At 37.9% G+C, this 55801-nt stretch carries 65 protein-coding genes (2 of these 65 cut by a window edge); 18 read left to right on the forward strand and 47 right to left on the reverse strand.

Annotated features, from left to right (window positions below):
• From OC533_RS06395 to OC533_RS06415, 5 genes are all read right to left on the reverse strand, one after another.
• Positions 1-908: the 5' portion of an ABC transporter permease gene (locus OC533_RS06395; RefSeq protein ID WP_194323174.1), read on the reverse strand. 259 nt of this gene lie to the left of the window's left edge; the window shows 908 of its 1167 coding nt (coding positions 1-908); it begins with the start codon at positions 906-908; its stop codon lies off the left edge, out of view.
• The gene (locus OC533_RS06400; protein WP_194322533.1) at positions 905-1579 is read right to left on the reverse strand and encodes an ABC transporter ATP-binding protein; all 675 of its coding nucleotides are present in this window, start codon (positions 1577-1579) and stop codon (positions 905-907) included. Before OC533_RS06400 ends, OC533_RS06395 begins: the two co-directional genes overlap by 4 nt.
• A gap of 17 nt (positions 1580-1596) precedes the next feature.
• Positions 1597-2196: an efflux RND transporter periplasmic adaptor subunit gene (locus OC533_RS06405; RefSeq protein WP_194323539.1), complete on the reverse strand. Its 600-nt coding sequence runs from the start codon at positions 2194-2196 to the stop codon at positions 1597-1599.
• Positions 2197-2240: 44 nt separating this feature from the next.
• Positions 2241-2891 (reverse strand): GntR family transcriptional regulator, encoded by a 651-nt coding sequence (locus OC533_RS06410; protein WP_003760365.1) that lies wholly within the window; start codon positions 2889-2891, stop codon positions 2241-2243.
• 121 nt (positions 2892-3012) lie between these two features.
• The gene (locus OC533_RS06415; protein ID WP_194323173.1) at positions 3013-4245 is read right to left on the reverse strand and encodes an immunoglobulin-like domain-containing protein; all 1233 of its coding nucleotides are present in this window, start codon (positions 4243-4245) and stop codon (positions 3013-3015) included.
• A gap of 943 nt (positions 4246-5188) precedes the next feature.
• On the opposite strand from OC533_RS06415, the gene proC reads away from it, so the two are divergent.
• Positions 5189-5989, forward strand: a complete 801-nt coding sequence (gene proC, locus OC533_RS06420) for a pyrroline-5-carboxylate reductase (RefSeq protein WP_194323172.1) — start codon at positions 5189-5191, stop codon at positions 5987-5989.
• 3 nt (positions 5990-5992) lie between these two features.
• Here proC and OC533_RS06425 read toward each other — a convergent pair whose 3' ends face one another.
• The 6 genes from OC533_RS06425 to OC533_RS06450 form a co-directional block, all read right to left on the reverse strand.
• On the reverse strand, positions 5993-6418 hold the full coding sequence (locus OC533_RS06425) for a GNAT family N-acetyltransferase (protein WP_194320077.1): 426 nt from the start codon (positions 6416-6418) through the stop codon (positions 5993-5995).
• Positions 6419-6479: 61 nt separating this feature from the next.
• Positions 6480-7163, reverse strand: coding sequence for an NlpC/P60 family protein (locus OC533_RS06430; protein ID WP_185511329.1), 684 nt, complete (start codon positions 7161-7163; stop codon positions 6480-6482).
• 145 nt (positions 7164-7308) lie between these two features.
• Positions 7309-7761: a hypothetical protein gene (locus tag OC533_RS06435; protein WP_003760360.1), complete on the reverse strand. Its 453-nt coding sequence runs from the start codon at positions 7759-7761 to the stop codon at positions 7309-7311.
• 34 nt (positions 7762-7795) lie between these two features.
• Positions 7796-8740 carry a flotillin-like protein FloA gene (floA, locus tag OC533_RS06440; protein WP_003723104.1) on the reverse strand — a complete coding sequence of 315 codons (945 nt, stop codon included), beginning with the start codon at positions 8738-8740 and terminating at the stop codon, positions 7796-7798.
• Positions 8737-9036, reverse strand: a complete 300-nt coding sequence (locus tag OC533_RS06445; RefSeq protein WP_003738085.1) for an NfeD family protein — start codon at positions 9034-9036, stop codon at positions 8737-8739. Before OC533_RS06445 ends, floA begins: the two co-directional genes overlap by 4 nt.
• A gap of 164 nt (positions 9037-9200) precedes the next feature.
• Complete coding sequence (locus OC533_RS06450) at positions 9201-9866, reverse strand: uracil-DNA glycosylase (RefSeq protein WP_010990390.1); 666 nt, start codon at positions 9864-9866, stop codon at positions 9201-9203.
• 129 nt (positions 9867-9995) lie between these two features.
• Here OC533_RS06450 and OC533_RS06455 point away from each other — a divergent pair, with 129 nt between their 5' ends.
• On the forward strand, positions 9996-11111 hold the full coding sequence (locus OC533_RS06455) for a low temperature requirement protein A (protein WP_003760355.1): 1116 nt from the start codon (positions 9996-9998) through the stop codon (positions 11109-11111).
• A gap of 24 nt (positions 11112-11135) precedes the next feature.
• On the opposite strand, the gene OC533_RS06460 is transcribed toward OC533_RS06455, so the two are convergent.
• From OC533_RS06460 to iolA, 6 genes are all read right to left on the reverse strand, one after another.
• A complete protein-coding gene (locus OC533_RS06460; protein WP_003760353.1) occupies positions 11136-11504 on the reverse strand; it encodes a hypothetical protein in 369 nt (122 codons plus the stop codon).
• A 91-nt stretch (positions 11505-11595) separates the two neighbouring features.
• Positions 11596-11967 carry an iron chaperone gene (locus OC533_RS06465; protein ID WP_112120182.1) on the reverse strand — a complete coding sequence of 124 codons (372 nt, stop codon included), beginning with the start codon at positions 11965-11967 and terminating at the stop codon, positions 11596-11598.
• A 131-nt stretch (positions 11968-12098) separates the two neighbouring features.
• On the reverse strand, positions 12099-14015 hold the full coding sequence (gene iolD, locus OC533_RS06470) for a 3D-(3,5/4)-trihydroxycyclohexane-1,2-dione acylhydrolase (decyclizing) (protein ID WP_194323171.1): 1917 nt from the start codon (positions 14013-14015) through the stop codon (positions 12099-12101).
• 11 nt (positions 14016-14026) lie between these two features.
• Complete coding sequence (gene iolC, locus OC533_RS06475; RefSeq protein WP_194323170.1) at positions 14027-15004, reverse strand: 5-dehydro-2-deoxygluconokinase; 978 nt, start codon at positions 15002-15004, stop codon at positions 14027-14029.
• A 16-nt stretch (positions 15005-15020) separates the two neighbouring features.
• On the reverse strand, positions 15021-15842 hold the full coding sequence (gene iolB / locus OC533_RS06480; protein ID WP_194323169.1) for a 5-deoxy-glucuronate isomerase: 822 nt from the start codon (positions 15840-15842) through the stop codon (positions 15021-15023).
• An 11-nt stretch (positions 15843-15853) separates the two neighbouring features.
• Positions 15854-17320 carry a methylmalonate-semialdehyde dehydrogenase gene (iolA, locus tag OC533_RS06485; RefSeq protein WP_194323168.1) on the reverse strand — a complete coding sequence of 489 codons (1467 nt, stop codon included), beginning with the start codon at positions 17318-17320 and terminating at the stop codon, positions 15854-15856.
• A gap of 196 nt (positions 17321-17516) precedes the next feature.
• On the opposite strand from iolA, the gene OC533_RS06490 reads away from it, so the two are divergent.
• Positions 17517-18278: a DeoR/GlpR family DNA-binding transcription regulator gene (locus OC533_RS06490; RefSeq protein ID WP_194323167.1), complete on the forward strand. Its 762-nt coding sequence runs from the start codon at positions 17517-17519 to the stop codon at positions 18276-18278.
• A 41-nt stretch (positions 18279-18319) separates the two neighbouring features.
• On the opposite strand, the gene OC533_RS06495 is transcribed toward OC533_RS06490, so the two are convergent.
• From OC533_RS06495 to OC533_RS06540, 10 genes are all read right to left on the reverse strand, one after another.
• Positions 18320-19075: a hypothetical protein gene (locus tag OC533_RS06495; protein WP_194323166.1), complete on the reverse strand. Its 756-nt coding sequence runs from the start codon at positions 19073-19075 to the stop codon at positions 18320-18322.
• Between the two features lie 34 nt (positions 19076-19109).
• Positions 19110-19943 carry a hypothetical protein gene (locus tag OC533_RS06500; protein WP_194323165.1) on the reverse strand — a complete coding sequence of 278 codons (834 nt, stop codon included), beginning with the start codon at positions 19941-19943 and terminating at the stop codon, positions 19110-19112.
• 237 nt (positions 19944-20180) lie between these two features.
• Positions 20181-20429, reverse strand: a complete 249-nt coding sequence (locus tag OC533_RS06505; protein WP_226894208.1) for a hypothetical protein — start codon at positions 20427-20429, stop codon at positions 20181-20183.
• An 80-nt stretch (positions 20430-20509) separates the two neighbouring features.
• Entirely contained in the window at positions 20510-20896 is a 387-nt protein-coding gene (locus OC533_RS06510) for a hypothetical protein (RefSeq protein ID WP_194323164.1), read from the reverse strand.
• 227 nt (positions 20897-21123) lie between these two features.
• Positions 21124-21753, reverse strand: coding sequence for a hypothetical protein (locus tag OC533_RS06515; protein ID WP_194323163.1), 630 nt, complete (start codon positions 21751-21753; stop codon positions 21124-21126).
• Positions 21754-21918: 165 nt separating this feature from the next.
• Positions 21919-22374: a hypothetical protein gene (locus OC533_RS06520; protein ID WP_185323311.1), complete on the reverse strand. Its 456-nt coding sequence runs from the start codon at positions 22372-22374 to the stop codon at positions 21919-21921.
• A 13-nt stretch (positions 22375-22387) separates the two neighbouring features.
• Complete coding sequence (locus OC533_RS06525; protein ID WP_185505414.1) at positions 22388-23926, reverse strand: T7SS effector LXG polymorphic toxin; 1539 nt, start codon at positions 23924-23926, stop codon at positions 22388-22390.
• Positions 23923-24291, reverse strand: a complete 369-nt coding sequence (locus OC533_RS06530) for a hypothetical protein (protein WP_033533456.1) — start codon at positions 24289-24291, stop codon at positions 23923-23925. Before OC533_RS06530 ends, OC533_RS06525 begins: the two co-directional genes overlap by 4 nt.
• Entirely contained in the window at positions 24292-24576 is a 285-nt protein-coding gene (locus OC533_RS06535) for a DUF3130 domain-containing protein (protein ID WP_185511347.1), read from the reverse strand.
• Between the two features lie 191 nt (positions 24577-24767).
• Positions 24768-25187 carry an effector binding domain-containing protein gene (locus tag OC533_RS06540; RefSeq protein WP_160464291.1) on the reverse strand — a complete coding sequence of 140 codons (420 nt, stop codon included), beginning with the start codon at positions 25185-25187 and terminating at the stop codon, positions 24768-24770.
• A 100-nt stretch (positions 25188-25287) separates the two neighbouring features.
• On the opposite strand from OC533_RS06540, the gene OC533_RS06545 reads away from it, so the two are divergent.
• On the forward strand, positions 25288-26208 hold the full coding sequence (locus tag OC533_RS06545) for a helix-turn-helix transcriptional regulator (protein ID WP_194323162.1): 921 nt from the start codon (positions 25288-25290) through the stop codon (positions 26206-26208).
• A gap of 38 nt (positions 26209-26246) precedes the next feature.
• On the opposite strand, the gene OC533_RS06550 is transcribed toward OC533_RS06545, so the two are convergent.
• The 4 genes from OC533_RS06550 to OC533_RS06565 form a co-directional block, all read right to left on the reverse strand.
• Positions 26247-26441: a hypothetical protein gene (locus tag OC533_RS06550; RefSeq protein ID WP_003724301.1), complete on the reverse strand. Its 195-nt coding sequence runs from the start codon at positions 26439-26441 to the stop codon at positions 26247-26249.
• Between the two features lie 86 nt (positions 26442-26527).
• Positions 26528-26830, reverse strand: a complete 303-nt coding sequence (locus tag OC533_RS06555) for a PTS sugar transporter subunit IIB (RefSeq protein WP_003760328.1) — start codon at positions 26828-26830, stop codon at positions 26528-26530.
• Between the two features lie 17 nt (positions 26831-26847).
• Positions 26848-28182, reverse strand: coding sequence for a PTS sugar transporter subunit IIC (locus OC533_RS06560; RefSeq protein ID WP_003760326.1), 1335 nt, complete (start codon positions 28180-28182; stop codon positions 26848-26850).
• Positions 28175-29617, reverse strand: a complete 1443-nt coding sequence (locus OC533_RS06565) for a glycoside hydrolase family 1 protein (RefSeq protein ID WP_194322549.1) — start codon at positions 29615-29617, stop codon at positions 28175-28177. Before OC533_RS06565 ends, OC533_RS06560 begins: the two co-directional genes overlap by 8 nt.
• 156 nt (positions 29618-29773) lie before the next feature.
• Between OC533_RS06565 and OC533_RS06570 the strand changes: the two genes are divergently transcribed.
• Complete coding sequence (locus OC533_RS06570; RefSeq protein WP_010990376.1) at positions 29774-30487, forward strand: GntR family transcriptional regulator; 714 nt, start codon at positions 29774-29776, stop codon at positions 30485-30487.
• Positions 30488-30527: 40 nt separating this feature from the next.
• On the opposite strand, the gene OC533_RS06575 is transcribed toward OC533_RS06570, so the two are convergent.
• The 7 genes from OC533_RS06575 to OC533_RS06605 form a co-directional block, all read right to left on the reverse strand.
• Positions 30528-30863: a zinc ribbon domain-containing protein YjdM gene (locus OC533_RS06575; protein WP_003760313.1), complete on the reverse strand. Its 336-nt coding sequence runs from the start codon at positions 30861-30863 to the stop codon at positions 30528-30530.
• Between the two features lie 36 nt (positions 30864-30899).
• Positions 30900-31619, reverse strand: coding sequence for a YebC/PmpR family DNA-binding transcriptional regulator (locus OC533_RS06580; RefSeq protein ID WP_003723220.1), 720 nt, complete (start codon positions 31617-31619; stop codon positions 30900-30902).
• A 96-nt stretch (positions 31620-31715) separates the two neighbouring features.
• Positions 31716-32201 carry an NUDIX hydrolase gene (locus OC533_RS06585; RefSeq protein ID WP_194323161.1) on the reverse strand — a complete coding sequence of 162 codons (486 nt, stop codon included), beginning with the start codon at positions 32199-32201 and terminating at the stop codon, positions 31716-31718.
• Positions 32202-32297: 96 nt separating this feature from the next.
• The gene (efeB, locus tag OC533_RS06590; protein WP_194323160.1) at positions 32298-33563 is read right to left on the reverse strand and encodes an iron uptake transporter deferrochelatase/peroxidase subunit; all 1266 of its coding nucleotides are present in this window, start codon (positions 33561-33563) and stop codon (positions 32298-32300) included.
• 17 nt (positions 33564-33580) lie between these two features.
• Positions 33581-34741 (reverse strand): iron uptake system protein EfeO, encoded by a 1161-nt coding sequence (efeO, locus tag OC533_RS06595; protein ID WP_010990373.1) that lies wholly within the window; start codon positions 34739-34741, stop codon positions 33581-33583.
• On the reverse strand, positions 34738-36222 hold the full coding sequence (locus tag OC533_RS06600; protein WP_194323159.1) for an FTR1 family protein: 1485 nt from the start codon (positions 36220-36222) through the stop codon (positions 34738-34740). Before OC533_RS06600 ends, efeO begins: the two co-directional genes overlap by 4 nt.
• A gap of 126 nt (positions 36223-36348) precedes the next feature.
• Positions 36349-37296, reverse strand: coding sequence for a helix-turn-helix transcriptional regulator (locus OC533_RS06605; RefSeq protein WP_160464299.1), 948 nt, complete (start codon positions 37294-37296; stop codon positions 36349-36351).
• Positions 37297-37394: 98 nt separating this feature from the next.
• Here OC533_RS06605 and OC533_RS06610 point away from each other — a divergent pair, with 98 nt between their 5' ends.
• The 3 genes from OC533_RS06610 (at position 37395) to tatC (ending at position 39017) form a co-directional block, all read left to right on the forward strand.
• Entirely contained in the window at positions 37395-38024 is a 630-nt protein-coding gene (locus OC533_RS06610) for a peptidase E (protein ID WP_185311313.1), read from the forward strand.
• Between the two features lie 73 nt (positions 38025-38097).
• Entirely contained in the window at positions 38098-38277 is a 180-nt protein-coding gene (tatA, locus tag OC533_RS06615) for a Sec-independent protein translocase subunit TatA (RefSeq protein WP_003760298.1), read from the forward strand.
• A complete protein-coding gene (gene tatC, locus OC533_RS06620; protein ID WP_185505406.1) occupies positions 38274-39017 on the forward strand; it encodes a twin-arginine translocase subunit TatC in 744 nt (247 codons plus the stop codon). Before tatA ends, tatC begins: the two co-directional genes overlap by 4 nt.
• Positions 39018-39048: 31 nt before the next feature.
• On the opposite strand, the gene OC533_RS06625 is transcribed toward tatC, so the two are convergent.
• From OC533_RS06625 to OC533_RS06650, 6 genes are all read right to left on the reverse strand, one after another.
• A complete protein-coding gene (locus OC533_RS06625) occupies positions 39049-39819 on the reverse strand; it encodes a DeoR/GlpR family DNA-binding transcription regulator (protein WP_010990368.1) in 771 nt (256 codons plus the stop codon).
• 56 nt (positions 39820-39875) lie between these two features.
• A complete protein-coding gene (locus OC533_RS06630; RefSeq protein WP_010990367.1) occupies positions 39876-40736 on the reverse strand; it encodes a ketose-bisphosphate aldolase in 861 nt (286 codons plus the stop codon).
• Positions 40736-42130, reverse strand: a complete 1395-nt coding sequence (locus tag OC533_RS06635) for a PTS fructose transporter subunit IIC (RefSeq protein ID WP_160464302.1) — start codon at positions 42128-42130, stop codon at positions 40736-40738. Before OC533_RS06635 ends, OC533_RS06630 begins: the two co-directional genes overlap by 1 nt.
• A gap of 13 nt (positions 42131-42143) precedes the next feature.
• A complete protein-coding gene (locus OC533_RS06640) occupies positions 42144-42590 on the reverse strand; it encodes a PTS sugar transporter subunit IIA (protein WP_045554010.1) in 447 nt (148 codons plus the stop codon).
• A gap of 196 nt (positions 42591-42786) precedes the next feature.
• Positions 42787-43803: an oxidoreductase gene (locus tag OC533_RS06645; RefSeq protein ID WP_003760289.1), complete on the reverse strand. Its 1017-nt coding sequence runs from the start codon at positions 43801-43803 to the stop codon at positions 42787-42789.
• Positions 43804-43968: 165 nt separating this feature from the next.
• Positions 43969-45489, reverse strand: coding sequence for a flavocytochrome c (locus tag OC533_RS06650; RefSeq protein ID WP_033533463.1), 1521 nt, complete (start codon positions 45487-45489; stop codon positions 43969-43971).
• A 238-nt stretch (positions 45490-45727) separates the two neighbouring features.
• Between OC533_RS06650 and OC533_RS06655 the strand changes: the two genes are divergently transcribed.
• Complete coding sequence (locus tag OC533_RS06655) at positions 45728-47254, forward strand: class I adenylate-forming enzyme family protein (protein WP_003770304.1); 1527 nt, start codon at positions 45728-45730, stop codon at positions 47252-47254.
• 41 nt (positions 47255-47295) lie between these two features.
• Here OC533_RS06655 and OC533_RS06660 read toward each other — a convergent pair whose 3' ends face one another.
• From OC533_RS06660 to OC533_RS06670, 3 genes are all read right to left on the reverse strand, one after another.
• Complete coding sequence (locus tag OC533_RS06660; protein ID WP_194323157.1) at positions 47296-49257, reverse strand: InlB B-repeat-containing protein; 1962 nt, start codon at positions 49255-49257, stop codon at positions 47296-47298.
• 97 nt (positions 49258-49354) lie between these two features.
• Complete coding sequence (locus OC533_RS06665) at positions 49355-49765, reverse strand: GNAT family N-acetyltransferase (RefSeq protein ID WP_185481932.1); 411 nt, start codon at positions 49763-49765, stop codon at positions 49355-49357.
• Between the two features lie 65 nt (positions 49766-49830).
• Complete coding sequence (locus tag OC533_RS06670; protein WP_003765236.1) at positions 49831-50595, reverse strand: DeoR/GlpR family DNA-binding transcription regulator; 765 nt, start codon at positions 50593-50595, stop codon at positions 49831-49833.
• Between the two features lie 182 nt (positions 50596-50777).
• Here OC533_RS06670 and dhaM2 point away from each other — a divergent pair, with 182 nt between their 5' ends.
• The 9 genes from dhaM2 to fsa form a co-directional block, all read left to right on the forward strand.
• On the forward strand, positions 50778-51155 hold the full coding sequence (gene dhaM2, locus OC533_RS06675; protein WP_194323156.1) for a dihydroxyacetone kinase phosphoryl donor subunit DhaM2: 378 nt from the start codon (positions 50778-50780) through the stop codon (positions 51153-51155).
• A gap of 84 nt (positions 51156-51239) precedes the next feature.
• Positions 51240-51671, forward strand: a complete 432-nt coding sequence (locus tag OC533_RS06680) for a Lin0368 family putative glycerol transporter subunit (protein ID WP_003735498.1) — start codon at positions 51240-51242, stop codon at positions 51669-51671.
• 15 nt (positions 51672-51686) lie between these two features.
• Positions 51687-52028, forward strand: coding sequence for a Lin0368 family putative glycerol transporter subunit (locus OC533_RS06685; RefSeq protein ID WP_003729093.1), 342 nt, complete (start codon positions 51687-51689; stop codon positions 52026-52028).
• Positions 52029-52049: 21 nt separating this feature from the next.
• The gene (gene dhaK2, locus OC533_RS06690) at positions 52050-53045 is read left to right on the forward strand and encodes a dihydroxyacetone kinase subunit DhaK2 (protein WP_003770294.1); all 996 of its coding nucleotides are present in this window, start codon (positions 52050-52052) and stop codon (positions 53043-53045) included.
• 21 nt (positions 53046-53066) lie between these two features.
• Positions 53067-53717, forward strand: coding sequence for a dihydroxyacetone kinase ADP-binding subunit DhaL2 (dhaL2, locus tag OC533_RS06695; RefSeq protein WP_070214428.1), 651 nt, complete (start codon positions 53067-53069; stop codon positions 53715-53717).
• A 3-nt stretch (positions 53718-53720) separates the two neighbouring features.
• Entirely contained in the window at positions 53721-54485 is a 765-nt protein-coding gene (locus OC533_RS06700; RefSeq protein ID WP_194323155.1) for a triose-phosphate isomerase, read from the forward strand.
• Between the two features lie 6 nt (positions 54486-54491).
• Complete coding sequence (rpiB, locus tag OC533_RS06705) at positions 54492-54938, forward strand: ribose 5-phosphate isomerase B (protein ID WP_194323154.1); 447 nt, start codon at positions 54492-54494, stop codon at positions 54936-54938.
• Between the two features lie 25 nt (positions 54939-54963).
• A complete protein-coding gene (locus tag OC533_RS06710; RefSeq protein ID WP_185481934.1) occupies positions 54964-55728 on the forward strand; it encodes an SDR family oxidoreductase in 765 nt (254 codons plus the stop codon).
• Between the two features lie 46 nt (positions 55729-55774).
• Positions 55775-55801, forward strand: the 5' end (the start) of a protein-coding gene (gene fsa, locus OC533_RS06715; protein ID WP_003723193.1) for a fructose-6-phosphate aldolase. Its footprint extends 630 nt past the window's final position; the window shows 27 of its 657 coding nt (coding positions 1-27); the start codon lies at positions 55775-55777; its stop codon lies off the right edge, out of view.

Below are 55801 nucleotides of genomic sequence, written 5' to 3' on the forward strand. Positions count from 1 at the left end.
CCGATTGCTTTTCTAATACCAATTTCTCGCGTTCGTTCTGAAACCGAGACGAGCATAATATTCATGATTCCAATCCCGCCAACGAGTAAAGAAATTCCAGCAATCGCGCCTAAACCAATGGTAAGCGTGCTAGTAATACTGTCAAATGTATCAAGTGCCTGTTGCTGATTGACAACCGTATACGCCTCTTTATTATTTGGAAAAAGTTGGCTTAGTTGCTGTTTTGTCCGCTTCACAACGTCCGGTACTTGTTCTGTATTTTTAGTTTGAATATAGTATAAATCTACAGAATCCGTTTTAAAAAGTCGTTCTGCGGAAGTGACCGGAATAAAAAGTTTCTTGTCCGCTGATCCGAATAAGCTCTCGCCTTTTTCTTTTAAAACGCCAATAACTAAATATCTAGCGCCGGCAATTTGGATATGTTTTCCTACTGGATTTTGATTTTTAAAATACGTTTTAGCAATTTCTGAACCGATGACAGTCACTTTTTGGGCAAATCGAACATCTACATTAGAACAAAATCGACCTGATGTAAGTTCTAAGTTTTTTATAGTCGCATAATCTTCATTTACTCCAGTTACTTGGCTACTCGCTGTCTTTACATTCGTTCTTACTTCTTTGGTCTTCATTACTTCCGGCGAACCAATTTCATCCTCATTCAAAAGGCCATTCGCTTCTTTATAGGTGAATTTCTCGTTTGGATTATCCGAATAAAAGCTAACAGATACCAGATTACTCCCCATATCTCCTAATTGGCTAGAAACATTTTTTGAAATCGCCTCGCCAATTGAAACAAGTAATATAACAGAAAAAACACCAATAATAATTCCAAGCATTGTTAAAAATGTTCGAAATTTGGCGGATAGTAGTTGTTTTAGAGCTAATTTAATACTTTGAAAAATATTCATAATTTGTTCCATTCACAGAGTTTGCCGTCTTTAATTTCTATTATTCGCTCTGCTTGTTGGGCGATTTCTTGATCGTGTGTAATCATAATTAATGTATTTCCTTCTCGGTGAATTTCTTTAAGCAACGACATTACTTCTTCTCCTGTTTTAGAATCAAGCGCGCCTGTTGGTTCATCTGCTAATATTATTTCCGGACTTCCTGCTATGGCTCGTGCTATCGCGATACGTTGCTGCTGACCTCCTGAAAGCTGGGCAGGTAGATGTTTCTTTTTATCTAATAATCCAACTCGTTCTAAACTTTTTAATACGACTCTTTTTCGAACAGCTTTACTTACACCTCGATATACAAGTGGCAATTCTACATTTTCAAAAGCAGTGAGTCGGGGCATTAAGTTAAATTGCTGGAAAATAAAACCGATTTTCCGATTTCTAATTTTAGAAATTTTTCGGTCTGATACGCGCATTAAATTCTTTTTATTGAGATAGTACTCACCAACCGTCGCCTTATCAAGAATTCCAAGGATATTCATTAAGGTAGATTTTCCAGAACCAGATGGGCCGATAATGGCTAAAAATTCACCTTCACTGATTTGAAGCGATATGTCGTCTAATGCTTTTATTGTGTTTTCTCCCATTTGGTAGGATTTTGAGATGTTAAATAGTTGAATCATGTCGCACTCTCCTCCATTTAAGGAATAATCACAGGTTGTCCTTCTGTAAGTCCTTTTACTACTTGGATAGATTTTGTATTATGTTTTCCTGTTTCAATCCAGATTTTCTTTTTTTGGTTATTTTCATCAACAATATAAACATAATTTTTGTCTTGTTTATCTGTGTGGACTGCTTCTATCGGGATTGTCAGAATCATTTTTTCTAATGCCACGAGCACGTCAGCACTTACTGACATATTTTCTTTCAAATCATCATCATTTTCCAAATCAATCGTAACTTTATATGATGTTACTGAGCCGTTTATGATGCCTTTTTCATCTATATCAGAAACTTTGCCTTTGTAAATCTTATTATTTACGGCTTCAACGTGGACATTCGCTGCTTGTTTTTCTTTTATTTGATTGATTTCTAGCTCGTCCACCATAATTTGTACTGCAAAATCTTTATAATCTGGCCATTCATTTACTGTTTTTACGATATGACCTTCTGCGGAAACATAGACGCTTAAGTCTGTTTTATTCGCTTCGACTGTTTTGTAATTAATTACTTGTGGTGTTTTTTTCTCATTTTCTTTTATAAAATAATAGCCTACTGATATAGCAACGATAATCAGCATGATAATCATCCAGCTTATTTTTTTCAATAGTTATAAACCTCTCTTTAAAAAGCAATTAAAATCATTGCGTTCATTATGTGTTGAAAACATTTTTTTAATTGTTCGTAATTCCATGATTTTAAAATTTCAATCATGTGCGCTAATTCTTCCGCAATTCGATCACTTGCAGAAACAATAATAAGTCTTACTTCTTTGGTTGCGTTGTCATTTATTTCATTCCATAAATCTTGAATTACTCTATTAAAGTAATCATTGTTCAACTTACCGATAAACGTGCTAATAAAATCTTCAAAAGCACCCCGCATTAACTCATATTCTCTATTTTTTTCATATTGAATTACTTTTTCTGCTATTTCTATGATGTCATCTACAACAATATAATCTTCCCGTAAAGCTAATTTTTCCGTGCTTTCATACACTAAAAGTTCGACCAATTTCATTCTCGAAAAAAACTCAGTAATTGTTACCTCTGTATTTTGGACGAAGGCACCACGATTATACTGATGAACTAAAAAACCAGAATGGCAAAGATTAATAATCGCCCTTCTAATTGGTGTTCTGCTCATGTTTAATTCTTGAGACAATTTCGCTTCTACTACTCTGTACCCGGTAGGATACTCCCCTGTTGTAATTTTGTTCTTAATGTACTCAAAAGCAACATTCTCCAATCGATCACTTTTAGCAATTTTTGGCATAAATGACTCCCCTCTCTGTGTAAAGCTCTTTAAAAATAGCCCTTGATTGCCATTTTATCATCTAGTTAATGAAAAGAGTATCTGATTTCAGACCTAGCATACTCTTTTCATCAATGATAAATTATCTATTTGCTTTTTTGCGATAAGAGCTGATGCCAATGGTAGTTAAGCCTAGTCCTGCTAAGACTACCCATATCATCGAGCTATCACCAGTTTTTGGAATTTTGTTCACATTTACTTTAGTCGTTGATGGATCAACTGAAGCTCTTTCAAATTCTACAGGAGTTTTTGTTACTTCTGGATTGGATGGATCAGCTGGATTTGTCGGATCGCTTGGATTAACAATTAATTTTCCATCTTGAGTAACAGTCACTTTGATTGTAAGAGAGGCTGATAGATTACCGGAATCTGTAACTGTATAAGTTACTTGGTAAACGCCTTTTTCCGCATTGTTTACAGTGTCTTTTGTTACTTTAATTTTCGCTGTTAGATCGCCGTCTTCTTTATCCGTTGCAGTAACTTCTTTTAACGAATTAAATAGGTCACCAACTTTGATTGTTTGATCTTTTGCATCAATAACTGGAGCTGTGTTTGTTTTTGTTTCTACTGGAGTAACGGTTACTTTAACGCTTTTTGTAGTTGTAAGTTTGCTTGAGTTTGTCACACTATAGTCAACATCATACTCGCCGCTTTTCGTCGTATCCACTGTGTTTTTAGTTACTTTGACGCTTTTTGTAAGATCGCCATCTTTTTTATCCGTTGCAGTTACTTCCTTTAATGCATCAAAAGTTTCGTTTTGTTCGATTGTTTTATCTTCTGCATTAATAACTGGAGCTTCTGGTTGTTCTACGGGAGTTTCATTTGTTACTGATACGTTTTTCCAAATTATTGTTGCATCTGGAGTCGTTGGAATGACAGATCCTGCTCCTAAATAAGTACCAATATCTGCTTTTGTATCTTCTTTTACTGTAAATTCAAATGTATGTGTAAATACTTTATTTCCGTCATTTGCTACATCGACTACGTTATTTTGTGTAGTAGTCACATTGTTACTATCAAGTTCTACGCCAGATGAATTTGGTATAAATAGTCCTGCTTTTGCTGATTGACCTGTAACAGTATCAGTCGCTTGCATGTCAACATTTGCTTCATAAGCTACTGTATATTTATAACTTTTACCTTTTTCAAGTTGCACATCTTCATATCCAACAAAGTAAAAACCATTTCGTACGTCTTTATATGTCAAATTGCTCTCGGAAGTACTAGCCGCATCTGCAACCATACTTGGAATAAAGTTAATGACAACCATTGATAGAAGCGCAACTGTTGTAATTAACGCGATTATTTTTTTCATGGATAAAAATCCTCCTCATTTACATCTTTAATTACAAATAGGGTTAAGTCAGCCTTAACCCTATATTTCAACTTATTCTAATGGGTAATCAACCAAAGATTCCTTTGATTAAGTTGTTTAGTAATCCTGTTATTTCTGGGAAATTAAATGCCCCTGAAAGGTTAGTTAATAATTGTAAAAAGAAATTCATTTTTTAGTGGCCTCCTCTGCTGTTTTATTTTTTTGAAAATCAACCAAAGATTGCTTTCATTAGGTTGTTTAATAATCCTGTTATTTCTGGGAAATTAAGTGCTCCTGAGAAATTACCTAATAATTGTAGAAAGAAATTCAACTGTAGTTACCTCCTCCGCTGTTTTATTTTTTTGAAATCAACCAAAAATAACTTTAATTAAGTTGTTTAGGATTTCTGTTACGTCTGGGAAATTTAAAGCTCCAGAAAAGTTGCCTAATAGTTGTAAAAAGAAATTCAATGTTTTCACCTCGCAGTACTATGTAGTTGGAACTGTTATCCAATGTTAATTATAGCTGATAAAAACGCCATTTATAGCGCTTTCAAACCTTAAAAACATTGTGCTCCATATCGTATCCCAAGTTAATTTTTACTGTTGCTCAGAATCACTTATTAGGGGACAATTATCACAATAATGTTTATTTTTAGTTGTCAAGTGAGTCGCTTTTGACACATTTTCGCTATATTTTATTATTCATACTAGCCAAAGTTTAGTTGAGTTATAAATTTCATGAATGGCTTTACAATTTTAGTTCAAAATCAGACTTTTTTTCACAAAAAATACAATCCCAAACACAAAAAAACCTTAGAATAAGTTCTAAGATTGTTTTAAATCTAATTTATTTGTTGCTTTTTTCCACTTCTGAAAGGCTGGACAAAGCCGCATAACGTGAGATAATAGAAAAAAAGATTTTGTTAGGAGCGAAAATTAGTATGAAAAAAATCGGTTTTATAGGCGCGGGAAATATGGGTTCAGCAATGATTCGTGGTTTAGCAAAAGCTAACTTGGGGAAAGAAGAAGACATTCTTGTGTGTGGTAGAGATATGGAAAAATTAAAACCACTTAAAACTGAATTTAACGGAATTCAATTAACAACGGATACCGCTCAACTTGCAGAACAAGCAGATATTATCATTTTATCAGTTAAGCCTTATACTATTCCTGAAATTTTAACAGTAGTAAAAGATAAGATAACACCTGAAAAAATCGTTATTTCTGTAGCAGCAGGAGTCACAATTAAAGACTTAGAAGAATTGACGTCAAAAGAGACTAAGATTGTTCGCGTAATGCCAAATACTCCAGCGCTTGTCGGCGAAGCGATGTCCTCCATTTCGCCTAATAGTAATGTAACCGCAGAAGAAACCGCGCAAATCTCTACTATTTTTTCTAGTTTTGGAAAAGCCGAAGTTGTTGCTGAGAACTTGATGGATGCCGTAGTGGGCGTCAGTGGTTCGTCCCCAGCATATGTGTATATGTTTATCGAGGCGCTTGCTGATGGAGCTGTTTTGAAGGGTATGCCGCGAGATAAAGCTTATAAATTCGCAGCTCAAGCCGTTCTTGGTGCCGCAAAAATGGTATTAGAAACTGGCGAACACCCTGGAAAACTAAAAGATATGGTCACTTCTCCTGGTGGAACAACTATCGAAGCAGTTAAGTCACTGGAAGATACAGGTTTCCGTTCCGCTGTCATTAGTGCCGTTCAAGCCGCTGCTAACAAAAACAGTTCTATGTAGACTTTATAGATATTTGACGAAAAAGTATTTTTCCTCACCTTTTAATGGAAAATCTTTGATACGGCCAAGCTCTGTGAAACCACATTTTTTATAAAATTCCGGAGCTTGGTAACTGAATGTCGTTAGAGAGATATGGTGGCAATGATGTTCTCTACCATATCTTTCTATTTGTTCTATTAATGCTGTCCCTACCCCTGTTCCTTGCATTTTTTGATCCACTGAAAGCAGTGACACATGGAGTTCACCGTAACTCGTTTTAGCTGTTACGCCACCGACTACTTCTCCTTCGTGATTTATCGCCGCAAATCCAATAAAAACAGGTTCACTTTTAGGTATCGAATAGCCCATTCTTTCTTTATGATTCATCAGACCTTCGATTACTTTCGGTTCCAACTCTTCTAAAGGCATTTCTTTTATACTAAACTCCACTTATGATTCCTCCTTATTAATTACACAAAAAAGCATCACCTGAAAGTGACGCTTTGTAAAATTATTTTAAGTTTGCTACACGACCGTAACCAGCAATATATTTTTTCCAGTAGCCAGATTTGATAGTGTCGTATTTCACGCCGTTATTTTGTGCGTTAAGCATTTTTCCATTTCCTACATAAATCCCAACATGGGCAATCCCTTTGCCGTAATTAAAGAAAATTAAATCGCCGTTTTTTAGTTCGCTTGCTTTAATTTTTTTGGCGGAAGCATATTGCTGTTTAGCTGTACGAGGAATAGATTTTTTTATTCCTTTTGAATATACATATTGCGTATATCCAGAGCAATCAAAGCAGCTTGGACCAGTTGCGCCGATTTTATAACGCTTGCCAAGGTGTTTTCTTGCTTCATTATTTAATGCGGTAAAACTTTGTGTTGTTGCAACAGGTGCTTTGTATGTAGTGACACATTTACCTGAAACATATCCTACTTTACCGTTATATGTTGTTTTGTACCAGTTATTTTTTGTTTTGGCTGTAAAAGTAACCGTAGTACCCTTTTTGTAAAAACCGATGACTTTGCCGCTTGTATTGTCTGCTGTGCGAACATTTACATCAGCTGTTGTCGTCATCTTGTAAGTAGTTGCTGCTGATGCGCTATTTGTTGGTAAAAATAGTACTGAAAAAGAAATCATTAAAGCTATTAACGCAAAAAAAATCTTTCTTCTCGCTGCTATTATTTTCAATCCACGCACCCCTTTTTTATATACCCACAGCATATCAGGTGAATGTTACAGTTGTAATACAGCTATTTTAAAACTTAACTTTATTATGTAACAGTTTGGACACAGCAAAAAAACAAGCCCAAGAAACGAGTTCTTGAGCTTATTTCTATAGATGGTTTTTTCGTAAAGAGACTGGTTTATCAAGGATTTCTTTGGTAATTATTGCTTCCTGTAATCTCCCCCGTAATTTCCGAGCTTTTTTAGGGCGATGCGTGGAAGTTTTCATTATCTTTTTCCCTTTGGCCACGTCGGATTCCCGGCGAATTTCTCTTAACATTTTCTCTTGTGCGGCTTTTTGTTCCGCGATAACTTTATCTTGTTCTTTATTTTGTGTAAAAGTTCCTTGTGATACTTTTCGTTTCTCTGGTTTTTTAGTGGTTTGGTTATGATGTTGCGGTTTGTAGTTCGCACGCGACATTTGGCTTAGCTTGGATGGTTCTTTTTTTTCGCTGTCAGCTGCCTTGCCCGATTTACTAAGGAGATTTACAATAACGCCAATCACCCCAAGGATAACTAAAACACCTTCCCAGCCACTATTTAGAAAATCATTTAAATCCAATGAAAACACCTTCTTTCTTGCAAAAGATCAAGGTTTATTTTTCGTCTTCGTGTGCAATCGATTCGCGCATTGCTGTATCTGATTGTACATTTTCCATTTTGTAGTAATCCATTACGCCTAAGTTGCCTTCTTCTAAAGCGCGAGAAAGAGCACGTGGTACTTCTGCTTCTGCGGCTACTACGGCAGCTCTGTTTTCTTGTTCTAGGGCAATCGCTTCAGCTTTACGTTTCGATGCAGCTGCTTGAGCAACTTCCATGTCCGCGTTGGCTTTTTCGATGTCTAGTTTTGCTTTAATGTTGTCACCGATACGCATCTCAGCAATATCAATAGATAAAATTGTGTATGCAGTTCCGTCTCCAAGTCCTTGTTCTTGGACTTTTTTCGAAATGCTGTTTGGATTTTCAAGTACGTCTGTATGTTCTCTCGTTTCACCGACTGTAGATACTACGGCTTCACCGACACGCGCGATAACTGTATCTTCACCAGCACCACCGACGATACGTTCAATATTAGATTGTACGGTAATTTGTGTAATAACTTTTACTTCTACCCCATTTTGCGCCACACCAGTAAATTCAGGTGTACGGATAACTTTTGGTGTTACAGAAGTTTGTACTGCTTCAAGTACGTCACGTCCAGCAAGGTCAATGGCTGCTGCACGGCTGAAATCTAATTCAATATTTGCGCGGTGTGCGGCGATTAACGCATCAACTGTGTTATCCACGTCCCCACCTGCTAAATAGTGACTTTCAAGTTGGTTTACTTCTAAATCAAGTCCTGCTTTTACTGCTTTAATTAACGGTTTTACAACGCGAGAAGGTACAACCCGACGTAATCTCATCCCGATTAATGTTCCTAGTCCTACTGGGACACGTGCGGATAATGCGCTAATCCATAACCCCACTGGTACTAAAGTAAAAAAGACGATTAAAAAGATGATAATCAATACTGCGATAATAATTGGTCCAATCATTGTCATTTTTCTCCCTCCTGTATATCTTCATTAACTAGTACGTATCCAAAGTCGATACCTACTGCAATTATTGGTTTTCCAACTTCCAAATAACCTGTTTTCAAGCGAGCTTCATAGACTTCTCCGTCTATTCTGACACTACCAATCGGTTTAAGTGTCGTTTGTGCTACACCTTTTTTGCCCACTACTTTGTCTCGTAGCGCTTTCATTCTTTCTATTTCTTTGTCCTCTAAAACCCCCCGATGCACGAGTCCCCATGATTCTCCATAAACAAAGTCATCTTCTGTAAAATTATGCTTCAAACCAGTCACCTTCTTTAGGAACTTTTTTAAGTTTTTACTATCTCCTGTAATAACCATAACATGAAAGAAACTTTATGTAAAAAACTTTTAGCAATTATTCTGTAAATTTTTTCACTTTTAAAGAAAAATTTATAATAGGAAGAAAAAACGACAAAATGTTGCTATTATTTACTATTTAAATCCCAATCAATTGGCGTTCTATTATTCTCTTTTAAGAACTCATTGGTTTTGGAAAATGGTTTACTTCCGAAAAAGCCACGACTTGCGGCAAGGGGTGATGGATGTACTCCTTTAATCAGTAAATGTTTTGGATTAGTGATACCACTTGCAGCTTTTATAGCGTGATTCCCCCATAAAATAAAGACGAGCGGCTTATCGTAATTATTTAATTCTTCCAAAACGTGATCGGTAAATGTCGCCCAACCTAATTTTTTGTGGCTTCCGGCTTTCCCTTCCTCCACACTCCAGCTTGTGTTCATTAGTAAAACTCCCTGTTCCGCCCATTTAGCAAGATAACCGTGATTAGCTGGATCAATATCCAAGTCGCTTTTTAGTTCCTTGTAAATATTTCGAAGGCTTGGCGGGATTCGAACGTCTTTTTGCACAGAAAAACTTAAGCCATGTGCCTGACCTGGGCCATGATAAGGGTCTTGACCAAGGATGACAACTTTGACTTTATCATAAGGGCATAAGCGGAAACACGAAAACATATCTTCCTCTGATGGATAAACATTTCCTTCTTCTCTCGCTTCACTCACAGCTTTCATCAATTCTATAAAATAAGGCTGTTTGGCTTCTTGCTCTAAAAATTCATCCCAAGTTTTCACCATTTTGCTCTCTCCCGTCCTAGTAATTTGTCCCTCCATTATACTTTTCTCGGCAAGCCACTGTCAAAAGTAAATAAGAATAGCTTTCCGCGTGGTATAATTTTAAAAAAGAGCATTTAATGGGGTGAAATAATGACTGAACGGAAAGTTTCTTGGCTAGAATTATTTTTTGATTTAATATTTGTTACCGCGGTTGCTTCCACGACCCATCTTTTACTTAGTGTTGATAATCATCCCGATAAAACTGCTGTTTATTTTGGCGAATATTTACTGATGGTAACGCCGATGTTTTGGGCATGGGTGGGGCAGACGATGTTTTTCAACCGTTTTGGTGAAAAGATAAAATTACCTGAACTTTATATGTTGCCGCAAATGTTTTTCTTGATTTTGATGACGGCGAGCTTTGATTTAACTTTTTCAAATACGTACTATACTTTTTTAATTGGTTATTTAGGCATTCGATTTATTACGGTTATTCAGTATTTTGTTATTAGTAGACAGCTAAGTGGAAACGCGCGCAAGGTGGCGATTATACTCGGAAGTGTGTTTCTGCTTGGGGTTTTCACGACAGCTACTTCGGTTTTCTTTGATGGCTTTATTCGTTATTTAGTAATGTATCTAGGTATCGCAGTTGATATTATTTTACCGTTATTCTTAGCAAAAACATTACGGAAAGTTCCCGTTGATTTCCCGCATTTGGCAGAACGATTTGGTTTGTTCGTTATTATTACATTTGGTGAGAGTATCGTCGCGATTACTACCATTTTGGTGGGGCATACGCTTGATTTATATACTATCAGCTATACTTTTCTTGGCTTTTTAATTATCAGCACACTCTTCGTCTCTTACTTTCACAGCTTTGAAAAAATAATCGATCATCATAAAGAAACCCATGGGCAGTACTTAATTTATGGACATTTCTTTATTATTATTTCCATTATGCTACTTGCGGCGAATTTGCATTTATTGTTTGAGGATCATTTAGAAAAAAATGTGTTGCTTTTGATGTTATTTGGCTCTGTAGCACTATTTTTCATCTCAAAACAATTCGTTTTTATAACCCACAAAAAGGTGGAAGTGAGCTTTTCTTTTTGGAAAGATGTGCTTTTATTATTGCTTCTCGTTGGGTTGTTTTTCCTCAATCTTTATACAGATTTACCGTTATTTGTTAGTTTTGTAAGTATTTGGGTTTGTGCATTGATTGATCTTGGATTGCAGTTTCGGACTTCGCGACCTGCACGGATATAAAATAAAAAAAGGTGGGCATTTCGCTCACCTTTCTTCGTTCACATCTCGATGTCTTGTGTAATCCGTAAAAATAAACAGGCCCATTAAGAAGCTTATTAAACATACGATTGGACGGAAATAGAATCCAGAATAACTAGGGGTGAAAATCAGTCCAAAAACAAGTCCAAATAGCCATAAAATTAGTGCCATAAATATTAGAAAATCATTTCGATAAGCACAAATAATGAGGATTCCTGCTAAAATCATCGCAAGTGACATTAGATAGCCTGATGACGCCGCAAGATCTTCCGGTATCATAAACAAGTTATTTTTTTTGCTGTCAGGGCTTAGTAGTTCAGCAAGAGCACCAATAAAGCCTGCTTGGATTGACATAATTCCACAAAAAATACGCATTTTACACCACTCTTTTTAAAATACATTTTAGCTTAATTATTATGTCATAAAAAATCCAGATTTGCTACGCGACAAAGTAACTATAATTTACTTATACGCGCCAAAAACTACTATAATTAGCTTTATCTTGAATATTAAACTCGATTATTTTTGCTAGTAAATCAAAATCTACTGGTTTCTTCCATAAAATCCGGAAAATCCCTTTCGTATGACTATAACCAGCTTCTTTCAGTTCCGTTTCAAAACGATCAATTCCAGCTACTTCTGGGGAAACACTCATATGCTGTTTTGCAATTGAGAATCCAATGATGAACGTACCATTATTGGTGAACATTGGTGTATTCCATTTGATTTCTGGCTTTAGATTTGGAAAAGTTTCCGCCACCCAGGTTAAAACTTCTTGTGTTCGTGCGCGGTGTTCCGGGTTTTCAATCTCAGCTAGATATTCTGCAAAAGCTTCCATATTATTTCCTCCTAAAAAACATAATCTTACAGTTACTCTTATTATAAAGAAAAACTGCTGTGATGCAAAGTCTGGCTGCTAGATACAGCAAACAAAAACAAGCCTCTATGTCAGGCTTGTTTTTGTTTAGCTTAATATAGTCGGGCTTTTTTCAGGTTTATTTGTTTCGCTTCGTATGCTCGGGTGATGCTCTCTTTATTTGAAACTTCGGAAACGCCTACATTCCACCAGTTAAGGTAGCCTTCTGACATGGTTTTAGGCAACACTTTCATTTCGATTAAAGTTGTTTTGGTTTGTTTTTTGGCGTCTTCTAACGCGTTGACTAAGTCTTCTTTTGTGTTGGCTTTATAGACTTTTGCGCCGTATCCTTCTGCAATTTTGGCGTAATCGACTTGCATGATTTGGTTGTTGTTATCGCGGAATTCACAGAAGAAACTTTCACTACCATTTGCCATTTGAAGATTGTTGATACAGCCAAATCCGGAATTATCGAAGAGCATAATGTTAATTTTTTTTCCGTATTGTAAGGAAGTCAGCAGTTCAGAGTGGGACATGCAGAAACTGCCATCGCCGACGATAGAGTATACTTCTTGGTTATCGCTTGCGGCCATTTTTGCGCCTAGAGCACCGTTTATTTCGTAGCCCATGCAAGAGTAGCCATATTCTAGGTGATACGTGTTTGGTACAGCGGGATTCCACAGTCGTTGCAGGTCCCCCGGAAGTGAACCAGCTGAACAAACTACGATGCTATCTGGCGCCACGGTATCATTAATCGTAATTAGCGCTTCGGTTTGCGTGAATTCCGTCTGCAAGCTATCGGCATATTCATTTAAAGTTGCTTGATCAAATTGATTTTTGATTTCTGGAGCGAAATTATCACGATTGAATTTTGTATGTTGCAGACGCGTTCGTTCTTTTAGCCATTCTTTTTTGTACTTCGAAATCTTGTCGCCAAATTGGGTTTTGTATCCTTTTAAAAGTGGCATAAGTTCGTTTAGGGTTGCTTTAGCATCACCGACCACTTGGAAGGCATCTAGTTTGTATGTTTGCATTCGGCTGACGTTGATATTGATAAACTTAGTCGCTGGGTTGAAGGCCGTCTTGGAGCTCGTTGTGAAATCGGTATAACGCGTGCCAATTCCAATCACTAAATCGGCCTCGTGGATTATTTTGTTTGCTGCTAGCGTGCCTAGGATACCAGTGCCGCCCAGGTTGTTTTTGAAGCTAAACTCCACGGTAGATTTCCCAGCGTGCGTTTCAACGAGCGGAATGTCGTTTTGTTCGGAGAGGGCGATTAATTCTTTGCGGGCATCTGAATAGCGGGCGCCACCTCCGACGATAATAACCGGGGTCTGGCTAGCTTTGATAAGTTTCGCCGCCTCGGTTAGTTCGCGTTTTGTCGGAATTTGCCGATTAAGATAGTGGATTCTTTTTTGGAAAAACGTTACTGGGTAATCGAATGCTTCTCCTTCTGTGTCTTGCGCGATACAGATTGTTGCTGGACCGGCGCTCACTGGGTTGGTCATGACTTCAAAGGCGCGAAGGAGGGCGCTCATTAGTTGCTCTGGTCGCTGCACGCGGTCAAAATATTTTGAAACTGCTTGGAAGCCATCGTTGGTTGTGATTGCCGTGCTCGACTCATGCTCTAGTTGTTGCAAAACTGGGTCGGGCTGTCTGGTTGCGAATGTGTCGGCTGGCAAGAATAATACTGGTAAATTGTTCGCAAATGCGGTGCCAGCTGCTGTAATTAAATTAGCAGATCCTGGTCCAGCTGACGTGGAACACGCGTAGATGCGCTTGCGATTTTTTTGTTTTGCATAGGCGATTGCCGCGTGCGCCATGCCCTGCTCATTTTTTCCTTGGTAGACTTTTAAATGACCTGGATTTTCTTCCAAAGCCTGTCCAATCCCAACCACATTCCCGTGCCCAAACAATGTGAAAATCCCGTCCACAAACGGCGCAGATTCACCGTCCATCTCAATATACTGTTGATTTAAAAATTTCACCAAAGCTTGCGCAGTAGTTAGTCGAATTGTTTTTTCAGTCATCAAAATCCCTCCTAATCCGCGTTCGCAATAAGCGCTTTAATTTCATCGGCTGTTGGCATCGCATCGGAAGAACTGTGTTTGCTCACAACGATCGAAGCCGCCGCACTTCCGAATTTAAGTGCTGTTTCGATATTTTCACCGCTAAACAGTCCATATAAGAATGCAGATGCATAGGAATCCCCTGCGCCAAATGTTTTGAGTACTTTAGTTTTATAGGCTCGTGCTCGGAATGTTTCGCCTGCTTTTGTATACGCAAAAGACCCTTCTACACCGTGCTTAATCACGATAATTTCTGCTTTATGTTTAAAAAGATTGGCTGTCGTCACTTCATTATTACCACCAATTTGATTTTCCATCATATCAAATTCGTCACGCGTACCGATTATCACATCCGCTTGTTCCGCGACAAGTGAATAATAAACCGCTGTTTCTTCCGTATTTTTCCAAGTATAGGGGCGATAATCCAGTTCAAAAGCGACTATTACATCGTTTTTCTGAGCTAGGTGGACTGCTTTTAAAACGGCTTCCCGTGATGGACTTTGCGCTAAAGCTGTACCTGAAATGAGGAGCACCCGTGTTTCTTTTATGTAGTCTTCCGAAATCTCTTCCGGCGTCAAATATAAATCCGCTACATTTTCACGATACATCAAAATACTGCATTCTTCCGGGCTCTTAATTTCCGTAAACGCCAAACCAACTTTGCGCCCAGTCGTATCTTTCACCATTCCAGCCGTATTTATATCCAAATCGCGCATATATTTTTCAATAAACCTGCCATGTTGATCATCTGAAATTTTGCCGATAAAACCTACTTTTAAGCCGAGTTTCGCGGTTCCAATCGCAATATTAGCCGGGGAGCCACCCACATATTTAGAAAAAGTTATCGTTTCTTCCATTGGACGATTGTATTCGACCGCATTCAAATCAATGCACGCGCGTCCTACTGTGATTAAATCAAATTTTCGTTCGCTATGTTTGTTTAGATTCATGCTCCAAATCCTCCTCTTAGTCTCGCTCTAAAATCCATTCATGGTCCGGATCATTGTGAAATTTCCAAACCCGCTTCGGTCCTGCCATCACATTTAAATAGTAAGAATCATATCCGTCCGGAACCCCCACAGGATGATAGCCCTCTGGAACAATAACCGCATTCTGGTGCTCCACAGCCATTGTTTCATCAAGCGCACGATCATCCGTATAGACACGTTGAAAAATAAAACCTTGCTCCGGATTAATTTCATGATAATAACTTTCTTCTAAAAATGACTCCGCTGGCAAATTATCGCGGTCATGTTTATGCGGTGGATAACTCGAAAAATTTCCGCCATTCGTATACACTTCAACAACCAACAAACTACTCGCAACCTCACTCACATCTGGCAAAATATTATGTACCAGTCGTTTATTTTGATATTTACCGCGCTGCTCAATTGAATTATCACTTGCTTTAATTAGCGTCGTTGGCAAATCTCGGTCAGCCGGCGAATAACAAAGAGCCACACGAGCTTTTCCCGAATCTGCCTTCACTTGAAACGCCCGTCCACCAGAGATAAACACGCTATCAGTCGGAATTTTTTCGAAAACGTTCGCCCTTGTCCCAATTTCTGTAAAAACATGCGCGGCCTCACTAACCGTAATTTTCCCAGTAAGCGCGACAATGCAGCACTCCAAATCAGTAAGAGACTCTTCATAAACAGCATCTTTTTCTAGTTCAATCAAGCGAAACCCAACATAACTTAGCGGAGAATTCCCTTGGTTAATATCCTGCACAAGCGTAACGCCAGGCGCTATTCTTTCATTTAACGGTTTTCGTAATAGTTTGCTCATGTCCGCACCTCCTATTCTTCGTAACCTTTTAATGAATATCTCGCAGTGACAACTTTCTTATGCGTGTAAAAATCCACACTGTCTTTGCCGTTAGCATGAAGCGTTCCATAAAAGGAAGATTTCCAACCAGAAAACGGGAAAAACGCCATCGGAGCAGGTACACCCAAATTCACACCAAGCATTCCAGCATCAATTTTTTCTCTAAAGTAACGGATTGCCTTGGCATTATTAGTGAAAATACAAGCACCGTTCGCAAATTCAGATTGATTCGCAACCCGAACAGCTTCTTGGAGGTTTTTCACACGAATCACAGATAAAACTGGTGCAAAAATCTCATCTTTCCAAATTGTCATATCCGTCGTAACATCTTCCAAAATCGTGGGTCCCACAAAATGCCCTTCAGAAAGCCCTGTTTCACGACCATCTACCGTTAATTTCGCCCCTTCTTCCACGCCTTTTTCAATATAAGCAATTGTGCGTTTTTGATTTTCTTCGCGAATTACTGGACCAAGGAAAACGCCATCGTCTAACCCGTTTCCAATTTTCACATTCTGCGCCGCTGTTCGAAGTGCCGCTAGAAAATCGTCCGCAATACCTTCTTCAACTGTAACAACCGCACACGCCATGCACCGTTCGCCAGCCGATCCGAATGCCGCTGAAATAACATTCGTCACGGTATCTTCTAAATCCGCATCATTAAGCACAATCGTATGGTTTTTCGCGCCTGTCAAAGCTTGCACACGCTTTAAATTCGCGCTCCCTGTTTTGTAGACATACTCCCCAACCGGCTTAGAACCAACAAAAGAAACCGCTTTAATTATTTTGTTTTCTAAAATACCATTAACCACATCATGCGCGCCGTATACCACATTGAACACACCTTTTGGAAGACCAGCTTCGGAAAATAATTCGACCAATTTCTCCATTAAAAGCGGTGTTCGCTCAGAAGGTTTTAAAATAAACGAGTTACCGAGCGCGATAGCCATTGGGAACATCCAACAAGGAACCATCATCGGAAAGTTAAATGGTGCAATTCCGCCAACAACTCCGACCGGATAGCGATAATTTGCCGCCTCCACATCTGTTGCAATCGAAGCAAGCGAATCACCCATCATGAGTGTTGGTGCTCCCGCCGCGAACTCAACATTTTCAATACCACGTTGCACTTCGCCGCGTGCCTCAGATAAATTTTTACCATTTTCGAGTGTAATCAGTCTTGCTAATTCTTCTTTATGTTGAATGAGTAACTGTTGGAAACTAAATAGAACCCGTGCACGTCTTGGTACAGCAACTTGGCTCCATTTTTCAAAAGCTTGTTCGGCAATGGTAGCGGCCTGGTCTAATTCCGTGCGCGTCGATATTGGCACTTGGCACAGCACTTCGCCCGTCGCTGGATTGATGACATCTTCGTATTTGTCCGCCTTACTCTCGACCCATTCACCATTAATATAATTCTTTAATTTCCGTACATCTGCCATAAATTATCCCTCCACTTAAAATTACTCATAAGTTAACCATTAATCGATTATAACCCCATCTTAAGCCAATAAAATTGGAGAGTCAATTTAATTTTTGTCACTAACTTCACCATAAAAAATCATAGTTGATTACCTTTTGGGCATGTGTTATAAATAGGTTAGAAAACAATATTTTTTGCCAAAGGATGAATTTCAAATGAAAGTACAACGCATTCAAGCGATAGAGAATTTAATTCACGAAAAAGGCAGCGCTAGCCTCGATGATTTATGCGAACAATTCAACGTTTCTAAAAATACTATTCGTCGCGACATTACCAAACTTCTCCAAAAAAACACCATCAAAAAAGTCTATGGTGGTGTCGTTTCTATTTATAATAATCCTGAAGAAATTCGGCCGTTCGAAAATCGCGATACAGAAAATCATGCTGAAAAACAGCTTATCGGAAAAGCGGCGGCTGATTTTATTGAAGAAAATGATCTGATTTTTATTGATTCTGGCACAACGACTAGCTGTCTCGCTGCCGCTCTGCCAACGGATAAGGAGATTACTATTATTACGAACAGCCTAGACGTGATTAATTTTGCGAGTGAAATGGATAATGTGAAATTGATTGTGATTGGCTCGACGTTTAAACAAAGTACTAAATCATTTGTCGGCGTGGAGAACTGGGGATTTTTCGAGAAATACAATATTACAAAAGCTTTCATGGCCGCGACTGCACTTTCGACTACGCATGGGGTGATGAACTCGGATATTTTGGAGTATGAAATTAAGCGCCATATGATGGAAAAAGCTACGGAGAAATTTTTGCTGGTGGACCATACGAAGGTGAATAAATCGGCGTTGCTTACGTACGGGGAGCTGGCGGAATTTGATTGGTTGGTTACGTCGAAGGACATGGCTGGTGGGTGTTTGGGGTATTGTGCGGATGTTGGGGTTTTGGTGAGGTTGGTTTAGTAAGAAGACCCTTTCTTCTGAAAGGGTCTTCTTTGATTTAGCTATTTTTCTCCGTACCATTCTTTCTTCGTAAATCCATAAGTTTTTCGAAATTCTTCTGCATATTTTTCAATCAATCTTGCTTTTACATATTGAGATGGCGAAAATAGTAATGTTGGCAACAAAGTAAAGCCAATAAGCAAAATTAACAAACCGATTCCCCATACAACATATTCTAAAAAACTTGAATTTCCTACTGCGGCATCCATATTCATAAGCCACCATTTATTTACACGATAAAATAAAACAGCAATTACAGCAAGAACCAGAAAAGCTCCTAAAATTTTAGTAATTATGTTTGAAAACACTTTTTTCCCAGATTTAGCTGTCGTTTCAAATATCTCTTTCACATATGTATTTACTCGAGCCCGAATTAATAAAATAGAACCTCCGTAGCCCAAAATAATATAAACTAACGGAATCAAGTGATATCTATCTGCCTCTACTCGTAAAAAAACAATCATAAAAAAGATTGCAGCAGTTTGCCATACTAAATATAATACCAAGTTATAGTTTGTTACTTTGAAAATTGGTTGTAACGTAACATATCTAATTAACAGGCTACCTATAAGAATACAAGCTACTGCTGGGTATATTGGATAATAATTGATTGCTGGTAAACATAGTAATAAGGCAAATAAAATACTCACCACTATCTTAACTATATAGTTAGATGTATGTTCTTTCATTGTATTAATCTGTTCTATTTCTTTGGAACTGATTGTATCTCGCGCTTCTTCATAACTCACATTTTTCATCATCTCTACCACCTTGGGAGGCCCTTGTTAAAATCTATTTTTCTCCGTACCATTCTTTCTCGGTAAAATTAGTTGTCCTCCGAAATTCCTCTGCGTATATTTCAATCACTTTACCTCGAACGAAAAGATTTGCTTTAAATAGAAAAAATGTTGGGATTAAAGTAATCAGTAGTAATAACGGAACCCCAAAAACAATACCTATCATATCATCTAATACACTACTAGTAATAGCCTCGTTAGCTCCAGTCAAAGGCATAATCCAAGACTTATTCATCCTATAAAATTGCATACCTATTAACGCAATTACAGCTAAAAACCCAGAAATCCTTAACATGATAGTCAAAACTTTCGAGGTTTTATAATTCTGGTTGAACGTATTATTAATTTCTTCTAAAATCATATTTTTCTCCACCTTGTTATAAAGGTATAAAAAAACTAGTATTGCAATCAAAAATACCGAAAAATTAATGATATGATTCCCTTTCGTCATTCCAAGTCCTACTGCGAAATAAGAAATATATACTAGTTTCGCAATTGAATAGCAATAGGTTTTATATCCATAATTCCTTAGAAAAGGAGGGTACACTTTGAAAAACTGATAGCACATCCAAATAATAATAAGTAATTCCGCTATTATTACGATACTATTAGCAATAATGAAACTTCCTCCAGCAAGTTCTATAGCAAAACTACATACCATTAAGACTGGAAATAATAAACCTAGCAGCAGAATTATTATTTTCTTCAGTTCAATAGAGAAACTTTGCTTTTTATCGCCTTTCATGACTTCATAGATATCTTTTAATTTGAGGATACGACTTGCCTTTTCAAAAGAGACAGAAGAAAGGAATTCATTTTCTTTTTTCATTTTTCACCCCAATATTAGTTTTATTTATAGATTTAGGATAATATTTCTTCCTAACTGATTAATTATTCAACAAAACCTCATCCTGTTTATTTTCAGATAGCCGAATAAGATTCTTCCCATATTGCTCAATCAGCCCTATTTCGCTATTAATATAAAAATTACATCTATGTGCTCTATCAGGATTATCAGCAATTTCCATATCCAATTCTATTTTCACATGTCCAGAAACATCTGCCTTTAGAAAATCCAGTGAAAATGCTGGTGTGAAAATGCTGGTGTGAAATTGCCTTCTTTTTGGCCAAACTCCACATAACAGCCTTCATTATAATCTAAAGAATAAGCAATAATCTTCTCACCAACCCCCTTTAAATAAGCATCTTGCACATAGCACAATTGATGTATTTTCACAAACTCTGACTCTGCACTTACTTTTATTTCTAATAAATTATTATCTTCCCAGTACTTTGATATTCGTAAATTATTCACGTATTATTTTCCTCTTTCAGTTCTTTTTCTATGTCTTGTATCGAATAATTTTTGGTTTTTATCTTTTTGTTATGATTAATTTAATAATCTTTCCAAAAAAATGAACTGTCTGCCATGTTCACCTCTTCTACAATGATTCCCTTACAAATAATATTCATTGTCATAATTGACGCATCAAAAGAACATTCAATAAAGTCTTCGTATTCCGCATATCTATTTAACGAAATGTCTTGAGCATAATAGCCTGATTTCGGCCCTGTATTTCTAACTTTGAAATCTCCACGCCATTTTGCATCGGTCTCATAGGAAACTTTATAGCAGGAAGTAAATGATAGCTTCCAACAAATCTCCTCATCTTTTTCTATATAAATATATACTTCATCACCAAAATATTTACTTTGAATGTCTAATACTAGTAAATCCCAGTAATTTATTTCATCAATTTTCTTTTGAAGTTCATTGATCATAAAAATCACTCCTATCTTTTTATTTATCATTCCATCTACTTACTAAATAATGGATAAGGAGGTTAATATTCTTAATAATGGCTTAGTTTTAAAATACTCAGAAATAAATCTGCTATAATTTCGAACTTGAGCATCTTTAGGACCATTTATAGAACGATATAAATCTCAGTTATCATCAAAAGATTCACTGCTAATATACGCTAGTTTAACAACTTGAATTCTTGCATTTAATTTATATAATAATGTGTATCAATTTTTAAATAAGCGTTATTATCTATAATTACTATGCCCTTCCACTCATACATTCCTGTATCTCCATCCATATAAATCGTGATAACTTCATAATTACTGTCTATTGGATGTACTGATAAATCAGGTTTATTAATAACGTTTTTTAGACAAGATATATCATACTCATCGTCAGAAAAGAATAAAATATTATTAATAATATTTTCCTGAATTTCCATTTCATTGATATAGGTTTTATGCTGTGGATTTGATACGAACCACATATTTAAAAGATCTTCCTTATTTATCTGCGGTATACTAGAAATCAGTTTTTCATCTACATAAATACAGTCAATAAATTCATCAAATTCTTGTTTATTAAAAATAATAGGTTCATATTTGTATTCAGTTTTTAAAAATTCCGCTTTCTTAGGGACGGCTAAAATAAAATCACCACATTTTTTCAATATCGAATAGAAATGTTTATTTGTTCCGTAATTTAACCTTAAACAAAGTTCAGAATCTACTTGGCTTACAATCCCTATAGACGAACCATTATGAATGAGGCTTCCATCTTTATAAATCTCGCACCAGTCTTTATATTCACCTAAGATTTTATATCTATTCATATTATTTCTCCGTTTATACTTTATAATTCATTCAACATTTTCTTTGTTTTATCCCATAATATAACATTTTTTCCTTATCATCCTTATAATATTTTTTAAGCTTTTGTGTTGAATAAATAGAATGTATTTCACCTATTTTATCCGTAATATCTTTTACTCGCTTAGTTATTTCAAAGTGGGGCACAACCATAACTCCATAATATCGCCATTTTCATCAATTCCCATTATAGTATTAGGGAAAAATTCTACATAACTGGTTTCAATCGAATTATTTACTCCTCCAAATCTAAGCCACCCACTACTTTCATCATAAATAGTTTCCCACGAATTTGCTGCACCTATTCTTTTACTCTCGCCAGGATTTATAAAATCTTCATTCAAAATAATCTTTCCTTGTATAAATTTAGGAGGTGTCAACTTACTCGATTTCCAATTAAAATCATGGTGAAATCCCCAAATTTGTGTTGATTCGTTATACTCGGAATCAAAACCAATGTATATGTAACCTACTAAAATGGTTGTATCAGAATTAATTCTTGGTTCTGATATAAACTCATGTGAATCTTTGAAATAAGACAATTGTCCTTGAGACTTTATTTTTGATTCAATAATTTTAAACATTTAGCTTCCTCTCCTATTTGGTAAAATTAAAATGCACTATTTTATTCGTATCTAAATCCACAACTAATTCCCAGTTTCCTTGCCCACGACCATTAAACGAACCTGACACATCCCATCGCAAACCGTTTGGCAAGTAAATATCCATTATCGGCATCCTCGAATCCATAATTTCTTGCACTAATAATTCAGTTCCATCTGAATCAATATACGGTCTTGATAATTCTCCAGCATTCACGCCTCTTTTAATTATTTCTAATATGTGAGTATTAACAGTTTCAGTCATAACTAGCTCAGTTGCTTTTGGTATTTTGAAAGTTTCCTCTCCATTAGCTTTCTTAATTTGCTCTAAAACCTCTTTCTCTCTCTTTAAATACTCACTAAAATTAGAAGCTTCTCTTGCTTTTTTACTTGCTTCAATATTTTTCAGGATTTGGTCTTTATTAAAATTGCTTACTTTTAAGTCATTTTGTTTTTTCGGGATGACTGCTTTATTCCTCGCCGCCGCAATCCCAAAGCCTAATCCTAGTGCCATATCAGTTAGTCCAGCGTCATCCATCGCATCCTTCACGCTAGCTACGTAGGCGGATGACCTTAGTGTTGCCCCGGAAAACCCAGTTACTTTTTGACCATTTAAGTAGTTGACGCCCTCTTTCCATGCGTCATTTACTTTGCGTTCGAGCTCTTCACCGGAAAGGCTTGTGTACAGAATAGGGTCTAACTCGGCTCCGTTTTCCTCTAGAAAAGCTTGGAGTTCTTTGTTACTGACGCGTTTGCCATTCCGTTCCAGCAGCCACATCGTAACGGTTTCGCCTTTGTCATTCACATACGTATAGGCGAATAAATGATAGTCTTCGAATGCTTCTGGGAAGGGATCTTTGGCGTTTTCTTTGCGTGCTTTATCCAGTGCTTTTCTCATCAAGCTAATGGATGAATGGACGCTTTGGGACACAGTATAGGTGCCTGTTTTCTCATGGAAGGTCACATTTTGTTTCAGTTCTTGCACCGCTCGTCCTGTGGAGTGAATGAGTTCGGTTAACGCGCTGAAAAACTGGGCGTGACTTTGTTCAAAGGCGATATACCTCTCTAGTATATCTTCTTTTTGGATGGCTTGCAGTAATTGGGTGTGAGTGCTTCTTGCTTGAACTACGTAGACTTGTTGCATATCCGGCTTCGTATTCGGCGCGGTGAGTTGGCGATGTAAGTCTTCTTCTTTTCGCTGCAAATGTGCCACTTTCGCCATTGCTTCTTGAAGGATTTCCGCATCGATTCGGGCGGAAGGCGAGCTATCGACTTGGCTGCCAAACTCGCGTATGTATTGTGCTAAACGTTCTTCACTTTCTTCTAAAGCTTCTAAAATACTTTGTGCAATAGAGGGATAACTGGAAGCAAAGTAGCTTTGGGAAGCTGATACCGCTTGCCCTTTTAAACTTTTATCTTGCGCATACTTGCTCGCTGCTTGTTGAATTCCGCGTATCATTTTCTTCGCCTCAGCGTTACTGCTTCGTAATCCTTGAAGAAAGCCATTGAGTTCTGCAATATCAATTCGACTCATTGGTTCCACTCCTTTCGCAAGGAGGTTTGTTTGGTTTCTAAATCATACATTTCCGCTCTAGTCGTCTGCACTTCTTCTTCCAAATGAACGCGTTTTTCCAATAAATCTTTTCGCCATGCCACCACTTCTTCATGTTGTTGTTCTTCCAGATAGCGATGGAAACCATTCGCTTCCTCCCCTTGCCAACCACCCCGCAAAAAGTCCAGCAATCCTTGTTTCTCACATTCTAATTGATGGCTATCTTCTTCTAACCATTCTTGTTCCGCTTGTTTGCGCTTAGTCTGCCTCAAATTATCTTGCAAAACATCCTGCGCTTTTTTCACTTGTTGTAGCTGCTGTTCCAACTGGCTGTGCGCGCTGTCCATCTATCGCACCTCCAGCTGATTTATTTTCTGTCCCATCACTTGATCTTGTTTCGCGTATGCCATACCCATTTTCTTTAATCTGCCGGCATCTTGCTTGGTCACGGCTTGGAAATCTTCTACCACATCGACTAAATCAATCAATGCAGACCGTAATTGATTGATAGAATTCGCTCGTGAGTATGCCATATTCCCACCTTTTAACGGCAAATAGCTTCCCGCGCTTTTGCTGTCTAAGTTCGAGGCATATTGTTGGAACGTCGCTTCGTTGACTTTTATCTCTCTCATCTTGGTGATTCCTCTCTATGTCTAGTTTTCCACTCCTCTATTATAGCATCGTAACTACTTCCCTTTTGTGAGCGTTTTGTGAACCTCTGTGTAATAACATACTCAAATACAGAACTTATTAGGGCATTTTTGATTTTTTTACTTATACAAATAAAAAAAGACCCCTTTCATCCGAAAGAGATCTCCTCAACTTACTTACTAACAACCGGAATATAAAGCGTAAAATCCGCTTCTCTAAGATCTTCCAAATTAAACGATCCTGCAATACCAACCGTGTCGCTTTGGCTCACTTCGCCGTATGCTGCGCCGATGAAGCCGTCTAGAGCTGGGCGGTCTGTTTTGCTTGTTACGAATTTTGCGTATTTGCCAGCTGGAATGTCGAAGGTTGTGTCGCTGTTTTCGCCGTTCGCGCTTGCCACGATATAATATTGTAAGCCGTCAAGACTTGCGTTAATGCCAACGTAGTCTTTTTCGTTTTTTGCAAATTTTGTGTAGGCTGATTCTTTGATTTCGCTCATTGGGCCAAAGCCTTTTTGTGGATCAAATTCAGGGATTTCTACTTTGTTTCCAGTAAATGTTTCTTTTTTCAATTCAACAATTTCAAATGCCATAATATTTCCCTCCAAAAAGTTACTTAACTTTGATATGATGTAACTATAACACGCGAATGATGACAACTGTCTGTCATCATTTCGAAAAAAGGAGAAAAAAATGAAAATCGAGCGACTCATCGGAATTATCATGCTGCTCCTCCAACGTGAGTTAGTCAGTGCTTCTGAAATGGCTACGATGTTTGAGGTCTCTAAACGTACTATTTTTCGCGACATTGACACGCTCTCGATGGCGAACATCCCGATTTACACGATTGCCGGAACGAAAGGTGGCATTGGAATTATGCCTACCTACAAAGTCGATAAAAAGCTTCTGACAGCAGATGATTTAACAGCTATTATCGCCAGCTTAGACGGTATGGAACAATTACTTTCTTCCGCAGAAACTAAAAAAACGCTCCAAAAAATGAAAAACATGCTCGAACATTCCAGCGAACCACCCAAAAGTTCGATTTCGCTTGATTTCTCCAATTTATCCATGAAAAAAGAGTTAAATGCAAAAGTCGAAAGTTTATATTTAGCGATAAAAAAACATCAACTAGTGGAACTCAGCTATATTGATCGAACCGGCAATCAAACCGTTCGTAAAACTGAGCCGTATCACCTCCTGTTTAGGAATCGTTCTTGGTATTTGCAAGGTTACAGCTTGGAACGTAGCGATTTTCGGACGTTTAAAATGTCGCGTATTGTTGAACTGAAAACGCTGGAAGACACTTTTGAAGCACGGCCTTTTGTTGTAAAACCATTCGGCATGACCGGTGATAGACCCACGTTCTTGATGCATGAAGTCACTTTAATTGTAGATAAAATAGCTCGTGAACAAATCGTTGAACGCTTTGATCCAGTTGAAATTTCACAGCAAGATGAAGAGCATTTTTTAGTAAAAGTGACACTTCCCGATCATGAGGCTGGGTACCGCTTTTTGCTCCAACTTGGAACGCATGTAACCATTCAAAACCGTGATGACTTTTACGATAATTTTGTTGATTATTTAGCAGAAATTCAAGGAAAATATATCTAAAAATGGCTCTGCTAATTGTTTAGCAGAGCCATTTGATGTTAATCTTTATATTTATAATCCAAATCTTGATAAGCTGTTTGGTACGGTCCACCATCAGCTACTTCTGAATGATAAAGTGCTTTTAAAGCGAAAGTTTTTTCTAAGTCCATTTCTTTCATTAGCTTTTGAAGGCGTTCTTGCAAGTCTACGCTATCTTTTACAAGCTCCTTCATTTGTGATTTTACATATTTCATAATAATTCCGCTCCTTTTCACACATTATAACACTTTCTTCCCCGATAAAAAAGGAGTGCGACTATAAGCCACACTCCCTTACTTTTTTAACCGATTAATTCGATTGCTCTCTCAAGCACTGCTGCTCCGTTTACACGACCGTAGTCTAGCATATTAATTACTTCGACCGGAATTTTACCTTCCACTACTTTTTCTGTATTTCCTTTTAAATAACCAACTTGTGGTCCAAGCAAAATGACATCTGCTTTTTCCCAGTTTTCGTGTAGCTCAGCGTCGGATACAGCCCAGATATTTGCTTCAATACCTTGCTCCGCGCCTGCTGCTTTCATTTTTTCTACTAAGAAACTTGTGGACATACCAGCATTACATACTAATAAAATGTTTTTCATTGGTTAGACTTCCTTCCTTATTTTGCCTCTGTTTTTTGAGCTGTAGCAAAAGCAACTTTTTCATCCATGCGTAGGAATGGTAGATAGATAAAGACTGTTATAACAATGATAATTACTTGTAGAACGGACGCGCGCCAGTCCCCACCAGTTGCTAAGAAACCTGAAATAATCGGCGGTGTCGTCCACGGGGTTTGTACTACTACATGATTAATCCAACCTGCTGCCGTCGCAAAATACGCAGTTGTTAAAGAGAAAATCGGCGCTAATACGAACGGGATAATTAGTAATGGGTTGAAGACAATCGGTAAACCAAAGATAATTGGTTCACTAATATTAAATAGCGACGGTGCTGCTGATAGCTTGGAAATATCTTTATAGTCTTTTCGTTTTCCAAAGATGAAAATGGCAATTAGTAGGCCAATCGTGTTTCCTGAGCCACCCATAACTGCAAATGTATCTTTGAAAGCCATGTTAATAATATGCGGAATTTCTTGATGATTAGCATAAGCCACCATGTTCTCTTGCATATTTTGAAGTAAAAATGGATCTAGTAACGGACCAGAAATAACTGCTTGGTGAATCCCTAAGCCGAAGAATAAGTTGGCGATGGATGTAATTAGCAAGAATCCTGGAAGACTTGTCGTCACATAGCTAAGTGGCTTCGTGATAATCGTTGTAACAAGCGTGTTAAAGTCCATGCTGAAAATTTGATTAACTGCAAATGACACAACTGAGAAAATAATAACCGTAATCATAATTGGAATTAACACGTTAAATGATTTAATAACTGCCGGTGGAATATTTCCTGTTAAATTGATTTGCATACGTTTATTTTTCGATAATTTAATGAATAAATCGGTTGCAATTAAGCCAACGATAATACCGACGAACATGCCTGACGCACCAGTATAACTAACTGGAATAACGTTTGGTACTTCGATTGATTTTGATGCGCCTTCTGGAAGGAACGTCATCGCAATCGGTGTTACGACGATAAATGAAGATAAGGCAACAAGAATTGGAGCAATGACATTTTTATAGCCACGGTTCAAACATAAATGATACGAAATCGCCACAGTGACTAAAAGCGTAATAACACTCAAGGTACCATTTCCGATTGAAATACCAATCTCTTGCCATGTTTTAAGTGTATCTGGGTTAACAATTTTGCCCATAAAGCCAGTCGGTTCTAAAATAACATAGTTAATCAGTGTGACAAAACCAGCTAAAATCATGAACGGCATAATACTCGCAAAAGCATCACGCAATGAACGCAAATGAATTTGACCACCAAGACGTTGTGCTACATTAATAAACCCATTAACAATCGACTTCTTTTTCGTTTCAGCCATTAGTTGTTTCCTCCCTTTTCGTCCCAACTAGTTTGCTTGTTTCATATTCAAAACCGTTCATGTCGCTCATTTTTTTATAAAATTCGCCACTTTTCTTCATTGTGCGTTTGCCCGTTTCGACATCAAGTGAAACGAGTCCGTAACGGTTTTTATATGCGTTAATCCACGACCAACAATCAATGAACGTCCACAGGTGATACCCCTTAATATCGCAACCTTCTGCAATCGCTTGATGTACATACGCCAAATGATCTTTAACAAATTGAATCCGGTAATCATCTTGAATTTGTCCTTCTTCATTTAAGAAACGTTCTTCATTCGCTACACCCATACCATTTTCAGAAATAAATGATTCGATATTGCCGTAATTATCGCGAATATCAATACATAAATCGTAAATCCCACGTTCATAAATTTCCCAACCGCGATAAATATTCATTCGTTTACCTGGCATATTGTGCGGTTCAAAAAACCAATCTGGTAAAAACGGACTTTTTTCATTAATAGCCGTTAAACGAGCTTTCACGCGTCTTGGTTCATAGTAATTTAGGCCGAGAATTTGCGCCGTATTTTCTTTAATAATCGTCAAATCTTCTTCCGTATATTCCGGCATTTGATCGTATTCGCGCATGATTTCTACTAATTTTTCTGGGAAAGTTCCTTTAACCATCGGATCCAAGAAACTTCTCGTATAAAAAGCATCACAGATTTCCGCAGCTTCTAAATCGTATTCGTTTTGGCTACGCGGATAAGTCGGGCTAAGGTTTAAAATAACGCCGATTTTGGATGACAAATTTAATTTTTTGAAAGCTTTAATAGCTAAAGCATGTGCCAAAATCGTGTTAAAACCAGCTTGTGCGCCGCGTTTGAAGTCGATTTGATTCGGATAATGGAAATCTTCTAAATAACCGCCAAGAATCGGTCCAAGTGGTTCGTTAAATGTAAACCAGTGATAAACTAAATCGCCAAATTCTTTAAAACAAGTGTCTGCAAAATGAACATAGGCATCAACAACTTCCCTTGATTCCCAGCCACCAGCATCTTGAAGTGCAACGGGCATATCGAAATGATATAAGTTCGCGAATGGTTTGATACCGTTTTCATTCATTTCAGTAAGTAAATCGCGATAAAACGCAATAGCTTTCGGGTTCACTTCGCCAACACCATCATTCGGAAACATTCGCGCCCACGAAATCGAAATCCGGAACGAATTTTGTCCTGTTTTCTTCATCCACTGAACGTCTTCTTTATACCGATTAATATGATCTGTTGTAATTTCTGAACCTACACCTTCGTAAAAGCGATTCGGTTCTGTTTCAAACCAATGCTCCCAAACAGTTTTTGCCTTACCAGTGTCGCCGCGACCTTCTGCTTGTTCCGCAGACCACGCAGAGCCCCACCAAAAATCTTTTGGAAACGTTAATAATTCTTTCATTTTTTATGGCCTCCCTTTTGTCAAAATAAATATAGCATACATTTATTTAAAAAACAATACTTTTATAAAAAGATATATACTTTTGTTTATAGGGATACCTTTTTGTAAAAGTATATGGTATACTATGCTTATTACATCAGTAAAGGAGCCAATAAAATGTCGGGAATGGCTAAATACATGGAAATATACATAGATATCCGTGATAAAATCAATCAAAATAAATACGAAATTAACGAGAAATTGCCTGATGGGGATAGTATGGCTCGCACGTATGATTGCAGCAAGCTCACTGTCAAAAAAGCACTGGATATGCTTGTACAAGAAGGCATGATTATTAGGCGCCGCGGGGCTGGTACTTTCGTGAAATCTCATTCTACTAACGGCGGTGAATTCGCGCTAGGGCCAATGTCTGGACTTGTAAATACATTTGGAAAAGACAACATTAAATCGAAAGTCATTTTATTTTCCATTGAAAAACCATCGAAAGAAGTCGCAGAAAAATTAGAGATGCAGGATGACTATATTTACCGAATCATCCGGATGAGAGAAGTTGGTCATAAAGCCTATTCGATTGAACATACTTATATGCCACTTGCGATTATTCCAGGACTTGAGCCGCACCATTTAGAAGATTCGATTTATAATTATATTCGTGATGATTTGAAACTCAAGATGCAGAGTGCCCATGTTTGGGTGCGCGGGGATAAATCAAATCAAGAGGATAGTAAGCTCCTCGATTTAGAAGAACCTACTTTTATGATGGAAATTGAGAAATTAGCGCATTTGGAAGACGGTCGAGTGTTCGAATATTCGATTACGCGCCATACGTATGAATCGTTTGTGTTTGAAACGGTTTTTGTGCAGAATTAATAAAAACAGCGACTCTCTGAATTAGAGAATCGCTGTTTTTTTATATCTTCTTAACAAATTCTGATTTTAATTTCATTGGGCCGAAGCCGTCGATTTTGCAATCAATGTCGTGGTCGCCGTCTACTAGGCGGATATTTTTTACTTTTGTCCCCATTTTGATTGGGTTTGATGCGCCTTTTACTTTAAGATCTTTGATGACTGTGACAGAATCGCCATCTGTTAGTACGTTGCCGTTTGAGTCTTTGAACACTTTTTCTTCGGTAGCTTCTTCTGCTACGGCGCTCCACTCATGTCCGCATTCCGGGCAAATTAATAGACCGCGATCTTCGTAGGCATATTCTGAGTTACATTCTGGGCAATTTGGTAATTTTGACATTTTATCAATTCCTCCGATTGTTGTAATAGTTGGCTGTTAATCTTCTAATTCGACGTTATGATATACTTTTTGCACGTCTTCTAGGTCTTCTAAAGCATCAATTAGTTTCTCGAATTTTTCTAAATCCTCACCTGATAATTGAATATCGTTTTGAGGGATCATTTCGATTTCCGCTACTGTGAACTCTTCAATTCCAGCCGCTTTCAAACCTTCTTGTACTTTATGGAAATCTTCTGGTTCTGCATAAATAATCGCTTGGCCATCTTCGTCTAAAATGTCACGAACATCAATATCCGCTTCCATTAAAAGTTCCAATAGCTCATCTGCGTCTTTTCCTTCGACACCAAAAATAGCTGTATTATCAAACATATACGCAACAGAGCCACTTACGCCCATGTTTCCGCCGTTTTTGCTATAAGCTGCGCGAACATCGGATGCTGTACGATTCACATTATTTGTCAGTGCGTCAACGATAATCATCGAGCCGTTTGGACCAAAGCCTTCATAGCGCAGTTCTGAATAAGTTTCATCGCCAGTACCTTTCGCTTTTTCGATTGCACGGTCAATAATATGTTTTGGCACATTGTATGTTTTTGCACGTTCAATAACAAAACGTAATTTTTGGTTGGAATGTGGATCTGGGTCGCCTGATTTAGCCGCTACATATATTTCAATTCCAAATTTCGCATAGATACGACTATTTGTTTTATCTTTTGACGCTTTTTTCTCTTTAATATTTGCCCATTTACGGCCCATATTACCACTCGCTTTCTAATTGGAGTTTTTCTCATGTCTCTGTACTATTATAAGTGTAGGAAACGAATTTGTTAAGTGGAAATTTAGCTATATTCGTTAAAAGTGAATAGTTGTGGCGTTTTTAAGTTCAAAAAGTTGATTTAAAAAGAAATAAGGAATAAATTCGCCCGAACTTCTTAATGCTTCTAACTCTTCTTTGGTGACAAAACGGACATCTGCTACTTCTTCTGTTTGTAATGTTAAATCGCTTAGTTCAACGTCTTTCGTAATAAACCAATAATCATCAAATCCTGCCTCAAAATGGTAACTGAATTTGGCACGGGTGTTACTTAAATCAATTGTCATTCCTAGTTCTTCTTTCACTTCTCGTTCAGCAGCTTGTCGACTTGTTTCGCCTTTTAACGCAGAACCGGCTGCAGAAAGATCCCAATAATTCGGCCAACCTTCTTTATCTTTTTGACGCTTTTGGATTAAAAGTTGCCCTTTTTCGTTAAAAATACATACGTGAACAACCAAATGAAGCTCTCCGGGTGCTAGTTTTTCACCGCGGATATGTGTTTTCCCTGTTAGTTCACGTTCCACATTTAATAAATCTCATTCCTCCAATAAAATCGGCTCCTTCTAATCACTGACTTACCTTCATTATACAAAAAAAGTCTAAGGCTCACGAACCTTAGACTACAGTAGTTTTTCTCCAAAAATTTCTCCCGGAGCAAGTCCGCCTTGGCAAGCAAACATCGCGCTTCCAATTGGGACAGTATATTCGTTTAATTTATCCATTTTTCCCATGATACTTAGCATTGGCAGAAATTGTTTGGACGGATTTTGGGTGAAGCAGATGAATAGCAATCCAGCATCAATCGTTCCCGTGCTTTTATCAATACCGTTTGTGTACGAATACGCGCGACGGTGCATTTGTTGCTTCGTGTCTTTGGCTAGGCGCACGTGTGAATCAGCTGGCAGTTTGCTTGGGTCGACTTTATCGTGTTCATGTTTTTTATGATACGGTGCACCAGATGCTTTTTTCCGACCAAAAGTGTCTTCTTGATCAAGTAGGGAGGAACGATCCCAGATTTCGATGAGCATTTGGATTTTGCGGTAGCCAAGATAGCTGCCGTTTCGCATCCATTCTGGTTCGTCATTTTCTGCCCAAACGACATCTTTGTAGCCTTTGTTTGAGTCATGATCAACGTTTGCTGTTCCATCTTTAAAGCCAAATAGATTGCGTGGCGTCTCGTTTTTTGGCGCACTGAGGAAACCTTCTTCAATCCAGCGAACTACAGCAACACCGCTCGCTAAACGAATAAAATTACGAATTCCGTGGAAAGCGACTTGCTGATCATCAGCGCACACTTGGATACAAAGATCACCATCAGAATAAGCTTCATCCAAACTATCATGCGCCATATGTGGAATTTTTTCTAAATACTTCGGCTTTTTCTCCCTTACACCAAATCGGTCTTTGCCATCTTTTTCAAAAAAAGTCGGACCATAACCTAGTGTCACTGTGAAGTTAGAAATTCCTAACCCATCAGCTTCCCCGGTATCGTTCGGCGGTAACATGTCATTATCCACATCGCGCAGAACCCCGCCACTTGCCGTTAAATCCGCAAATTTTGTCCATTTTCCAAATAAATCTTTCAAAATTTGACGTGAATCAGTTTGAATATCAAAACTGGCGATGTAACAATAGGTTTGTTGCGCAGTGATAATTCCCGCTTGATTTGTCGCATAAAACGGTACACCTGTTTCTGCTTTTTCTTTCGGAATGAGCGCCTTATCCACATGATCCACCACATTTAAAATCGTGCCAAGACCAGTTGCCCCAACGGCAATACCGGTCCCAGCTACAGCAGAAAGTTTTAGCATTTCACGCCGAGTCATTCCTTTGTTTTCCTTGGCTTCTGTCTTTTCCGTCTGATTATCGCTCTTCTTATCTGTCATCGTTTTCCTTTCTATGCTTAGAAAATTTTACCTGTTTGTGCCATTAATTCGGAAAGATGGCTCAATTGGTCACTGATTTCACGAATTTGGTCTTTCGTAAGCGTTGTATAGAGTACGAATGAATCACCATTTTTGTAGTTCGCTAATGTGTCTTCCATTTTGTTGAAAGCTGCATCAATTTGGTCAGCTAAGTCTTTATCTTGAGCATTTAAAGCTGGAATAATCGCTTGGTAGACTACTTTTGAACCTTCCACATTCGCATTTAAATCGTCTAAATCCGTGTGAGAGTATGCTTCTTCTTCCCCAGTAATCTTCGTTGTTGCGGCTTCATTCAGTAATTCCATCGCACCTGCGACCATTGGTTTTGGCTCTAATTTCAAGTTTTTCACTTCCGCTTGAAGCGCCTTTGCATCTGTTAAAAGTTTATCCGCGTAAACGTCCATGCCATCAAGTGATTTCTTTTCCCAAAGCGCGCGTTCAATAACGTGGAAACCAGTCCAGTCTGCTTCATTTTCCACATCGTTAATACGTGCATCGATTTTTGGATCTAGGTCGCCAAAGCTTTCTGCAATTGGTTCAATGCGTTCGTAATTCAAGCGTGGCGAAACATAGGTAGCTTTTGCTTTTTCAATATCACCAGATTTCACGGCATTCGTGAAGATTTCAGTTTGTGCAACGAATTCATCTACTTGATCTGTTACATATTTATAATAATTATCTACCGCTTTATCAAGCACTTCGGAAGTTTTTGCTTTTGTTTCTTTGGCTTTTGCAAGTGTATCTAGCGACGCGTCAAGTCCAGTCGCATTGTCATTTAATTTATCAAAATTCGGGCTATCATTTTTTGATTCATAGAAAATTGGTGTTTCATATTTTTCGACATCTGTATATTGTAATGGATACAAGTCACGGACGTTATTTTCAAATTCTAACCAATGTTTATGTAGTTCAGCTGCACTAGATTGAAGCGCGCTCTTGTCTTTGTCCGCAATGGCTTTTTTCACGTCATCCAAGTTTGATTTCATTTCTTTTACTTCTTTTTTGACCGCATTTGCTTGCTTACTTTCTTTTGTTGTTTCCTTTTTTGTTTCTGCCTTATCTTCTGTACCTGTTCCACCGCAACCAACAACTAATACCGCTGTTAAAATAGTCAACATAACAATAATCCATTTTTTCATGATTTTCCCCCTTGTGCGAATTCCTTTTTAGAATCCGCTCTTTTTTTAATTTGTTGTTTTATTAAAATAATTAATCCAAAAATAACGAGTAATACTTGTGGTAAAAAGCTATACCAAGATGGGTAAATACTTAGCGCTGGAATAGATGGCAAGTAATCTTCTACTGATGTTGGAATGACTCCAGCAAGTTGCAAACTGTGAATTCCTGACCCCATAAATTTAAAGCATAAGTAAAACACAATCGCGCTAGAAATCATAAAGAATGGCTTCACAGGGATATGTACGCTATATCGCAACATCACAAAAGCAATAATAAGCAACACACCAAGTCCTGCCAAAATTCCCATTAACAGCTCAAAATTCGACATCCGCCCAACCATGCCAATTAGAAAAACAACCGTTTCTAAACCTTCCCGCAAAATCGCTAAAAATGCTAAAAATGCAAAGGAAATCATTTTTCCATTGGAGAGTGCTTGATTACTTTTTCCTTCCATGTAGTTATTCCAACGAGTAATATCTGAATTTCGATGTAACCAGTAGCTGACATAGAGCATCATAATACTCGCAATCAGCCCAGCCCAACCATTAATTAAATTATTATTATCTCCAAAGGCAAGCGCTGATAACCAAAACGCCACGACCATGCCAAGCGCCAAACTAACCACCAAACCAGCTGCAGTCCCGCCGATAATCCATCTTTTCGCCGCGCGTGTCTTCGTTCTTTTTGTATAAGTAAGAAGTGTCGCGATAATCAAAAGTGCTTCAAGTCCTTCGCGAAATGGGATTAGCGCAGCATCGAACCAAGTGTAAGTCACATCTGCAAAAGGTTTTAACTCCTCCGTCATCCCATCTAGAACATCTGCTGTTTTGGCTTGTTTAGTAGGATCATTAATATACGCATCAAGCAACATTAAATCGCGCTCGGTATTATCGTAAGCTGCTTGCGATTGACTGACCACATCACCTTCCACCGCAAGCCACTCTGTTTTTAAGTCTTGAATTTGGGTTGATGCTTTTGCCCATTCTTTCTCATCTATCAGCTTCTTTGTCGCAGTCAGTTTTGCAATATAGCTTGATAGAGTAATGTTTGTATTGCCTTCGTTATCCGTATATGTACCCTCTTGATAGGTCTTGAGCAAATTATGAAGTGAAGTAATCCCTTCCATCGCTTGCTGTTTATCATTATTTAAAATCCCAAGCGATATTTCCGCAATTTGCCGATCTATCTGGCCGGCCAAGTCATATGATTTTTCTTTAACAACTTGTTTATTTTCTGACCACCATAATTTATCTTCTTGAAAAGCTTCCTTCGCTTTAGGATAATCAAGGGCTTCCACTGCCGTTTCAGTTTGCTCTAATGCTTTGACCGGTTTATCAATATTCGGTTTTTCTGCAGCAAAGGTTTCACTAAAATTGATAGTCAAAACCACTGCTAAAACGCTTAATAGCACCATAAATCGGCCTAGAAGCTTTTGCCCCATACACAACCCACCTCTCTCTAATTGAAAATGATTATCATTATCATATTCTCCATGTTCAAAAAAGTCAATAAATTTTTTCATGTTTTCATCCAAATAAAAAAACTCCGATAATGGAATCGAAGTTTTTTATAACGATAATTTTAAAAAGTGATTTTGCAAGGAACCAAGCTCATTTAGTAGCATTTCCCGTAATGAATCTGGCTGAATGGCTATTATTTTATCGCCATAACCTAGTAAATAATTAATAATAAATCGTTCTTCTCCTTTATTATAATAGCCACGAATAAAATTTTTTCCTTGCTCTTGTCGAAGCTTCATTGATGGATAATTTTCTTTAAAAAATAAATCAACACCATTTGAAGCAATTTCCACTTCAAAATTAGTTGCATCTTCTTTCTTATAAAAATTTTCGGCTGCTCTTTTAAAATCCACTAATTTTTTGGCTTCAAAAGCATCACTTTCTTTTAGCCCAAGAATTCTGTCACAGCGAAATACCTGCATCCGTTTATCCTTAAAGTTATAGCTCGTCACATACCATTGCCCGTACGCCGAAGATATATTATAAAATTGAACAATATACGTTTTTTCAGTCCCATTTTTATCATAATTAATCTGACACACTTTCTCTTCCATCGTAAATTGCAAAATAATATCTAGAAATTCACATTGATTATTATGCTTTATATAGCCGAGACTAAATACTTCCTCCGTTTTTCGAAGCATTTCGATTTTTTCAGCTGAAAGACAACGTTCAAATTTCGTTTTTAATTTTTCCACACTTAAATGAAAAGGTGTCGTTTCATAAGCCTTTAACGTAAGCATCGAAAAATAAAGCGCAAAAACCTCATCGATATTAAAGACAATCGGTGAAAGTAGCCTGTTACGAAGCACCTGATAATGACCATTTCGTCCCCGTTCCGAATATATCGGCATCCCTATTTCTTCCAAAGACTTTATGTCTCGGATAGCAGTACTACGAGAAACGCCATATTTTGCCATTATCTCGCTTAATTGAAACGTATTTTTATCATTTAAAAACAACATCATATCATTTAGTCGTTCTGATTTATTCATCGCTATCTCTTTTCTTTTTTTAATATTAAAAGGTGTCACTATTTGATACCTTTTAATATTATACTATAACTAGAAACCAAACCAAAGGAGCTAGAATGATGAAAAACTTATTTTTAACCTCGTCTTTTAAAGATGTTGTACCCTTATTTAACGAATTTGAAAGCAATCTCCAAGGAAAAACCGTTACTTTTATCCCGACCGCTAGCACAGTCGAAGAAGTAGTTTTTTATGTAGAAGCTGGTAAGAAAGCACTGGAGAAGTTGGGGTTATTCGTCGTAGAACTCGATGTTGCTACAGAAAGTTTAGACCACATTGCTGCGACACTCAGAAAAAATGATTTTATTTATGTTACTGGAGGCAATACCTTCTTTTTGTTACAGGAATTAAAGCGAACTGGGGCAGATAAACTAATTTTAGAAGAAATTGCTGCTGGAAAATTATACATCGGTGAATCAGCCGGAGCAGTTATCACCTCACCTAATATTGCGTACATTCAATCGATGGACAGCCCCAAAAAAGCCGAACAATTAACAAACTACGATGCCTTAAACTTAGTCGATTTCTGCACACTCCCACACTACAACAACATTCCGTTTAAAAAAATAACACAAAAAATAGTTGCTGACTATACTAAAAGTTTAAAAATGCATCCGATTAGCAATCATGAAGCTATTCTCGTTCGCGATGAAGAAGTAATCACTAAACTTGCTACCGGAAAAACAGATTGACATCCAGTAGGTTTCGATTTAGAATTAGTTGATAATGATTATCATTTTCAACTAAAGAATGGAGGAAATCGAAATGATCGGACCAGGAAGTATCGCTTTAATTGTCGGAGCTGCCCTTGTGATTTTCGGACCAAAAAAACTGCCAGAGCTTGGTAGAGCTGCTGGAGACACTCTTCGCGAATTCAAAAATGCGACAAAAGGCATGATGGATGATTCAAAAGAAGAAACTAAAAAAGAAGATTCACGCCCGTGACTGAAGTTTCCATGAGCCTCACTGGACACCTGAAAGAATTGCGAACCAGATTATTAATCATACTTCTATCCTTTTTTCTCGCTTTCTTTGTGGGGCTTTTCGTTTCCAAGCCGTTAATTTTATTTCTCCAAAAAGATGACTTACCAAAAGAAGTGATTTTGCACGTTTTTAAAGTGACGGATGCTTTTCAAATCTATATCGAAATGGCGTTTGTTATCGGACTAGTCTTAGTATTTCCAGTTATTTTATATCAATTATGGGCATTTGTGAAACCGGGTCTACACGTATCCGAACAACGAATTACCCTGCGCTATATTCCGATTACTTTTTTACTTTTTTTATGCGGTGTCGTTTTTTCTTATGTAATTACTTTTCCATTTATTTTAAAATTTATGTTCCAATTCGCGGCTGAACTTGGCGTTGAAACGACGATTGGCCTCGCAACTTATTTTCAATTTTTACTACAAATTGTGCTTTCATTCGGTGTATTATTTGAACTTCCGATGGTAATTATGCTGTTAACGAGGTTGTCACTGATAACACCAAACGGAATGCGGCGCGCACGGAAATATGCTTACTTCTGCTTATTGATTATCGCTGCATTCATCGCTCCACCAGAAATCTTATCGCATTTGATGATTACCATTCCGCTCATAGGGCTGTATGAGATTAGCATTGTTGTGTCTGGTTTTACTGTGCGGCGAATGGATAAGGAAATGAAAATGAAAAAAATGCTTTGAAATCGGATGTGGATTTCAAGGCATTTTTCAATTAATACAAACAAGTAATTTGATGGGTTTTGAACTGTTCCTCTACATCTGAGTCCAGTTTGAAGTCCGTAATTAAATAGTCAATATCATGACATGCTAAGCTTTGGTGCATAAACTTGTGTCCTACTTTTTCTTCTGTAACAAGTAAAACGAGCGAACTTGACTGGCGCCTGAAAGCTTGTTTGATGAGTGCTTCACCTTCATGTGTTTCTGTTGCGCCTTTGTCATAGTCAATCCCGCGGCATGAAACAAAAGCAATATCCGCATTATAAGTTAGGGCATCATTGTATGCTTTTGCGCCGTTTACCGTGTATCGCTTCGTTAAAATCGAGCCTCCTAAAATACTAACTCTTGCATTTGTAAATTCTGATAGCATGGAAGCCGTCATGACGCCGTTTGTAATAATTTGCAGTCCATCAAATTTACTTAAAACGTCGATTAAATGCAGTGATGTTGAACTCGAGTCTAAGAAAATCACCATATCATCGCGAATCAGTGATTTTGCAATATCGGCAATTCTTATTTTACTCGTTTCATTACTTCGCTCATTCATTTTCATTAAATAAGGCAAATCGATTTTTTTATTATCGATAATCATTGCGCCGCCTCTTGTTCGTCTCACAAGCCCTTCTTTTTCCAATTCTACTAAATCCCGTTTAACAGTGGCTTCGCTGTAGTTGACAAGCTCCACTAAATCAATAATCCGCATAAATTGTTCCACTTTTAGCCGGTTAACGATTTTTAGTTGCCGTTCTTTTGCTGTGCTTAACATGTTCCTCCACTCCTTAAAGGGCAAAAGCACTATAACTAGCGCTTCTACCCTTCTTATTAGTATTTATCTGCTTGACCAGTAGTATTTAAAATGTGTAATTTATGTCTTACAACTTCTTTTACTTTTTCATTAGCTGATGGATACACTTGATTTGGTTCATACATCGCAGGATTATCCACTAAAACGCGGCGAACCTCTTCAAAAAACACGCTTTTCAGATCTGAACTAAGGTTTACTTTCCTAACGCCGTACTGTACAGATTCACTGACTTCTTTATCTGGATTTCCTGAACCACCGTGAAGTACAAACGGAATATCCAAGCGTTTATTTAATTCTTTTAAAAGAGGCATATTCAGTTCTGGTTTTTTATCTTTAGGGTATAAACCATGCGCCGTTCCAATCGCTACGGCCAACGTATCAATGCCAGTTCTCTGTACGAAATCTTCTGCTTGGTCAGGATCAGTATATATGATTGTATCCGCCCCGCCTTCTGCTGAACCATTGTTCCCGATTGTTCCAAGTTCCGCTTCAACAGAAACACCGACTTTATGCGCAAGCTCAACCACTTGTTTAGTCAACGCCACGTTCTCTTCATAACTAGCTCTTGAAGCGTCAATCATGACGGAAGTATAGCCATTTCTAATAGCCCGCATCACATCTTTAATTGTTCCACCGTGATCCATATGAATAACGACCGGCACCTTACTTCTATGTGCGTATTCTCTTACTGTTGCAACAAAGTTATCACCGAGGTACTCTATTTCATCCGGATGAATTTCTAAAATTACAGGAGCATTATTTGCCTCCACTTCCTCCATTATCGCCTTTAACATATCAAAACTACAGATATTAAATGCTGGTACCGCAAACTGATGTTCTTTTCCTACTGCTAAAAGATCTTTCATTGTATATAACATTATATCATCTCCTCTTTATTTTTTCGCTTGTTTAATGGGGTTTTTAATAGTCCGACAGAAATTGCTGTCACGACTGTACCTGCTGCAATTGCTAGTAAGTAGATAAATAGATGGTTAATAACGTTTGGAATGAACATTACCCAAATTCCACCGTGAGGCGCCATCGAAGTAACACCTGCTCCCATCGAAATTGCAGCCGCTGTTGCAGAACCTAACATCAAACTCGGGATAACCCGAAGCGGATCAGCAACTGCGAAAGGAATTGCTCCTTCAGTAATATAGGATGCACCTAACACCCAACAAGAATTCCCCGCTGTTTTTTCTTCTTTTGTAAATTTGTTTTTAAATAATAATGTTGCGAGTGCTAATCCAAGTGGTGGAACCATTCCGGCAGCCATACAAGCCGCAATCGGCGCCGTTACACCCGCTGACATTAACCCAATTGAAAAGGTTGAAATAGATTTATTGATTGGACCTCCCATATCGGCTGCCATCATCACACCAATGAGTAGTCCAAATACAACGCCGGATGTCTCACCAAGTCCATTTAACCAACTCGTAAGCGCATTTAAAACCCAAGCGATTGGTGTATCAATAATAAATACCATTGCCAAACCAACAATCGTAATCCCTAAAAGTGGTACAACAATCAATTGATAAATCGAAGCAAGTGATTTAGTGACATTGACTTTATTAGCAAAGAAATGCGCCACGTAACCAGCCAAAATACCACCAATCATACCGCCTAGAAATCCTGATCCACCAACAGTCGCCAGTGTCCCTGCGACAAGTCCGGGCGCAAATCCTGCTCGACCAGCCACAGAAACCGCTATCCCTGCTGCAAGTGCTGGAACCATTAAACCAAACGCAGTATCCCCACCAATTTTAGAAAATGCAGCTGCTAAAGCGTTATACGAATCAGAGTCAGGGTTTGAGGCATCAATCCCAAAAGCAAAACTAATGGCAATTAAAATCCCGCCAGCTATAACAAATGGCAACATATAGTTAACACCATTCATAAAGTGATTATATAAACTTGCTTTTGAAGGTTGTTCAGAGCTTACATCCGAACTTTTCGCCTCTAAATTGATTAACCCTTTGCCTGAAATAGTTTCTTCAATAACCACATCAGCCTCTTTAATCGCTCTGGAAGTGGATACTTTTTTAATTTTCTTTCCAGCGAATCTTGATGTATCTATTTCTTTATCCACTGCCAAAATGACATAATCAGCAGTCGCGATGTCTTCTTTTGTTAAAACATTTTCTACTTTTGCTCCTTGAGTCTCGATTTTCACTTCGTAACCAAGCGCTTCTGCCGTTATAGTTAATTTCTCGGCAGACATATACGTATGAGCAATACCAGTGGGACAAGCAGTAACACCAACTATTTTCATGTGAAACGCCTCCTTAGTTCGATAAAATTGTTATAATTTCAGTTTCGTTTTTGGAATTTTTTAATTTTTCGCGAAATTCTTCGTTCATTAACTTCCTTGACAGCTCACTTAATATTTGCAAATGGACATCTGTGGCTTTTTTCGGAACACCAATAAGAAAACTACATTCAATCGGTGAATCATCTAATCCAAAATAATCAGTAATAATGCCAGAATGAACAAAAACAATCAACGGTTCTTTTACATATTTACTTTTTGCATGAGGGATGCCAAAACCATCTTCAATTCCAGTGGAAGTTTCTTCTTCTCGTTTGTATAAGTCACGTATAAATTTTTTTGGATTTGTTATAGACCCTTCTTCACCTAGTACTTCAGCTGCTTTTTCAAATAATAATTGTTTTGTTTGAATACGATCATCAAAAATAATTCGGTTTTCATTAATTAAATTCGATATATTCATAATGCACATCCTCTCTCAACAAAGTAAGCGCTTCACTTGTTTGATTACACTATATCACGCTGAACGACTTCATTCAATATTATGGGTGTATTATGCAAAAAGTTCATTTTTACGGTTGTTTTGATAGTTTATTTGAACGAAATCAATCATTTTTATCTAAAAAAACGCCCGCAAGATTCCTCTCGCGGACATTTTTTTATTTACAAGCTTCGACGCCTTTTTCCAAAATCTCCATTTGTAGCAAGGTTTCTTCGTCCGTTACTTGTTTAGGTTTTCCATTAATAATCGCTTCGTATAAATCATCGTACACGCGACCATAATCGCCAACTTCGGAAATAACTTTTTCCTCGTGCCAAACTCCTGCATCATCGACATACGTTAGCGTGCCGTAGTGTTCTGGTAAGTCAATCCCAAAGTCCGGATTACTTGGCATATAAAAGAGTTTTAAATGTTCTTCTTGGCGGTCTTTTGTTTCCTTTGTAAACATGCCTTTTTTGCCGTATAGGACAAAACTTGGACGGGCTTTTATGCGGAAGTAGCTTGATTTTACAGAAACTTTTGTTACGCCATAATATAAATCAAGGTCGAAATAATCGTTCATTCGTCCTTCGCCGAGCAGTTGGCGCACATCGTAGTGAATGTCGTCTGGTTTTCCGAAATAAGATAAAACTTGATCAATCGTGTGGCAGCCGTGACCATAAAGATAGCTATCGTAGAATTTAAATTCATGGACGGATTCTGGGATTTCTGGACGGAAATAGTCATAATGCATTTCTACTTCCAATAAATCACCTAATTTTCCGCTTTCAATCACTTTTTGTGCTGTGAGGAAATCGGAATCGAAACGACGATTTTGGTAGCATTGTACTAGTAAACCGCGTTCTTTAGCTAGTTCGAATATTTCTTTAGCTTCGTCGTAAGTCATCATAAATGGTTTTTCAACAAGTACGTTTTTGCCATTTTCCAAGACCATTTTTGCATATTCAAAATGAGAGCTTTGTGTAGTTGAAATGGTAATTAGCTTTATTTCAGGGTCTTTTAATAGCTCATCTAAATCTGTTGTATAATGTACCCCTTCGATTTTGTCCCATGTGGCTGTTTTGGGATTTCGATTATAAATCGTCTTCACTTCAATATTATCGCGCTCTAAAATAAACGGTAAATGGTATCTATTCGTGCTTTTCCCATTTCCGATAAAACCCATTTTCAACATATTATTTCCTCCTTATTAAAGCTTTAAAATTAGTATTAGCTCCTATCCATAGTACTACACTATCGCTTTACTTAGCCAATAAAAAAACTTGCTAAAACGTCTATTTTAAGCGTCTTAGCAAGTTTTTATTTTTAATTAATCACATAACTATTGGTTAAGAAATTTTTACTTCGCTTTTACAAATTCTGCTGATTTATCGCCAGCTTGACGTCCAAAAATAATGATTTCAGCGACAGAGTTCCCACCGATACGGTTTTCCCCGTGTAAGCCACCAGTTACTTCGCCTGCAGCAAATAGACCTGTGATTGGTTTACCGTCTTTATCTAAAACTTCTGTATTTGTATTGATTTTTACGCCACCCATTGTGTAATGAATTCCTGGGCCGATTTTGATTGCGTAGTATGGAGCTTTGGATAAATCATTATCCATTGCAGTTGTTCTACCAAATGCTTCGTCTTTTTTGTTTTTAACGCTTGCATTCCAAGTGTCTAATGTTTTCGTTAGTTCTTCTTTTGGAACATTGATTTTGCTAGCTAATTCATCAATTGTTTTACCTTCTTCAACAAAGCCCATTTCTTCGTATTGCGCGATAGCTTTTACGCGATCTTTTACGCCTGAATCGAATATTAGGTAAGCGGATTTTTCTGGTAATTTATTGATGGAAGCAGTTACGTTATCACGTGTATCTAGTTCGTTTCCAAAACGTTTACCTTCTTGAGAAACTAAAATCGCACCTTCACCGCGGACAGCTTCACCGATAAGGTAAGACTTATCTTGTTGAACTGTTGGGTGAACTTGGATTTGGTCCATATCTACTGTTGTCCCGCCAAGTTTTTCAATCATTTTAATACCGTCGCCAGTACTTCCTTCTTGGTTCGTTGTTACGTAGCCTTTTAAGTCTGGACGTTCTTTTTCAATCATATCTTTATTAGCACCGTAACCACCAGTTGTTACAACTACTGCGTTCGAGCTAATTGTTTTTTCGTCTTTATTGTTTAATTTTACTTTAACACCAGTTACTTTTCCGTCTTTTTGTGTAATTTCTTTTACATCTGCATTAACGAAGACTGGAATTTTTTGTTCTTGCACATTTTTTAGTAAACCGTCTACTAAGTATTTACCAACTGCTGAGCCATCTTCAGGACGGTGGGTACGTTTTTCGCTCATTCCGCCTGTGATAGTTAAGTTGTTTAATTTAATATCCATAGAGTCTAACCAATCAATTGCACTAGCGGAGTTATCTACGAAGAAACGAAGCATTGCTTTATCGTTTGTTCCGTGACCGCCTTTTAATGTTTCTTCATAAAACTTGTCATTGCTATCATTAATTCCTTGTTCTTTTTGGAATTTAGTTTCAGATGCATTCATACCAGAAGAGGCTTTCATTGTGTTTCCGCCTGCAAGTGGCATTTTTTCAAGAATTACTGGGTTCATCCCTTTAGATTTTGCTTCTAGTGCTGCTGACATTCCCGCGCCACCTGCACCAACGATAACAATATCGTATTTATCTTTTAATTCAGATGGGTCTGTATAACTTGTTTTCGACGCCCCTGATGTTACTTCTGTTTTTTCTTTTTCTTTCGTTTTCGCCGAGTCACTTTTACTTGTGTTGTTACTGCCACAACCTGCGATGATTAATGCAAGTGATAGTAGCATGATGAGAGTTGTAGCTAACCTTTTTTTCATTTTTTGTACCTCCACTTTTTTTAAAAATTTTCCTTCTGCCAAACAGTTTGTGATTATATTAACATATTATATCATTAATTGAGATTTCTTTATAGGGTATCTGTAGGATTTCTTGAATTAAGAAAACAAGCAATTTACAGATTTTTTTAAAATGACGAAAATGTTTTTAGTAACCACTCCTCATTATTTCGACAAAGTGATATAATAACAACATCAAATATTAAAGGAGCATCGCCATATGACGATAAAAAAGTATGAACCGCTTAATCTTTATACCAACTTCAAAAAATCTGCTGAACGCTATCCAGAAATGCCAATCCATTTTGATGAAGAACTTGTTACTTTTCCTGAATTAGGTCTTCACACCACTTACAAAAAATGCGAAGAAGCTATCATCCAAAAAGCAGCTCATCTACATAGATTTGGTGTGCGTAAAGAAGAAAAAGTAATCGTTTATAAATCTGCCAAATTTGATTCTTATATTTTAGCAGTTGCGATTTCTTATATTGGTGCTGTGCCAATTATGGTCTCGCCTCATCTTCCAGCATCCACAATTGATATTTTTGTTAATCGCCTTGATCAACCTTGGTTACTTTTTGACTCTGAGACTTCTGATAAAAGCCATCAGTTAAACAATTTGCCGGACTCAAGATTGATCAATGCTGAACAATTGTTCAAAGCGCCATTAGACGGCTATACTTGCGAGCAAGAGGAATTACCAAAAGATATGATTGCTTATATGACCCACACATCTGGAACAACTGGCGTGCCAAAATTAATTGCGCACTCCGCTAATTCGATGGGCTGGAGAACGAAATACCAAAGACGCATTCTTAATTTCATCAAACCGCGAGGACTAGTGGCTTTCCATATTTCACCTGTTCATTCTCGTTTTAATATTGGAGTTTCTTCCTTGATGTCACTTGGTTTCCCATTATTACCAATCGCAAATCCTTCTAAAACAAATATTGAAAAAGTACTACGCGAATATAAACCATACGTGCTTGAAACCCATCCAAACCATTTTGTACAATGGGCTTCCCTTGCTCGTGAAAAACCAGATGTTTTCCAAAGCATTAAATTTTATCATTCTACATTTGATGCGATTAACAAAGAAACAATGGCGGTTTTCCTTCGTACTTCTGAATATAAAAAACCAATTTTCTTACAAATTTATGGGCAAAGTGAATGTGGTCCAATGATTTTACGTGGCCATACACTGCAATCCATCGAAACGTTAAATGCTCGTGATATGGGAATTGGTGTCCCAGGTTTAACCGAGGTTCGGATTGTGGACCAAGACGGTAATCCAGTTGCACCCGGAGTTAGCGGTAATATCCAAATGCTGTCTAAAGGTCGCGCCCTTACTTATTACAAAGAAGAAGCTCGTTTTGAAGAAAATGTGTATGGACCTTGGTGGGACAGCGGTGACTACGGTATGAAAGATGAACAAGGCCGCTTATTCTTGCAAGATCGTCAAGTTGATTTAGTCGAAACGATTGATAGCACACTTGCGATTGAAGATAAACTGCTTGATACGCTTACTTTCCTCGATGAAGTCGTTATTATCCGCGGTGAAAACGGCAGCCCGCAACCAATTATCGCTGTTCATGATGATAAAGAAATGAACTGGGATGCATGGTGGGACGCAGTTTCTGATCTACCACATATGAATGAGCCAATTGTGATGAAATATGATGAAATTCCGCGCACTGCAACGATGAAAGTACAACGTTTGCAGATGGAACGAGAATTGAAAAAATAAGTTTCAAAAAAAGCAGCTGCGTCATGCAGCTGCTTTTTCATTTATTTTCTTCTAAGTGTAAGTAGTGCTAAACCCGTAAGAAATGTCCCAATAAAAATTGGAAAAAGTACACGGTGATCTCCTGTTGCTGGTAGTACGATGTGGTTGATAGTATCCGTATTAGTAGTTCCATCTGTACTATTTTCAGAGTTGCCTCCGCCTTCATCGCTTCCTCCCCCAGGAGCTGCATCTTTACTAAACTGGGCATACAAGGTTATGTCTTTTGCTGGCATTTGATTGTTTGTGAAATCCCATTTTGTTCCGCCAGTTTTGGCATCATACCAACCTGTAAATGTATAACCATCCTTAGTTGGTGCTGGTGGCTCTTCTAGTAAACCTTGATAATCTACCGTTTGAGTAGAAATAACGCCATCTACATCAAAAGTTGCGGTATAACTATTAATACTAAACTGGGCATATAAGGTTATATCTTTCGCTGGCATTTGATTGTTTGTGAAGTCCCATTTTGTTCCACCAGTTTTGGCATCATACCAACCTTTAAATGTATAACCCTCTTTAGTTGGCGCTGGGGGCTCTTCCAGTAAGCCTTGATAGTCTACAGTTTGAGTAGAAATGACGCCATCTACATCAAAAGTCGCGGTATAACTATTAATACTAAACTGGGCATACAAGGTTATATCATTTGCTGGCATCGTATCGGCTGTAAAATCCCATTTTGTTCCACCTGTTTCAGCATCATACCACCCGTTAAAAGTATAACCCTCTTTGACTGGTGTTGGTGGTTCTTGTAATAGCGTCCCTGTTTCGACATTTTCCGTTGTTTCTTGCCCTTCAATATTGAAAGTCGCTTTAAAATATTGCACTAATGGTTGTTCTACAGTCCCACTGAAATTACCAGTTGCATTCCCAACCGTATCACGTTCAATAAAAGTATAGCTGACTTTTGGAATATAAGTAGGTAAATTCCACGTAACTGATCCATTCGCATACACACCGCTATCGCTAATCGTATCTGGATCAATCGTTTGTTCCGCAATGTTTTTTATTAAATTAGGAATAGTTATGGTGCTTTCGAAACTTATTGGTTCGTTTACGATTAATTGATTGGTCATTTGAATAATTGTTAGCTTTGTTAAACTGTTTAAAGGTCTAATATTGCTAATTTTATTTTGACTTATATCGAGCCAATCTAAATTTATTAAACTCGAAAGACCAGTTACATCACTAATTTGATTGTTTGATAAGTATAGTGTTTGTACATTGGTTAAGCCGGCGAGTGGAGTAGTATCCACAATTTGGTTCGTTGATAAATCAAGCAAGAACAGATTTTTTAAAGTACTTAGCCCCTGAAGATTGTTAATTTGGTTTCCATTTGCGTATAGAACGCCTAAATTGCTTAGCGCTTGTAGCTCATCTAGGTTTGTAAGCTTATTATTACTAACATTTAAGGAGCGGAGTTGTTGTAAATTGTTTACTCCACTAAGGTTATCCAATTGATTATTATATAAGCCTAAACCCTTTAGATTTGTTAAACCGCTCAGTGGCGTGATGTCAGTAATTTGCGCGTCGTTAATATCTAGAGCTTGTAAGTTTTTTAAGTTACTAAGTGCGCTAATGTCGCTAATCGGATTTCCACTTAGCTGAAGCTTGGTCAAGTTAGTTAATCCCTTCAGTGGCGAAATATCGCTTACTTGATTACTTGATAAAATTAAAGTTTCTAAATTGGTCAAGTAGTTCATACCATCTATGGAGCTGATACCTTTAGATGTAAGGGTTAATGAATTAATAGTATCTAAATCTGTTTGTGTGACAACCTCTGCTGTACTAGACTTTCCGAGTGCAGTTTGAATTTCTTTCGCTAAAGCATCATCTGGAAAAATCTGACTGATTGCAGCTGGCGGTGCAGCGGCTGCGTATGCGTCTATTTTTATAAATACATTCGTCCCAATAACAATCGACAACGCCAAAACAACGTACAAAAACAGTCTCCCTTTAGATTTCATCTTGCTCCCCCTGACAAAAAGTTTAATAGTATCTTGTTCCCATTTTCTTATCAGCAGAAACATAAAAAAACAGCTCGAGGACACCCTCAAGCTGTTTTCATTTCATTTGGTAAATCATTCCGATTGAAGCTGGTGCTGACTCCCGAAAGCCAAATTGTTTGTATAAACCATCAGCTGGTACATCGGCAAGTAATGTAACACAAGCAGTTTTATCTAAATTTGAATCAATATAATTTTTAATATGGGTCATAATTAGTTTTCCATAACCCTTACCTTGAAATTCCGGAAGTACTGCTATATCAGAAACGATAAATATAATTCCATCACCAACGAGCCGTCCCATTCCAATAAGTGCATCGTCTCCCTTCGAACGTAGCCCCACAAAATACACACTCTTCAACAGAGCCTGACGTGATACTTCAATAGATCGAAAACTAAGACCAGCATCCACTCGAAGTTTAACAAATTCCTCCGCATTTGGTAAATCAGTTGAAATAATATAATCCATTTTCAATCTCCTATCAAAAAAATCTCTTTGAACCAATTGTTGCCCAAAGAGTTTCAATTTCTATTTTATTCCGCAATTTTGACAGGAAGTCCCGCATCTTGGAATTTTTTATATAATGCTTTATTTATCTTGTTATCTGTAATTAGTAAATCGATGTTTTCTGCTGTTGTAATGCTTGCGGTGGAGATTACGCCCATTTTTGTATGATCTAGAAGTGCAACCAGTTTATTGGTTCTTTTTGCAAGAAGTCGTTTTAGTTCAGTTTCATAAATGTTGAAATCGGTTAAGCCTTCTTCCATTGTAAAACCTTTAGCTGACATAAAACATAAATCAGCGTGGATATTTTCAATTAAATTTGCGCCAAGAATCCCTTCGAGTGTGAAAGAGTTCGTTGTTACAATCCCGCCAGTTAAAATAACGCTAATATTCGGGTTGTCTTTTAGTTCGATCGCCGTATAAAGACCGCTTGTAATCACAGTCAGTCTTGAAAAACCATGTAATTCTTTTGCTAGTGCAAGCGCCGTTGAACTGGCGTCAAGGATAATCGTTTGGTTGTTTTTTACTAAAGTCGCCGCTTCTTTCGCAATCGCTTCTTTTTCTTCGATGTTACGAATAATCCGGTCATTAAAATTAGTAAATTTCTCTTCGCTTTTTAAAAGTACCGCACCCCCGTGTACTTTTTTTATCATCCCGCTTTCTTCTAACGCAGATAAATCATTTCGGATGGTGCTAATCGAGACATCCAAGATACGACTTAATTCTGGTACAGTTATTTTGTTATTTTGGTCTAGTAGATGAATAATTTTGTTTTGTCTTTCAAATGGAAACATCTGCTCGCCCTCCTTTTACCTATCAATGATTTCTTTATGTATATACATATTACCCAAAAAAATAACAAAACACAAATATATTTTATAAAACACAACAAAAGATAACACTTTACAATAAAAAACAAGTATGTTAGGATTTAAATAGCAACTAAACACAATTAAAAACAGAAAGGAGCAACCAAATGATAAGTATTGTTTTAGTATCTCACAGTCAAAAAATCACAGAAGGCCTCCAGGAAATGATTGTTGAAATGGTTGGAGATACAGTACATATTATTTCTTCTGGCGGAACTGGCGATGGGCGCCTTGGTACAAATGCACTCATGATAGCTGATAATATCGCGACTTGCACTAATTCTGAACATATTTATATTTTTTGCGATATTGGAAGCGCTATCTTAAGTACCGAAACAGCACTTGAATTATTAGATACTGAACTTCTAGAAAAAACAACGATGATTGATGCCCCATTAGTTGAAGGCGCATTTACTGCTGCTGTTCAATCTCTCGTTAATCCATCCAAAGAAGCTATCCTACAAGAACTCACAAATGTGCATTAAAAAAGTAATAAAACGCAATTTTGTAACTGGGAACAATGTAAATTAATTTTTACATGACAATACTATTTTCGAAAGGAGTTTATTATGAAATTCTTTAGAGGAATGATTGGTTTTTGTATCGCAGGTATGATTGTTATGAGTGTTTGGACTCCACTGGCCGAGAATTATGGTATTTTTGGAGGTTATCTGGCAGCGTTCATTATTATTGGTCCAATGTGGTTTATGAATCACCATGTTGGTTTAATCGAAAATGATGAAGATGCAGCGTTCGTTGATATGGCTGTCGGAATTGGGATTTGCGGAATTATGCGTGATGTCTTTATGCGTGGTGGTGGCGAGTTAGTAAGTTCGCTTCCAACGATTGGTCTTGTTGCGATTGGAGCCGTTTTAGCTGGAATCGTAGCAGCAGCAATTGAAAAAGATATGGCAAGAAAACATGAAGCAAAACAAGAAAAAACAGAACCTGGCATGAATATGAAAGAAGAAGAGCGTTTAAACGAAAATCAATTAGTCTAAAAAGGAGTGTAAATAATGAGCATTGGTATTGCATTAGCAACGATTGCAGGTGGCTTTTTATTCCCTTTTGCTATTCGAATGATGTGGGGGAAAATGGTTGATGAATGGGGTGCTATCGGAGGTTGGATGGCAGCAGCATTTATCGTTGGTACAGTTTGGACAATTAATCATGGTATTCCAAAATCAATGATCTATCAATCTGGAACAGTTTGGGTAGATATGGCGGTTGCAGCAGGTATTGGTGTATTCACAGCTTCCCTTTTAACAGGCGGTAAATTTTCTAAATCGGTAGTCAATTTGGCAGCAGCTGTTGTTGGCGGCGTGCTTGGCGGATTTTTACTATCACTATTCTTATAAAAATATGAAGGAGGAAGAAAAATGAGACGTTTAGTGAATGATGGGTATGAAGCAGTAGAAGAAATGTTAGCTGGTTATGTTGCGGCACAAGGGAAATACGTAGATTTTGCAGAAAATGATAAGCGAGTAATCGTAAGCAAACAAATGAGCGAAGAACCTCGCGTGCGGATTATCGTTGGTGGCGGTTCTGGTCATGAACCACTTTTCCTTGGTTATGTTGGGAAAGATTTCGCGGATGCGGCGGTAGTCGGAAATATTAATACATCCCCTTCTCCAGAACCTTGTTATAACGCAGTAAAAGCTGTTGATAGCGGTAAAGGTTGTTTATATATGTACGGAAATTATGCTGGCGATGTGATGAACTTTGATATGGGCGCTGAAATGGCTGCGGACGACGGTATTCGCGTTGAAACAGTACTTGTAACAGATGATATTTACTCTGCTGAAAATGTAGAAGATCGTCGCGGCGTGGCTGGTGATTTAATTGTCTTTAAAGCAGCGGCATCTGCAGCAGCAAAAGGACTTGATCTAGATGCGGTAAAACAAGCTGCTGAAAAAGCTAATGCAAATACGTTCTCGATGGGTGTTGCGCTTTCTTCTTCTACCCTTCCTGTAACTGGTAAAGCTATTTTCGAAATGAAAGAAGGCGAAATGGAAGTTGGTATGGGGATTCATGGTGAACCAGGAATCAAACGTACTTCCATCGAACCAGCTGATAAAGTAGTTGACCAAATTATGGGCTATCTTATAGAAGAAATGAAATTAACTGCTGGCGAAGAAGTACATGTACTTATCAATGGACTTGGCGGTTTACCAGTGATGGACCAATATATTTGTTATCGCCGCGTGGATGAAATTTTGAAAGAAAAAGGTGTACACATTCATAGCCCACTTGTTGGGAACTACGCGACTTCGATGGACATGATTGGTATGTCAATTACACTGGTTCGTTTAGACGATGAACTGAAAGACCTTTTAGATACACCGTGCGACACACCATATTTCAAAGTGGACTAAATTACTACTGGAGGAATAAAAATGAGCGAATTAGTTATGGATAGCGCTTTTTTCGGCCACGTTTTACAGGACATGGGAGCGCTAATTGAAAAAGAACGTGATTACTTAACCGGACTGGACTCAGATATTGGAGACGGCGACCACGGAATCAATCTCAGCATTGGCTTTCGTGAAGTGAACAAACAATTAGACGAATTACTCACTGTTTCTCCCGATATTGCAACCTTACTTAAAAAATCCGGAATGATTCTCCTTGGAAAAGTTGGCGGCGCATCTGGCCCGCTTTATGGCAGTTTCTTTATGAAATGTGGTGCTGATGTTCCTGGGAAAACGGAGGTTAACTTCGACGAGCTTTGCGGCATGATTATAAATGGGGCCGCTGCGGTTCAACATCGCGGAAAAGCCGAACTTGGTGATAAAACGATGATGGACGCCTTCTTGCCTGGCGTGGAAGTTCTTCAAAATCGAGATGCAAATGCAGATCCAATCGAAACTTTTTCCGCATTTGTAGATGCTATGCATGCTGGCGCTCAGTCCACTATCCCACTTATTGCTAAGAAAGGTCGCGCACTAAGACTTGGCGAACGAGCAATCGGTCATCTTGATCCTGGCTCTGAATCGTCTTGGATGTTAATGAATGTTATTTTAGAAAATTTAAAAAAGGCGGTCTGATTTATGCGTAAACCCTTAGTTGGAATTAATATGAAAAACTATATTAACACTCGGGCTCAGACATCTGAATGGTTAGAAGCAACTATCCCTCTTCTTGAAAATTTTTCTGATGTGGATACGTTTATCTTTCCTTCTATGGGCACACTCGAAACGACCGCCAACCTTTTAGCGGGGACATCATTTGGCTTTGGTCCACAAAATATGGCGCCGGAGAAATCCGGCCCGCTAACTGGTGAATTTTCGGTAGAATCTATCATTGATCTAAACGCGCACTATGTCGAAATTGGTCACGCAGAACGCAAAAACCTTTTTCATGAGAAAACAAGTGAGATAGCTAAGAAGATTAAACTCGCATTGGACGAAAAAATCACTCCGGTTGTCTGTGTGGGTGAAAAAATCCGTGCGAATGATACAAATGAATTAAAAAATGCGCTAAAAAAACAAATCGAGGCGCTGTTTCAGACAATTAATTTAGCACAGTGGGAAAATGTTGTTCTGGCTTATGAACCGGAATGGGCAATTGGAAAGGCGTCTTCAGCTGAGACAAACTACATCGAAAGCGCTCATCAAGCTTTGCGGGAAATTATTCGTGAACTAGGCGGCGATGAAACGCTCGTAAGAATTATTTATGGTGGCTCGGTCAGCAAAGAAAATGCCGCAGAAATTGTCCGTCAAAAAAATGTCGATGGTTTATTCGTCGGAAGATTTGGCCATAAACCGCAAAATTTTGCCGACATTGTTTCTATTGTTAGCAAAACGAAAGGATGAGTTAGTATGAAAATCGCAATTGGTTGTGACGAAATGGGTTACGAACTAAAACAAACCCTCATCACACGTTTAAAGGAGAAAAATATTGAGTTTACTGATTTCGGCAGTTTTAAAAATGAAAAAGTACTTTATCCAAGTATCGCCGAAAAAGTAGCACTAGAAGTAAAAAACAACGATTATGACCGGGGGATCCTTATTTGCGGTACAGGTATTGGAATGGCCATTACAGCAAACAAAATTCACGGCATTCGCGCAGCACAAATTCATGATTCGTATTCAGCAGAACGCGCAAGAAAAAGTAACGATGCGCATATTATGACAATGGGCGCTCTTGTAATCGGGCCATCCCTTGCCGTTTCGCTACTTGACACATGGCTTGATAGCGACTTTTCAGGTGGACGTTCCCAAGCAAAAGTAGATTTAATGGAAGAAATCGACCAAAAAAATAGATAAAAAAATTTATTGGAGGTAATGAAAAATGACTTTTAAAGGTTTTGATAAAGATTTTAACATTACAGACAAAGTAGCCGTGGTAACTGGGGCAGCAAGCGGGATTGGTAAAGCAATGGCAGAACTTTTTTCCGAAAAAGGAGCTTATGTTGTCTTGCTTGATATTAAAGAAGATGTAAAAGATGTCGCAGCGCAAATTAACCCTTCAAGAACGCTCGCACTTCAAGTCGACATTACTAAGAAAGAAAACATCGAAAAAGTCGTTGCCGAAATTAAAAAAGTCTATCCAAAAATCGATATTTTAGCCAATTCAGCTGGTGTCGCACTTCTCGAAAAAGCAGAAGACTTACCAGAAGAATACTGGGATAAAACAATGGAACTGAACTTAAAAGGTTCGTTCCTAATGGCGCAAATTATCGGTCGCGAAATGATTGCAACTGGCGGCGGTAAAATCGTTAATATGGCCTCTCAAGCTTCTGTCATCGCACTTGATAAACACGTTGCTTATTGCGCTAGTAAAGCTGCGATTGTTTCAATGACTCAAGTGCTAGCAATGGAATGGGCGCCTTACAACATTAATGTTAATGCGATTTCCCCAACCGTTATCTTGACGGAACTCGGCAAAAAAGCTTGGGCAGGTCAAGTTGGCGAAGATATGAAAAAATTAATTCCAGCCGGTAGATTTGGTTATCCAGAAGAAGTTGCCGCATGTGCACTCTTTTTAGCAAGTGACGCAGCGAGCCTAATTACTGGGGAAAACCTAATTATTGACGGCGGTTATACGATTAAATAAAGTATTCAGCTTTAAAGTTCAGCTGAGAGAATGGAGCGAGTAAATAATGAAATTTTTCTTGGACACAGCAAGC

The sequence above is a fragment of the Listeria sp. Marseille-Q6474 genome, assembly GCF_946902005.1.
GTDB lineage: Bacteria > Bacillota > Bacilli > Lactobacillales > Listeriaceae > Listeria > Listeria innocua.

What these genes read in the sequence shown, in the direction of transcription:
- OC533_RS06540 (WP_160464291.1), bottom strand. Translation starts at nt 25,187, where the DNA reads ATGGCATTTGAAATTGTTGAATTGAAAAAAGAAACATTTACTGGAAAC.
- OC533_RS06710 (WP_185481934.1), top strand. Translation starts at nt 54,964, where the DNA reads ATGACTTTTAAAGGTTTTGATAAAGATTTTAACATTACAGACAAAGTA.
- OC533_RS06575 (WP_003760313.1), bottom strand. Translation starts at nt 30,863, where the DNA reads ATGTCAAAATTACCAAATTGCCCAGAATGTAACTCAGAATATGCCTAC.
- OC533_RS06580 (WP_003723220.1), bottom strand. Translation starts at nt 31,619, where the DNA reads ATGGGCCGTAAATGGGCAAATATTAAAGAGAAAAAAGCGTCAAAAGAT.
- OC533_RS06625 (WP_010990368.1), bottom strand. Translation starts at nt 39,819, where the DNA reads ATGTTAAGCACAGCAAAAGAACGGCAACTAAAAATCGTTAACCGGCTA.
- iolA (WP_194323168.1), bottom strand. Translation starts at nt 17,320, where the DNA reads ATGGCAGATGTACGGAAATTAAAGAATTATATTAATGGTGAATGGGTC.
- OC533_RS06400 (WP_194322533.1), bottom strand. Translation starts at nt 1,579, where the DNA reads ATGATTCAACTATTTAACATCTCAAAATCCTACCAAATGGGAGAAAAC.
- dhaL2 (WP_070214428.1), top strand. Translation starts at nt 53,067, where the DNA reads ATGAGCGAATTAGTTATGGATAGCGCTTTTTTCGGCCACGTTTTACAG.
- proC (WP_194323172.1), top strand. Translation starts at nt 5,189, where the DNA reads ATGAAAAAAATCGGTTTTATAGGCGCGGGAAATATGGGTTCAGCAATG.
- dhaM2 (WP_194323156.1), top strand. Translation starts at nt 50,778, where the DNA reads ATGATAAGTATTGTTTTAGTATCTCACAGTCAAAAAATCACAGAAGGC.
- OC533_RS06600 (WP_194323159.1), bottom strand. Translation starts at nt 36,222, where the DNA reads ATGGGGCAAAAGCTTCTAGGCCGATTTATGGTGCTATTAAGCGTTTTA.
- dhaK2 (WP_003770294.1), top strand. Translation starts at nt 52,050, where the DNA reads ATGAGACGTTTAGTGAATGATGGGTATGAAGCAGTAGAAGAAATGTTA.
- OC533_RS06560 (WP_003760326.1), bottom strand. Translation starts at nt 28,182, where the DNA reads ATGGCTGAAACGAAAAAGAAGTCGATTGTTAATGGGTTTATTAATGTA.
- OC533_RS06665 (WP_185481932.1), bottom strand. Translation starts at nt 49,765, where the DNA reads ATGGATTATATTATTTCAACTGATTTACCAAATGCGGAGGAATTTGTT.
- OC533_RS06610 (WP_185311313.1), top strand. Translation starts at nt 37,395, where the DNA reads ATGAAAAACTTATTTTTAACCTCGTCTTTTAAAGATGTTGTACCCTTA.
- OC533_RS06570 (WP_010990376.1), top strand. Translation starts at nt 29,774, where the DNA reads ATGTCGGGAATGGCTAAATACATGGAAATATACATAGATATCCGTGAT.
- OC533_RS06650 (WP_033533463.1), bottom strand. Translation starts at nt 45,489, where the DNA reads ATGAAAAAAAGGTTAGCTACAACTCTCATCATGCTACTATCACTTGCA.
- OC533_RS06685 (WP_003729093.1), top strand. Translation starts at nt 51,687, where the DNA reads ATGAGCATTGGTATTGCATTAGCAACGATTGCAGGTGGCTTTTTATTC.
- OC533_RS06510 (WP_194323164.1), bottom strand. Translation starts at nt 20,896, where the DNA reads ATGATCAATGAACTTCAAAAGAAAATTGATGAAATAAATTACTGGGAT.
- floA (WP_003723104.1), bottom strand. Translation starts at nt 8,740, where the DNA reads ATGACAATGATTGGACCAATTATTATCGCAGTATTGATTATCATCTTT.
- OC533_RS06670 (WP_003765236.1), bottom strand. Translation starts at nt 50,595, where the DNA reads ATGTTTCCATTTGAAAGACAAAACAAAATTATTCATCTACTAGACCAA.
- OC533_RS06565 (WP_194322549.1), bottom strand. Translation starts at nt 29,617, where the DNA reads ATGAAAGAATTATTAACGTTTCCAAAAGATTTTTGGTGGGGCTCTGCG.
- OC533_RS06410 (WP_003760365.1), bottom strand. Translation starts at nt 2,891, where the DNA reads ATGCCAAAAATTGCTAAAAGTGATCGATTGGAGAATGTTGCTTTTGAG.
- OC533_RS06520 (WP_185323311.1), bottom strand. Translation starts at nt 22,374, where the DNA reads ATGTTTAAAATTATTGAATCAAAAATAAAGTCTCAAGGACAATTGTCT.
- OC533_RS06490 (WP_194323167.1), top strand. Translation starts at nt 17,517, where the DNA reads ATGAAAGTACAACGCATTCAAGCGATAGAGAATTTAATTCACGAAAAA.
- OC533_RS06525 (WP_185505414.1), bottom strand. Translation starts at nt 23,926, where the DNA reads ATGAGTCGAATTGATATTGCAGAACTCAATGGCTTTCTTCAAGGATTA.
- OC533_RS06535 (WP_185511347.1), bottom strand. Translation starts at nt 24,576, where the DNA reads ATGAGAGAGATAAAAGTCAACGAAGCGACGTTCCAACAATATGCCTCG.
- OC533_RS06545 (WP_194323162.1), top strand. Translation starts at nt 25,288, where the DNA reads ATGAAAATCGAGCGACTCATCGGAATTATCATGCTGCTCCTCCAACGT.
- OC533_RS06455 (WP_003760355.1), top strand. Translation starts at nt 9,996, where the DNA reads ATGACTGAACGGAAAGTTTCTTGGCTAGAATTATTTTTTGATTTAATA.
- OC533_RS06530 (WP_033533456.1), bottom strand. Translation starts at nt 24,291, where the DNA reads ATGGACAGCGCGCACAGCCAGTTGGAACAGCAGCTACAACAAGTGAAA.
- OC533_RS06680 (WP_003735498.1), top strand. Translation starts at nt 51,240, where the DNA reads ATGAAATTCTTTAGAGGAATGATTGGTTTTTGTATCGCAGGTATGATT.
- iolB (WP_194323169.1), bottom strand. Translation starts at nt 15,842, where the DNA reads ATGAGCAAACTATTACGAAAACCGTTAAATGAAAGAATAGCGCCTGGC.
- OC533_RS06655 (WP_003770304.1), top strand. Translation starts at nt 45,728, where the DNA reads ATGACGATAAAAAAGTATGAACCGCTTAATCTTTATACCAACTTCAAA.
- OC533_RS06605 (WP_160464299.1), bottom strand. Translation starts at nt 37,296, where the DNA reads ATGAATAAATCAGAACGACTAAATGATATGATGTTGTTTTTAAATGAT.
- OC533_RS06450 (WP_010990390.1), bottom strand. Translation starts at nt 9,866, where the DNA reads ATGGTGAAAACTTGGGATGAATTTTTAGAGCAAGAAGCCAAACAGCCT.
- iolC (WP_194323170.1), bottom strand. Translation starts at nt 15,004, where the DNA reads ATGAATCTAAACAAACATAGCGAACGAAAATTTGATTTAATCACAGTA.
- OC533_RS06660 (WP_194323157.1), bottom strand. Translation starts at nt 49,257, where the DNA reads ATGAAATCTAAAGGGAGACTGTTTTTGTACGTTGTTTTGGCGTTGTCG.
- OC533_RS06465 (WP_112120182.1), bottom strand. Translation starts at nt 11,967, where the DNA reads ATGGAAGCTTTTGCAGAATATCTAGCTGAGATTGAAAACCCGGAACAC.
- OC533_RS06550 (WP_003724301.1), bottom strand. Translation starts at nt 26,441, where the DNA reads ATGAAATATGTAAAATCACAAATGAAGGAGCTTGTAAAAGATAGCGTA.
- efeO (WP_010990373.1), bottom strand. Translation starts at nt 34,741, where the DNA reads ATGAAAAAATGGATTATTGTTATGTTGACTATTTTAACAGCGGTATTA.
- OC533_RS06635 (WP_160464302.1), bottom strand. Translation starts at nt 42,130, where the DNA reads ATGAAAATAGTTGGTGTTACTGCTTGTCCCACTGGTATTGCTCATACG.
- OC533_RS06700 (WP_194323155.1), top strand. Translation starts at nt 53,721, where the DNA reads ATGCGTAAACCCTTAGTTGGAATTAATATGAAAAACTATATTAACACT.
- OC533_RS06555 (WP_003760328.1), bottom strand. Translation starts at nt 26,830, where the DNA reads ATGAAAAACATTTTATTAGTATGTAATGCTGGTATGTCCACAAGTTTC.
- OC533_RS06630 (WP_010990367.1), bottom strand. Translation starts at nt 40,736, where the DNA reads ATGTTATATACAATGAAAGATCTTTTAGCAGTAGGAAAAGAACATCAG.
- OC533_RS06640 (WP_045554010.1), bottom strand. Translation starts at nt 42,590, where the DNA reads ATGAATATATCGAATTTAATTAATGAAAACCGAATTATTTTTGATGAT.
- OC533_RS06515 (WP_194323163.1), bottom strand. Translation starts at nt 21,753, where the DNA reads ATGAATAGATATAAAATCTTAGGTGAATATAAAGACTGGTGCGAGATT.
- OC533_RS06415 (WP_194323173.1), bottom strand. Translation starts at nt 4,245, where the DNA reads ATGAAAAAAATAATCGCGTTAATTACAACAGTTGCGCTTCTATCAATG.
- efeB (WP_194323160.1), bottom strand. Translation starts at nt 33,563, where the DNA reads ATGACAGATAAGAAGAGCGATAATCAGACGGAAAAGACAGAAGCCAAG.
- OC533_RS06500 (WP_194323165.1), bottom strand. Translation starts at nt 19,943, where the DNA reads ATGAAAAAAGAAAATGAATTCCTTTCTTCTGTCTCTTTTGAAAAGGCA.
- rpiB (WP_194323154.1), top strand. Translation starts at nt 54,492, where the DNA reads ATGAAAATCGCAATTGGTTGTGACGAAATGGGTTACGAACTAAAACAA.
- iolD (WP_194323171.1), bottom strand. Translation starts at nt 14,015, where the DNA reads ATGACTGAAAAAACAATTCGACTAACTACTGCGCAAGCTTTGGTGAAA.
- tatA (WP_003760298.1), top strand. Translation starts at nt 38,098, where the DNA reads ATGATCGGACCAGGAAGTATCGCTTTAATTGTCGGAGCTGCCCTTGTG.
- OC533_RS06495 (WP_194323166.1), bottom strand. Translation starts at nt 19,075, where the DNA reads ATGAAAAATGTGAGTTATGAAGAAGCGCGAGATACAATCAGTTCCAAA.
- OC533_RS06405 (WP_194323539.1), bottom strand. Translation starts at nt 2,196, where the DNA reads ATGCTGATTATCGTTGCTATATCAGTAGGCTATTATTTTATAAAAGAA.
- OC533_RS06645 (WP_003760289.1), bottom strand. Translation starts at nt 43,803, where the DNA reads ATGTTGAAAATGGGTTTTATCGGAAATGGGAAAAGCACGAATAGATAC.
- OC533_RS06460 (WP_003760353.1), bottom strand. Translation starts at nt 11,504, where the DNA reads ATGCGTATTTTTTGTGGAATTATGTCAATCCAAGCAGGCTTTATTGGT.